Origin of the sequence: Rhodococcus sp. NPDC057529 (assembly GCF_042802055.1) — a bacterium.
GTDB lineage: Bacteria > Actinomycetota > Actinomycetes > Mycobacteriales > Mycobacteriaceae > Rhodococcus_F.
The window spans coordinates 111812-169482 of sequence record NZ_JBHVEY010000007.1 but is presented as its reverse complement, the minus strand read 5'-3'; the positions used below and the strand labels follow the sequence as shown (position 1 = coordinate 169482).

44 protein-coding genes (2 of these 44 running past the window's edge) are annotated in these 57671 nt (G+C 68.3%); 17 read left to right on the top strand and 27 right to left on the bottom strand.

Annotated features, from left to right (window positions below):
* Window positions 1-66, top strand: the end of a protein-coding gene (locus ACFU5V_RS15725; protein WP_378700414.1) for a class I SAM-dependent methyltransferase. Its footprint begins 726 nt before the window's first position; 66 of the gene's 792 nt are visible here — the last part of the coding sequence; its start codon lies off the left edge, out of view; its stop codon occupies window positions 64-66.
* Here ACFU5V_RS15725 and rfbB read toward each other — a convergent pair.
* Entirely contained in the window at window positions 56-1060 is a 1005-nt protein-coding gene (gene rfbB / locus ACFU5V_RS15720) for a dTDP-glucose 4,6-dehydratase (RefSeq protein WP_378700412.1), read from the bottom strand. The genes ACFU5V_RS15725 and rfbB overlap by 11 nt on opposite strands.
* A 63-nt stretch (window positions 1061-1123) precedes the next feature.
* Here rfbB and rfbA point away from each other — a divergent pair, with 63 nt between their 5' ends.
* The 4 genes from rfbA to ACFU5V_RS15700 all read left to right on the top strand — a co-directional run bounded on the left by rfbA (window position 1124) and on the right by ACFU5V_RS15700 (window position 4205).
* On the top strand, window positions 1124-1999 hold the full coding sequence (gene rfbA, locus ACFU5V_RS15715) for a glucose-1-phosphate thymidylyltransferase RfbA (protein ID WP_378430612.1): 876 nt from the start codon (window positions 1124-1126) through the stop codon (window positions 1997-1999).
* 1 nt (window position 2000) lies between these two features.
* Entirely contained in the window at window positions 2001-2582 is a 582-nt protein-coding gene (locus tag ACFU5V_RS15710) for a dTDP-4-dehydrorhamnose 3,5-epimerase family protein (RefSeq protein ID WP_378430613.1), read from the top strand.
* Window positions 2583-2693: 111 nt separating this feature from the next.
* Entirely contained in the window at window positions 2694-3101 is a 408-nt protein-coding gene (locus tag ACFU5V_RS15705) for a TIGR03618 family F420-dependent PPOX class oxidoreductase (protein ID WP_378700409.1), read from the top strand.
* A gap of 27 nt (window positions 3102-3128) precedes the next feature.
* Complete coding sequence (locus ACFU5V_RS15700; RefSeq protein WP_378700407.1) at window positions 3129-4205, top strand: S1C family serine protease; 1077 nt, start codon at window positions 3129-3131, stop codon at window positions 4203-4205.
* Here the strand turns inward: ACFU5V_RS15700 and ACFU5V_RS15695 are convergent, their stop codons facing one another.
* The 3 genes from ACFU5V_RS15695 to ACFU5V_RS15685 form a co-directional block, all read right to left on the bottom strand.
* Entirely contained in the window at window positions 4206-5243 is a 1038-nt protein-coding gene (locus ACFU5V_RS15695) for an alpha/beta hydrolase (RefSeq protein ID WP_378700405.1), read from the bottom strand. It lies immediately after the preceding gene.
* A 147-nt stretch (window positions 5244-5390) separates the two neighbouring features.
* On the bottom strand, window positions 5391-6320 hold the full coding sequence (locus ACFU5V_RS15690) for a PIN domain-containing protein (protein ID WP_378700403.1): 930 nt from the start codon (window positions 6318-6320) through the stop codon (window positions 5391-5393).
* A gap of 124 nt (window positions 6321-6444) precedes the next feature.
* On the bottom strand, window positions 6445-6921 hold the full coding sequence (locus ACFU5V_RS15685; protein ID WP_072938553.1) for a GtrA family protein: 477 nt from the start codon (window positions 6919-6921) through the stop codon (window positions 6445-6447).
* Between the two features lie 80 nt (window positions 6922-7001).
* Between ACFU5V_RS15685 and ACFU5V_RS15680 the strand changes: the two genes are divergently transcribed.
* The 4 genes from ACFU5V_RS15680 to ACFU5V_RS15665 all read left to right on the top strand — a co-directional run bounded on the left by ACFU5V_RS15680 (window position 7002) and on the right by ACFU5V_RS15665 (window position 11487).
* On the top strand, window positions 7002-8435 hold the full coding sequence (locus tag ACFU5V_RS15680; RefSeq protein WP_072938591.1) for an FAD-binding oxidoreductase: 1434 nt from the start codon (window positions 7002-7004) through the stop codon (window positions 8433-8435).
* Entirely contained in the window at window positions 8435-9196 is a 762-nt protein-coding gene (locus ACFU5V_RS15675) for a decaprenylphospho-beta-D-erythro-pentofuranosid-2-ulose 2-reductase (protein WP_378700401.1), read from the top strand. Before ACFU5V_RS15680 ends, ACFU5V_RS15675 begins: the two co-directional genes overlap by 1 nt.
* Before the next feature lie 11 nt (window positions 9197-9207).
* Entirely contained in the window at window positions 9208-11100 is a 1893-nt protein-coding gene (locus ACFU5V_RS15670; protein ID WP_378700399.1) for a galactan 5-O-arabinofuranosyltransferase, read from the top strand.
* A 111-nt stretch (window positions 11101-11211) separates the two neighbouring features.
* Window positions 11212-11487, top strand: a complete 276-nt coding sequence (locus ACFU5V_RS15665; protein ID WP_378700397.1) for a hypothetical protein — start codon at window positions 11212-11214, stop codon at window positions 11485-11487.
* On the opposite strand, the gene ACFU5V_RS15660 is transcribed toward ACFU5V_RS15665, so the two are convergent.
* Window positions 11484-12185: an MspA family porin gene (locus tag ACFU5V_RS15660; RefSeq protein ID WP_378439385.1), complete on the bottom strand. Its 702-nt coding sequence runs from the start codon at window positions 12183-12185 to the stop codon at window positions 11484-11486. The two genes, ACFU5V_RS15665 and ACFU5V_RS15660, sit on opposite strands and share 4 nt — an antisense overlap.
* A gap of 214 nt (window positions 12186-12399) precedes the next feature.
* Between ACFU5V_RS15660 and ACFU5V_RS15655 the strand changes: the two genes are divergently transcribed.
* The 4 genes from ACFU5V_RS15655 (at window position 12400) to ACFU5V_RS15640 (ending at window position 21956) form a co-directional block, all read left to right on the top strand.
* Complete coding sequence (locus tag ACFU5V_RS15655; protein WP_378700395.1) at window positions 12400-14196, top strand: glycosyl transferase; 1797 nt, start codon at window positions 12400-12402, stop codon at window positions 14194-14196.
* A 55-nt stretch (window positions 14197-14251) separates the two neighbouring features.
* Entirely contained in the window at window positions 14252-17485 is a 3234-nt protein-coding gene (locus tag ACFU5V_RS15650) for an arabinosyltransferase domain-containing protein (protein WP_378700392.1), read from the top strand.
* A 66-nt stretch (window positions 17486-17551) separates the two neighbouring features.
* A complete protein-coding gene (locus ACFU5V_RS15645; RefSeq protein ID WP_378700390.1) occupies window positions 17552-20875 on the top strand; it encodes an arabinosyltransferase domain-containing protein in 3324 nt (1107 codons plus the stop codon).
* 106 nt (window positions 20876-20981) lie between these two features.
* Window positions 20982-21956: a hypothetical protein gene (locus ACFU5V_RS15640; protein ID WP_378700388.1), complete on the top strand. Its 975-nt coding sequence runs from the start codon at window positions 20982-20984 to the stop codon at window positions 21954-21956.
* A 42-nt stretch (window positions 21957-21998) separates the two neighbouring features.
* Here the strand turns inward: ACFU5V_RS15640 and ACFU5V_RS15635 are convergent, their stop codons facing one another.
* The 14 genes from ACFU5V_RS15635 to glf form a co-directional block, all read right to left on the bottom strand.
* The gene (locus ACFU5V_RS15635) at window positions 21999-23543 is read right to left on the bottom strand and encodes an acyl-CoA carboxylase subunit beta (RefSeq protein ID WP_072938577.1); all 1545 of its coding nucleotides are present in this window, start codon (window positions 23541-23543) and stop codon (window positions 21999-22001) included.
* The gene (pks13, locus tag ACFU5V_RS15630; protein WP_378700386.1) at window positions 23540-28507 is read right to left on the bottom strand and encodes a polyketide synthase Pks13; all 4968 of its coding nucleotides are present in this window, start codon (window positions 28505-28507) and stop codon (window positions 23540-23542) included. Before pks13 ends, ACFU5V_RS15635 begins: the two co-directional genes overlap by 4 nt.
* A gap of 103 nt (window positions 28508-28610) precedes the next feature.
* Window positions 28611-30506, bottom strand: a complete 1896-nt coding sequence (fadD32, locus tag ACFU5V_RS15625) for a long-chain-fatty-acid--AMP ligase FadD32 (protein WP_378438294.1) — start codon at window positions 30504-30506, stop codon at window positions 28611-28613.
* A 187-nt stretch (window positions 30507-30693) separates the two neighbouring features.
* Window positions 30694-31683, bottom strand: a complete 990-nt coding sequence (locus ACFU5V_RS15620) for an LLM class F420-dependent oxidoreductase (RefSeq protein ID WP_009477140.1) — start codon at window positions 31681-31683, stop codon at window positions 30694-30696.
* Between the two features lie 192 nt (window positions 31684-31875).
* Window positions 31876-32856, bottom strand: coding sequence for a cutinase family protein (locus tag ACFU5V_RS15615; RefSeq protein WP_378438291.1), 981 nt, complete (start codon window positions 32854-32856; stop codon window positions 31876-31878).
* Between the two features lie 6 nt (window positions 32857-32862).
* A complete protein-coding gene (locus ACFU5V_RS15610; protein WP_378438289.1) occupies window positions 32863-33429 on the bottom strand; it encodes a DUF732 domain-containing protein in 567 nt (188 codons plus the stop codon).
* Between the two features lie 126 nt (window positions 33430-33555).
* Entirely contained in the window at window positions 33556-35442 is a 1887-nt protein-coding gene (locus ACFU5V_RS15605; protein WP_378700384.1) for an alpha/beta hydrolase-fold protein, read from the bottom strand.
* Window positions 35443-35573: 131 nt separating this feature from the next.
* Window positions 35574-36569, bottom strand: coding sequence for an alpha/beta hydrolase (locus tag ACFU5V_RS15600; RefSeq protein WP_378700381.1), 996 nt, complete (start codon window positions 36567-36569; stop codon window positions 35574-35576).
* Between the two features lie 291 nt (window positions 36570-36860).
* Entirely contained in the window at window positions 36861-37871 is a 1011-nt protein-coding gene (locus tag ACFU5V_RS15595) for an alpha/beta hydrolase (protein ID WP_378436115.1), read from the bottom strand.
* Between the two features lie 339 nt (window positions 37872-38210).
* Complete coding sequence (zomB, locus tag ACFU5V_RS15590; RefSeq protein WP_378700712.1) at window positions 38211-40130, bottom strand: flagellar motor control protein ZomB; 1920 nt, start codon at window positions 40128-40130, stop codon at window positions 38211-38213.
* A gap of 1 nt (window position 40131) precedes the next feature.
* Window positions 40132-41037, bottom strand: coding sequence for a decaprenyl-phosphate phosphoribosyltransferase (locus tag ACFU5V_RS15585; RefSeq protein WP_012691119.1), 906 nt, complete (start codon window positions 41035-41037; stop codon window positions 40132-40134).
* Entirely contained in the window at window positions 41034-41552 is a 519-nt protein-coding gene (locus tag ACFU5V_RS15580) for a phosphatase PAP2 family protein (RefSeq protein WP_378436110.1), read from the bottom strand. Before ACFU5V_RS15580 ends, ACFU5V_RS15585 begins: the two co-directional genes overlap by 4 nt.
* Window positions 41533-43449: a glycosyltransferase gene (locus tag ACFU5V_RS15575; RefSeq protein ID WP_378700379.1), complete on the bottom strand. Its 1917-nt coding sequence runs from the start codon at window positions 43447-43449 to the stop codon at window positions 41533-41535. The genes ACFU5V_RS15580 and ACFU5V_RS15575 overlap by 20 nt, the downstream gene beginning before the upstream one ends.
* Window positions 43446-44663, bottom strand: a complete 1218-nt coding sequence (glf, locus tag ACFU5V_RS15570) for a UDP-galactopyranose mutase (protein ID WP_378436106.1) — start codon at window positions 44661-44663, stop codon at window positions 43446-43448. Before glf ends, ACFU5V_RS15575 begins: the two co-directional genes overlap by 4 nt.
* Before the next feature lie 147 nt (window positions 44664-44810).
* Here glf and ACFU5V_RS15565 point away from each other — a divergent pair, with 147 nt between their 5' ends.
* Window positions 44811-45935 (top strand): glycosyltransferase, encoded by a 1125-nt coding sequence (locus ACFU5V_RS15565; RefSeq protein WP_378700377.1) that lies wholly within the window; start codon window positions 44811-44813, stop codon window positions 45933-45935.
* Here ACFU5V_RS15565 and ACFU5V_RS15560 read toward each other — a convergent pair.
* Complete coding sequence (locus tag ACFU5V_RS15560) at window positions 45932-47512, bottom strand: SpoIID/LytB domain-containing protein (RefSeq protein ID WP_378436102.1); 1581 nt, start codon at window positions 47510-47512, stop codon at window positions 45932-45934. The genes ACFU5V_RS15565 and ACFU5V_RS15560 overlap by 4 nt on opposite strands.
* Before the next feature lie 235 nt (window positions 47513-47747).
* Between ACFU5V_RS15560 and ACFU5V_RS15555 the strand changes: the two genes are divergently transcribed.
* The gene (locus ACFU5V_RS15555; RefSeq protein WP_378700375.1) at window positions 47748-49928 is read left to right on the top strand and encodes an N-acetylmuramoyl-L-alanine amidase; all 2181 of its coding nucleotides are present in this window, start codon (window positions 47748-47750) and stop codon (window positions 49926-49928) included.
* A 32-nt stretch (window positions 49929-49960) separates the two neighbouring features.
* Here ACFU5V_RS15555 and ACFU5V_RS15550 read toward each other — a convergent pair whose 3' ends face one another.
* Genes ACFU5V_RS15550 through ACFU5V_RS15540 form a run of 3 tightly spaced genes read right to left on the bottom strand, consistent with a single transcriptional unit; the run spans window position 49961 to window position 52323 of the window.
* The gene (locus ACFU5V_RS15550) at window positions 49961-50782 is read right to left on the bottom strand and encodes an HAD family hydrolase (protein ID WP_378436097.1); all 822 of its coding nucleotides are present in this window, start codon (window positions 50780-50782) and stop codon (window positions 49961-49963) included.
* A 44-nt stretch (window positions 50783-50826) separates the two neighbouring features.
* Window positions 50827-51558 carry a lysophospholipid acyltransferase family protein gene (locus ACFU5V_RS15545; RefSeq protein ID WP_378436095.1) on the bottom strand — a complete coding sequence of 244 codons (732 nt, stop codon included), beginning with the start codon at window positions 51556-51558 and terminating at the stop codon, window positions 50827-50829.
* A 9-nt stretch (window positions 51559-51567) separates the two neighbouring features.
* Entirely contained in the window at window positions 51568-52323 is a 756-nt protein-coding gene (locus tag ACFU5V_RS15540) for a lysophospholipid acyltransferase family protein (RefSeq protein ID WP_378436093.1), read from the bottom strand.
* Between the two features lie 89 nt (window positions 52324-52412).
* On the opposite strand from ACFU5V_RS15540, the gene ACFU5V_RS15535 reads away from it, so the two are divergent.
* Entirely contained in the window at window positions 52413-53240 is an 828-nt protein-coding gene (locus ACFU5V_RS15535) for a hypothetical protein (RefSeq protein WP_378700373.1), read from the top strand.
* A 99-nt stretch (window positions 53241-53339) separates the two neighbouring features.
* Complete coding sequence (locus tag ACFU5V_RS15530) at window positions 53340-54920, top strand: Rieske 2Fe-2S domain-containing protein (protein WP_378700371.1); 1581 nt, start codon at window positions 53340-53342, stop codon at window positions 54918-54920.
* 29 nt (window positions 54921-54949) lie between these two features.
* On the opposite strand, the gene ACFU5V_RS15525 is transcribed toward ACFU5V_RS15530, so the two are convergent.
* The 4 genes from ACFU5V_RS15525 to serS form a co-directional block, all read right to left on the bottom strand.
* Complete coding sequence (locus ACFU5V_RS15525; protein WP_378700369.1) at window positions 54950-56140, bottom strand: MFS transporter; 1191 nt, start codon at window positions 56138-56140, stop codon at window positions 54950-54952.
* 103 nt (window positions 56141-56243) lie between these two features.
* Entirely contained in the window at window positions 56244-56729 is a 486-nt protein-coding gene (bfr, locus tag ACFU5V_RS15520; RefSeq protein ID WP_378440853.1) for a bacterioferritin, read from the bottom strand.
* 90 nt (window positions 56730-56819) lie between these two features.
* Window positions 56820-57002 carry a bacterioferritin-associated ferredoxin gene (locus ACFU5V_RS15515; protein WP_012691106.1) on the bottom strand — a complete coding sequence of 61 codons (183 nt, stop codon included), beginning with the start codon at window positions 57000-57002 and terminating at the stop codon, window positions 56820-56822.
* Window positions 57003-57092: 90 nt separating this feature from the next.
* Window positions 57093-57671, bottom strand: the 3' portion of a protein-coding gene (serS, locus tag ACFU5V_RS15510) for a serine--tRNA ligase (RefSeq protein WP_072938633.1). 678 nt of this gene lie beyond the right edge of the window; the window shows 579 of its 1257 coding nt (coding positions 679-1257); its start codon lies beyond the right edge, outside the window; it ends in the stop codon at window positions 57093-57095.

The window sequence follows — 57671 nt, the reverse complement described above, 5'->3', positions numbered from 1 at the left end:
GACGACGCCGGGCGCATCGCACTGACGGCGCGGGCGTGGGCGTTCCGCGGAACCGTCAGCCGATGACGGATTCCGTAGCCGCGTATGCCTTCTCCGCGGATTCCTTCTGCGCCCGCCACCACGACTCGTTGTCGCGGTACCACCGCACGGTGGCCTCCAGCCCGCTCCGGAAGTCCTCGAACTGCGGCGTCCAGCCCAGTTCGGTGCGCAGGCGCGTCGAGTCGATCGCGTAACGCAGGTCGTGGCCCGGGCGGTCGGTGACGAAGTCGAGGTCGTTCGTGTCGCGGCCGAACAGCTCGAGCAGCGTCCCGACGACGGTCCGGTTGTCGACCTCGCCGTCCGCGCCGATCAGGTACGTCTGCCCGAGAGTGCCCTTCTCCAGGATCGTCCAGACGGCCGCGTTGTGGTCGTCGACGTGGATCCAGTCGCGCACGTTCTTCCCGCTGCCGTACAGGCGGGGGCGCACCCCGTCGATCAGGTTGGTGATCTGACGCGGAATGAACTTCTCGACGTGCTGGTACGGGCCGTAGTTGTTGGAACAGTTCGACAGGGTGGCCCGCACCCCGAACGACCGCGCCCACGCCCGCACCAGCAGGTCACTCGACGCCTTCGTCGCCGAGTACGGGCTCGACGGGTTGTACGGCGTCGACTCCGTGAAGCGCTCGGGGTCGTCCAGCTCGAGGTCGCCGTACACCTCGTCGGTGGAGATGTGGTGATACCGGACGTCGTGGGCGCGGACGGCCTGCAACAGCGAGAACGTGCCGATCACGTTCGTCTGCACGAACGGCGTCGGATCGGCCAGCGAATTGTCGTTGTGCGATTCCGCGGCGAAGTGGACCACCGCGTCCGACTCCGCGACCAGGCGATCCACCAGCGCGAAATCCGCCACATCGCCGTGCACGAACTCGATGCGGTCGGCCACCGCGTCGAGCGAGCGCCGGTTGCCGGCGTACGTCAAAGCGTCGAGCACCGTCACCTGCACGTCCGGCCGCTCCGCGACCGTCTGGTGCACGAAATTCGCACCGATGAACCCGGCGCCGCCTGTCACGAGAAGCCTCATGTGCACCCACCCTAGTGGCGAGCCCGAGTTTCTATCCGGCGCGAACACTGGAACACTGCGCACATGCGCGGAATCATCCTGGCAGGCGGCACCGGGTCCCGGTTGCACCCGATCACTCTCGGAGTGAGCAAGCAACTGGTCCCGGTCTACGACAAGCCGATGATCTACTACCCGCTCTCCACCCTGATGCTGGCGAACATCCGCGACATCCTCGTCATCACCACCCCGCACGACGCCGAGCAGTTCCGCCGGCTCCTCGGCGACGGCTCCCAGTTCGGGGTGAACCTCACGTACAAGGTGCAGGAGGAGCCGAACGGCCTGGCCCAGGCGTTCGTCCTGGGCGCCGACCACGTCGGCAACGAGTCCGTGTCCCTCGTGCTCGGCGACAACATCTTCTACGGCCCCGGCCTCGGTTCCCGGCTGAACCGCTTCGAGAACATCGACGGCGGCGCCGTGTTCGCCTACTGGGTGTCCGATCCCAGCGCGTACGGTGTGGTCGAGTTCGACGACACCGGCCGGGCCATGTCGATCGAGGAGAAGCCCGCCACCCCGAAGTCGAACTTCTCGATCCCCGGGCTGTATTTCTACGACAACGACGTCGTCTCCATCGCGCGTAATCTGAAGCCGTCGGATCGCGGCGAATACGAGATCACCGACGTCAACCAGGCCTACCTGCAGGCCGGACGGCTGCAGGTCGAGGTGCTGCCCCGCGGAACCGCGTGGCTCGACACCGGCACCGTCGACTCGCTGCTCGAGGCGGCGAACTTCGTGCGCACGCTCGAACACCGGCAGGGGCTGAAGATCGGCGTCCCGGAAGAGGTCGCGTGGCGCCGCGGGTTCATCACCGACGCCGAACTGTGTTCGCGTGCGGAGGCTCTCGGCAAATCGGGGTACGGCGACTACCTCCTCGAACTTCTCGAACGCGGCAAGGACTGGTGACGTGGAGTATCGGGAACTGAAGGTCCCCGGCGCCTGGGAGATCACCCCACGGCAGTTCGGCGACGACCGCGGCGTGTTCCTCGAATGGTTCAAGGGTTCGGAGTTCGAGGCCGCCGTCGGGCATCCTCTCGAACTCGCTCAGGCGAACTGCTCGGTGTCCGCCGCCGGTGTCCTGCGCGGTATCCACTACACCGACAATCCGCCCGGGCAGGCGAAATACGTCACCTGCGTCACGGGCGCGTTCCTCGACGTCATCGTCGACCTCCGGGTGGGGTCGCCGATGTTCGGGCAGTGGGATTCGGTGCTCATCGACGACGTCGACCGCCGCGCCGTCTACCTCCCGGCCGGTGTCGGCCACGCGATCCTGTCCCTCGAGGACGCGTCGACCGTGATGTACCTGTGCTCGATCGAGTACACCCCGGCCCTCGACCACGACCTGCACCCGCTCGACCCCGACCTGGGCGTCGACTGGCCCACGGTGGGCCGGGACGGCAGCCCGCTGACGTTCCAGCTGTCCGAGAAGGATTCGGCGGCGCCGTCGCTGCAGCAGGCGCTGGACGCCGGGCTTCTTCCCCCCATGTGAGTGTTTTCGTGTGCCCGGGTACACGAAAACACTCACGTAAGGGTGAGCGCCGCGCGGAAGGACAGCGCGAACCGCAGTTCTGAGACCGACGCCAGGGAGTATCTTTCGGACATGTCGAAGCCACCTCTGACAGCGAAGGCCGCCGAGATGTTCGCCCGGCCCAATTACGCCACCATCGCCTGCGTCCGACCCGACGGGCAGCCCGTGTCCGTGGCCACCTGGTATCTGTTCGAGGGCGGCCGGGTGCTGGTCAACATGGACGCCGAGCGCCGGCGCCTCGACTACCTGCGGGGCGATCCCCGGGTCAGCCTCACCGCGATGGATCCCGGCGACTGGATCACCCATGTCAGCGTCCAGGGCCGGGTGACGGAGTTCGTCGACGACGAAGACCTCGCCGACATCGACCGCCTCGCGACGCATTACAGCGGCAACCCGTACCCCGTCCGCGACCGGAAACGGGTCAGCGCCTGGATCGAGATCGACACCTGGCACGGCTGGGGGTCGCTGAAACAGTCCTGACGGAATCCGCGCCGACGACACCCGGGCATGACGACGCCCCGCGCCGCGACGGTCCTCGCCGTGGCCACGGCGGTGATCGGCAGCCTGCTGCTGAGCGCACCGACGGTCCGCGAATCGGGGCTGCCTGCGGCGACGGTCGCCCAGCCCGCGCCGCCTGCGCCGCCACCGCCCGTCGTCCTGACCCCGGAGGAGGTCGAGGCCAGGGTGATCCCGGCGATCGTCACCCTCGTCGCCGATTCGGGGCTCGTCGAAACCGCGGGTACGGGGATCGTGCTCACGCCCGACGGCGTCGTGCTCACCAATCATCACGTGATCGACGGTGCACTCGACATCAGCGCGGTGAGCCTCGGTAACGGTGCGGCGTACGTCGCGGACGTGCTCGGTTACGACAGTTCGCGTGACATCGCGGTCCTCCGGCTCCAGGGTGCGGGCGACCTGCCCGCCGCGACCCTCGCGAAGAACACCGCCGTCGGCATCGGTGACCCGGTGACCGCGGTCGGCAACGCCGAAGGGGGCGGAGTCCCGGTGGCGGCACGGGGTTTCGTGACCGACCTCGGGCAGGCGATCACCGCCCGCAGTTCCACCGACGGTTCCCGGAACCGGCTGAACGGGTTGATCCAGATCGACGCGGCGGTGCGGCCCGGCGACTCCGGCGGCCCGCTCGTCGACGCCACCGCCGCCGTCATCGGCGTGAACACCGCGGGCAACGCCGACTCCGATCCCACCAAACCCGCTCCGGCCCAGCCGAGATCGTATGCGGTGCCGATCGACACCGCGATGACGATCGTCGATCAGGTACGAGCCGGGACGGCGTCCGCCACCGTGCACATCGGCGACACTCCCCTCCTCGGGATCAGCGTCACCGACAACGCCCGCGGCGCCGAGGTCCTCTGGATCAGCATCGGCACCCCCGCCGACGACGCGGGCATCGAGATCGGGGACGTCGTCACCGAATTCGACGGAATTCCCATCCGCTCCTCGGACGACCTCAGTGGACTCATGATCGCGCGGCACCCCGGCGACGCGGTCGAGGTGCGCTGGCTCGACGAGGCCGGGCGTGCGCGGTCGACGACGATCGTGCTGGAGAAGGGCCCGCCGCGGTAGTCAGGCGGTCTTGTCCCGGGCGACACCGTCGTCCGGCCGCACCCGCGTCGCGACGAACCGCGCGATACGCCGAAGCACCACACGGCTTTCGGGCAGACCGGGCCACAACGCCGGAAACGCATGCACCTGACCGTCCCAGATCTGCAGCGTCGTCGGCACACCCGCAACGCTCAGCCGATGCGCCATCAGCTCCGAATCCGACCGCAGCACCTCACCTTCCGCGGCGAACAGCAACGACGGCGGCAGACCCTCGAGCGCGCCGTTCACGGGCGACAGCGCGGGGTCGAGTACACCGTCCACCTCGCCGCCCAGTTTGCCGATGGTGACGAGCGCCTCGACGGGGGCGAACACGTCGCGGGCGGCGTTGGCGTGCACCAGTTTGTCGGCGCAGTCCAGGTCCAGCAGCGGCGACAGCCCGACCAGTCCGGCGGGGAGATCGACGCCCTCCTCGCGGGCCTTCAACGCCGTCGCGAACACGAGGAACCCACCCGCCGAATCACCGGCGAACACCGTCCCGCCCGCGCGGGCTCCGTTCTCCAGCAACCACTTGTACGCCGTCAGACAGTCGTCGACGGAACCGCTGATGTTCGTGTCGGGCAGTTGCCGGTAGCCGACATGCATCACCGGCAGTCCGGTCAGCTTCGCGATCGTCGCGACCACCGGCCGGTGCGTGTTCAGCCCGCAGCACAGGAACCCGCCGCCGTGGAGATAGAGGACGACACCGTCGCTCAGCTCCGGTGAGACTCCCGGGGCGCGCACGATCTCCGCGTCGAACCCGGGCAACCGCACCTTCTGCCGGCGGATACCGGAAGCGGGACGGATCCCCGCCGCGAGGTCCAGCAGCGCGGCCCTGCGGATCGCCGACTCGTTGATCGGCGCCATCCGCACCACGGGCCGGAGGAACCATCTGCATGCCTGGTAGAGAACCTGGGATTCAATACTCGGCCCCGCCAGCCGCGCACCCGAACGGTATTGGACGGTCGGTGTCCCTTTCCGCTGCTGCGCAGACGGCTTGCGGTCGTTCGGCACAGATTTCATGCCTTCTCCCCTGGTCGCCGATACCCGTCGCCGTTGACGGATACGTAAGTTCAACCTTGGAGTACCCGCCCCTCTCGTGTGTCGCTGATGGCGGCTTCGGCCCCAAGTCGTTATGCCCGGTGCCCGAATCGTTACCGGCGGGTCGGATCACCCGAAATCGAGGTCGTCCAGCTCCTCCACCACGGTGACCTTGCGTTTGCGGCCACCCCTCATCCGGCCGATGCCGCGGCGACCGCCGGTGTCCGCGTTGCCGGAGGGCAGGATCCGCTGCGGCGCCACCCGGGGGCGGGCCGCCTGCGCGGGCGGCGGCGCGACCCGCGGTTCCACGGGGTCGGACACGACGAGGGGCGCCCGGGGCGGCGGGGCCGCGACCACCGGCCGTGGTGCCGCGGCCACTGCGGGCGGGGCAGGGGGCGCGGGGACGGCGGCGGGCGGGGCGGCGATCGGCTCGAAGACCCGGTCGCGGCGGGGCAGGCCGGTGTCCCGCAGGTCCACGTCGTCGAGCCCGGTCACCCACCGCAGCCGGTGGTCGAGGCCGCGGTCCTGCAGCTCGGCCCGGATCTCGTCGTGCCACACCCCGGGCTCGCCGCCGCCGAAGCCCCGGGAGTTCGCGCTGACCCACACCACGTCCTCGGACGGCCGGCGGTCCGCGATGTCCAGGACCGTCAGCCAGTTCACGGTGGCCGTGTAGCCGCGCCGCTTCCGGTCCACGTACGGTCGGCGACGCTGCAGTTCACGGGCGGCGATCTCGAGGTGCGAGGTGTATGCGGGTTCGATCACGTCGCAGCCCATCGCCTCCAGTTGCCGGGCCAGCGAGTCGACGTAGCCGTCGGCCTTGGCCCGCGCGGCGTCCACGAACACCGACAGGTCGTCGCGGAGCCCGAGCCGGTCGTACATCCGCGCCTGGACGGTGAGGGCCTCGATCATCGCGACCGACTCCCGCTGGTACCGGTGGGCGACCTCGACGAGGACGAGGCGGGGGACGAGCACTCGGCCGCCCCGGTCGAGGGCGTCGCGGACGAACGTCTCGAAGCGCGCGTCTCGCGTGACGGCCGAAGTGTCGAGAACAATCAGCATTGATCGATTCTCACCGAACGCGTCGTCAGCGCCAGGGAAGTTGCTGAGTCGTTACCGAAACACCCGACCAGTCGGTATCGCAGCACCCGCCGGGGCGTTGCCGCCCGGTTGCCGGGCGGCCGTCTCAGTGGATCTTGAAGATCACCGCGCGCTGCACGACGAAGTTGATGACCGTCGCCGTGCCCTGCGCGATGACGAACGCGAGCGGCAGACGCCACCATTCGTCGGGGAATGCGTGGTACATCACCCAGTTGAGGCCCACCTGCACCGCGAACGTGACGGCGTACAGGATCACGACGGCGACGAAGCGGGCGCGGCTCGGTTCGGCCTTGAACGTCCATCGGCGGTTGATCAGGTACGCGGTGGTGGTGCCCGCGATGAAGCTGATCGACTTCGCCACGTTGACGGGCAGCCCGACCACCTCGAACAGCAGGAAGTACAGGCCGAAGTCGACGACCGCCGACAGTCCACCGGTCAGGACGAAACGGACGATCTGCGTCTTCAGGTCCAGTGCGTCGTCGGCGATGTTCTCGGTGACGGGGATCTCGACGGGGAGCGGAACGTGAGGTTCGTGCTCGTGACTCGGCTGGGTTTCTGACACGACGACGAGGCTAGCGCCCCGTGAGTACTTCTTAACCGCCCGCGGTTAACAAGTACTCACAGGCGGTAGCCTCTATGCCGATGTCCACGACAGCAGAAGAGACGCCCACCCAGGCGCTCCCCACACAGACCCGCACCCTCACCGGCTGGGGACGCACCGCGCCCACCACGGCGCAGGTGCTGTCCACTCCCGACGTGGAGGTGATCGCGCAAGCGGTCGCCCAGGTCGCGGAGCAGAACGAGTCGAAGCCCGCTCACCTGCAGCGTGGGGTGATCGCCCGTGGCCTCGGCCGCTCCTACGGCGATCCGGCGCAGAACGCCGGTGGCCTGGTCATCGACATGAACGCGCTGAACCGAATCCATCGCATCGACCGCGACACCCACCTCGTGGAGGTCGACGCCGGTGTCAACCTGGATCAGCTGATGAAGGCGGCGCTGCCATTCGGTCTGTGGGTTCCGGTGCTGCCGGGCACCCGGCAGGTCACCATCGGCGGTGCCATCGGCTCCGACATCCACGGCAAGAACCATCACAGCGCCGGCAGCTTCGGCAACCATGTGGTGTCGCTGGACCTGCTCACCGCCGACGGCAAGGTACGGACGCTGACACCGAAGGGTGGCCGCAACGACCCCAAGGGCGCACTGTTCTGGGCGACGATCGGCGGCATGGGCCTGACGGGCATCATCCTCAAGGCGACCATCAAGATGACGCCGACCGAGACGGCGTATTTCATCGCCGACGGCGATGTCACCCAGACGCTCGACGAGACGATCGCGCTGCACAGCGACGGCAGCGAGGCCAACTACGAGTACTCGAGCGCGTGGTTCGACGCCATCGCCGCGCCCCCGAAGCTGGGCCGGGCCGCGGTCTCCCGGGGCTCGCTGGCGAAGCTCGACCAGTTGCCGGCGAAGTTGCAGAAGAATCCGCTGGCGTTCGACGCGCCGCAGCTGCTGACGTTCCCGGACGTGTTCCCGAACGGCCTGGCCAACAAGTTCAACTTCTCGATGATCGGCGAGCTGTGGTTCCGGAAGTCCGGCACCTACCGCGACAAGGTTCAGAACCTGACGCAGTTCTACCACCCGCTCGACATGTTCGGTGAGTGGAACCGCGCCTACGGATCGAACGGATTCCTGCAGTACCAGTTCGTGGTGCCCACCACCGCGGTCGAGGAGTTCAAGGCGATCATCCGCGACATCCAGACGTCGGGGCACTACTCGTTCCTCAACGTGTTCAAGCTGTTCGGCGAAGGCAACCAGGCGCCGCTGAGCTTCCCGATCCCGGGCTGGAACATCTGCGTCGACTTCCGCATCAAGCCCGGCCTGAACGAGTTCGTCACCGAACTCGACAAGCGGGTCCTGAAGTTCGGCGGCCGTCTCTACACGGCCAAGGATTCGCGGACCACCGCCGAGACGTTCCACGCCATGTACCCGCGGATCGACGAGTGGATCGCCACCCGCCGCAAGTACGACCCCACCAATGTCTTCGCCTCCGATATGTCCAGAAGGTTGGAACTGTAGTGATCAACGCTGTCGGGAACCCCCAGACCCTCCTGCTGCTCGGAGGCACCTCCGAGATCGGTCTCGCGATCTGCGAGGAGTACCTGAAGAAGGCGCCGATGCGGGTGATCCTCGCCGCACTGCCGGGCGACCCCGGCCGCGACGGCGCGGTGGCCCAGCTGAAGGCGGCAGGCGCCAACGCCGTCGACGTCATCGACTTCGACGCCGTCGACACCGAGAGCCACCCGAAGGTCATCGACGACGCCTGGGCGAAAGGCGACGTCGACGTCGCCATCGTCGCGTTCGGCCTCCTCGGCGACGCCGAGGAACTGTGGCAGAACCAGCGCAAGGCCGTCCAGATCGCCGAGGTCAACTACACCGCGGCCGTGTCCGTCGGCGTCCTCGTCGGCGAGAAGGTGAAGGCACAGGGCTTCGGCCAGATCATCGCCATGTCGTCTGCCGCAGGCGAGCGCGTGCGCCGCTCCAACTTCGTCTACGGCTCCACCAAAGCCGGACTCGACGGCTTCTACCTCGGACTCGGTGAGGCCCTGCGCGAGTTCGGTCCGCGCGTCCTCGTCATCCGCCCCGGCCAGGTCCGCACCCGCATGTCCGCGGACGTGAAGGAAGCCCCGCTGACGGTGAACAAGGAAGACGTGGCCAAGCTCGCCGTCACGTCGGCGGAGAAGGGCAAGGATCTCGTCTGGGCGCCCGGCGCATTCCGATACGTGATGATGATCCTGCGGCACATCCCGCGACCGATCTTCAAGAAGCTGCCCATCTAAGCTTCGCCCTCGTGACGGAAGCAGACGTAGCACCGGCCCGGCGGTCCCTGTCGACAGCTGTCGAAATGCTGCTGGGGGCCGTCGTGGCCGCGGTGGTGGCAGCGGTCGGACTGTTCGCGTTCGGGCGGGTGCAGTGGCCGGCGTTCAACTCGTCCAACGTGACCCAGGCCGTCACGACGGTCGGCCAGGTCGTGGCCATCGCGGGTATCGCGGTGTCGGTGCTGCTGGTCCGGCTGCACCGGGCCGCGCGGTTCGCCCGGCTGCTGTCGTGGGCGAGCCTGTCCGGTTTCGTCACCGTCACACTCGGTCTGCCGCTCGCCGCGACCAAGCTGTACCTGCACGGCGTCTCCGTCGACCAGGAGTTCCGCACCGAGTACCTCACCCGGCTGACCGACTCGGCCGCGCTGCGCGACATGACGTACGCCGACCTGCCGCCGTACTACCCGGCCGGCTGGTTCTGGGCGGGCGGGCGCGTCGCCAACCTCCTCGGCATGGACGGCTGGGAAGCGTTCAAGCCGTATGCCATCGGATCCCTCGCCGTCGCCGCCGTCGTCGCACTGGTGTTGTGGAGCAACCTGATCCGCCACGACCTGGCCATCGTCGTGTCCCTCGCGACGACGGCCCTCGTGCTGGCGTACGGTTCGCCCGAACCGTACGGCGCCGTCATCACGCTGCTGATCGGCCCCACGCTCGTCCTCGCCTGGGGCGGCCTCAATCGTGTCGACGGCCGCGGCGGCTGGGGCGCCGTGATCGGCACCGGCCTGTTCCTCGGCCTCGCCGCCACGTTCTACACGCTGTACCTCGGACTCGCCGCCTTCGCGATCACCCTGCTTGCACTGCTGGCGGCGGCGCTACGGGTGCGCGACCGGAAGTCCTGGCGGGCGGCGATCGACCCGCTGGTCCGGCTGATCGTGATCGCCGCCGTGTCCGGGCTCCTCGCACTGACCGTGTGGCTGCCGTATCTGCTGAAGGTCGTGGGCGGTTCGCCCGCCGCGTCGGGAACCGCGCTGCACTACCTGCCCGAGGCGGGCGCACAACTGCCGCTGCCGATGATCCACTTCTCCCTCACCGGGGCGCTGTGCCTGCTCGGCACCGTCTGGCTCGTCGCCCGCGCGTCGACGTCCCGGCGCGCGCAGGCCCTCGGCGTCGGAGTGGTGGCCGTCTACCTGTGGTCCCTGCTGTCGATGGCGTTCACGGTGCTCGGCAGCACCCTGCTCTCGTTCCGGCTCGAGCCCGTGCTGATCGTCCTGCTCGGCGCCGCAGGCGTCTTCGGCTTCGTCGAATTCGCGGGGTGGCTCGTGCTCGCGACCAGCGACAACCCGCGCGTCAAGGGGGCGGTCCTGGTGATCGGCGTGCTGGGTGCGCTGTCGTTCGTCCAGAACATCCCGAAATTCCTCGACTCCGACATCGCCGTCGCCTACACCGACACCGACGGCAACGGCGAACGCGCCGACCAGCGTCCACCCGGCGCCGCCGCCCACTACGCGGCAGTCGACGAGCTGATCCGGGCGCAGGTCCCCCGCGACCGCGACGACACGGTGGTCCTCACCGCAGACACGTCCTTCCTCAGCTTCTACCCCTACCTCGGTTTCCAGGCGCTGACGTCGCACTACTCGAATCCCTTGGCGGACTTCGCCGGACGCGCCCGGACCATCGCGGAGTGGAGCGAGCTCGAGACACCCGACCAGCTGGTGTCCGCACTCGACGCGGCGCCGTGGCGGGCGCCCGACGCGTTCGTGTTCCGGCAGGGCCCGGACGGGTACACGCTGCGGCTCGCCGAGGACGTGTATCCCAACGACCCCAACGTGCGCCGCTACACCGTCACGTTCCCGAAGGAACTGTTCGACGACCCGCGATTCACGGTGTCGGAGACCGGACCGTTCGTCGTCGTCACAAGAAACTGATCGGTCTGTTCGAGTTTATTTCGCCGCGCCACGGGAACACCGCACCCAATCAGGGAAGCGGGCATTTTCCGCGCCCCGAGGGGAAATGTCGGGTCGTCGCGAGGAGCGGTCATGCCGGATGCAGTGGAGCCTCGACGCGCCGGTAGCGGTGCCGAAGACTACCTACTCGGCACCGCTCCCGGCGAGGTGATCGTGCATGCCGGACTCGCAACGACGATCGGAGCGATCATCGGTGTCTACGTCGGGCACTGGGCGCTTTTCGTGATCGCACTGCTCGGCGCCGCCGTGTTCGTCGCCGGCGACGTCGTCGTCCATCTGAGTCGACAAAGGTCGCCGGACCTCGGTCCGGCGACCCCTGTCAGGCACCCTGTCGGACGGGCTGCCTAGTTGAGCTTCTGCGGCACACCGTAAGTCATGACGGTGTCACCGTTCTCCGTCACGGCCATCGCGTACGGACGGATGGTGACCGGCCCGATAGCACCGGAGATGGAGCCGTGAACTCCCTGCATCCTGACCACAGCCGCCGATCCGTCGAACTCCTGACCCTCGAGGATCGGAACCGTGGTGATTCCACCGGGCTCCAGGTCGATGTCGAGTTCCTGCGACGGAATGATGTCGCCGGCGAGTTCGACGTTGGTCCCCGCGTTCAGGCCCAACGAGAGCTCGGGGAGCAGACCCAGGTCGATTCCGTTGCTCGACCCGATCGCGAACCCGAGACCGGGCGTGTTCAGGACGATCGTCGCGCCCGCCAGTGCGACCGGGTAACCGATCTGATAGCCGACGGTGAGCTGAGTGCCCTCGAACTCCTCCGAATTCGGGCCGGTGATGGCCACTCCGGCGTAGCCGTTGTGGAAGAACTCCACGCTGGTGGGAACGCCGTCCAGCGGCGGTACGGTCTGATACACCGTGTCGCCCTGAACGACTTCGATGCGATTCCCTCGTGCATCGATCACGGAACTGGAATTGTCCACGCCGGCCGACGCCGAGCCGTTGCCCATGACCATGGCAAGCGTTGCGATGCCTGCGACTGCAACCGTCCGTGTGAAGCGTTTGAACCCAAATCGAGATGTGCTGATGTCCGTCATGCCGACCCCATTCAGAATGCACTGCAACCGATACGGAAAAGCATGCTGAGCGTAACCAGTGGGGCAGAAGAATATCCCTGTATTGATCAGAAGTTCACAAATCAACTTGATGTGATACACGCAACAATTACCCGATCGCAACCCAGGAAGCTCTCAGCGACCTCCGGTACCCTCGATCGATTGACATCGACCCGAGAACCGGAGGCGCTGCTGCGTGACTGAGATACTCACCCCGGTCGAGACGACTCGGCCCGCCGAGAGCACCAGCACCACCGCTCGCCCCGTCCGCTCCCGTTTCCGGCCGCACCCGGCCGATGTCGCAGCGGTCACCTTTTACGTCGGCCTGGCCGCATTCGTGTTGGCCCGCCAGTGGAAACACCTCGGAACGGGCTATCTGGTGCGCAGCGGCCAGGACCAGACCATGTGGGAGTGGTTCTTCGCCGTCGCCGCACGTTCACTGGTCCATCTGGAGAACCCGCTGTCCAGCGACCTGCAGAACTATCCGCTCGGCGTCAACCTCATGGGCAACACGGCGATGTTCGGCATCAGCATTCCGCTGGCGCCCGTCACGCTGTTGTTCGGACCGAACGTCACATTCACTCTGGCACTCACACTTGGCCTGTCGGGCACGGCAATTGCGTGGTATTGGGTCTTCTCGCGGCACGTCGTGTCCTCGCGACTCGCGGCGGCGGTCGGCGGCGGCCTGTGCGGTTTCGCACCGGCCCTGATCTCGCACACCAACGGGCACCCCAACTTCGTAGCCCTGTTCCTGCTGCCCTTCATCGCGCTCGCCGTGATCAGGCTGGGCAGCGGCGCGCGACCCGTGCGCGACGGCATCGTGCTGGGACTGCTGATCGCGTACCAGATCTTCCTCGGTGAGGAACCCCTGCTGATCTACGCGCTGGCGTTCACGGTCTTCGGGGTCGCCTTCGCGGCGTCGCGCCCACGGACCGCATTCGCGGCAGTCAGGCGCAGCATCAAGGGTTTTGCGATCGCGGGCGGCGTCGCGCTGGCCATTGCCGCCGTTCCCCTGTGGTGGCAGTTCTTCGGACCCGACAGCTACCGGGCGATCGAACACGGCCCGGTGGGCAACGACACCGAATCGTTCACCAGCTTCCCGACGTCCTCCCTGGCAGGCGAACCCGGGTCCGCCGAGTTCAGCATGAACGCAACCGAGGAAAACGCGTATTTCGGCTGGCCCCTGCTGATTCTCCTCGGCCTGTCCGCGCTGTGGCTGTGGCGGATGCCGCTGGCGCGCGCCGCGGCCGCGACGGTCGCCGTGATGGGTGTCCTGTCGCTCGGGACGTCGCTCACGATCGGCGGCTGGGACACCGGAATTCCCTTGCCGTGGAAGCTGATCTCACACCTGCCGCTCCTCGAGTCCGTCCTGGAATCGCGCTTCGCGATGGGCTGCCTGCCCGCCGCCGCCCTGCTGCTCGCACTGGGCACCGACCGCGCCCTGGCGTCCGCCCGCGAGGGTCAGCGGACCACCACGCTGCTGTGGGCCGGGTGGCTCGCGGTGGCGCTGCTTCCGTTGACGCCGACACCCCTGGCCGTCGTGCAGCGCGACGCCGCGCCGAACTTCTTCGCCGACGGCACGTGGCGGGACTACGTCACCGACGGTTCCGTCGTCACGGTGCCGCTCCCCTCCCCGGAGAAGGCCCGGATGCTGCGCTGGCAGACCGAGCAGGATCTCGCATTCCCCATTGCCGGTGGATATTTCGTCGGCCCGGCCGGCAGCGAGCAGCGGGGCAAGTACGGGCCCGACGACCGCCCCACCGCACTACTGCTCGCGTCCGCGCAGTCGTCCGGCCAGGTGCCGGCCATCGACGACGCGACGAGGGCCCAGGCGCTGACCGACCTGAAGTTCTGGAACGCCGACGTCCTGGTCCTGCCGCACACTCAGAACGATCGCGTCCTGCGTGAGACGGTCCGGCAACTCGTCGGGGCGCCCGCGAAACCCGTCGACGGCGTGTGGGTGTGGGACGTGCGGGCGCTGCGCCACCCGTGAGTACTTGTTAACCGCCGGACGTTAACAAGTACTCACGGGTGACTACCATCGTGCTGTGCCACAACCGCCGCTGCCCGACGTCCGGAGCATCCGCACTTCCCGGCTCATCGCGATCGTCACCGGCCTGATCGGTTTCGTTCTCGCGCTGGCCACCCCGTTCCTGCCGGTGAAGCAGGACGCCGCGACGATCGACTGGCCGCAGGGCGGCACGCTCGGCAGCGTCGAGGCACCACTCGTCTCGTACACACCGCTGGCCATGCAGGTGAACATTCCCTGCTCGGTGTTTACCCAACTCGGGCCCGACGGCGGCACCGTCGTCTCCACCCTCCCGAACCGGGCTCCCGACTTCGAGAAGAACGGCCTCGTCGTGAAGGCGGGCGCCGGCGGCACGGTCGACGTCACCCTTCGCGGCAGGTCCCTGATCTCGGCGGATGCCGCGGACCTGCAGGGCTGCACCGGACTCACCGTCACGTCCGACTACCAGCGGACGTCGGCCGAGGTCACGGGCACGGCCGAACCGCTCGCCGGTTCCATCGAGGGCGACCAGCGACCGCAGATGGTCGGCCTGTTCACCGACCTGCAGGGGGCGGCGCCCGCCGACCTGACCGTGCACGTCGACCTCGACTCCCGGTTCTCGTCCAGCCCGACGCTGCTGAAACTGCTGGCGATGATCGTGTGCGTCCTCGCGACGCTGACGTCGCTGTACGCGTTGCACCGGGTGGACGGCATCGACGGCAGGCGCGCCCGCCGCTTCCTGCCTGCGCACTGGTGGAAGTTCACCGGCGTCGACGCCGTCGTGATCGGGACGCTGCTGCTGTGGCACGTGGTCGGCGCGAACACGTCCGACGACGGCTATCTGCTGGGCATGGCGCGGGTGTCGGAGCATTCCGGCTACATGGCCAACTACTTCCGCTGGTTCGGCGTCCCCGAGGCGCCGTTCGGCTGGTCGTACGAACTGCTCGCGGCGCTGGCGAAGGTGAGCACGGCAAGCATGTGGATGCGGCTGCCGACGTTGCTCGCGGCGCTGCTCTGCTGGATGGTGATCAGCCGGGAGGTCATTCCCCGCCTCGGTGTGGCCGTGCGCCGCAACAGGACTGCCCTCTGGACCGGTGGCCTGGTGTTCCTGGCGTTCTGGTTGCCGTACGACAACGGGTTGCGCCCCGAACCGGTCATCGCGCTCGGCGCCCTCCTCACGTGGTGCTCGATCGAGCGGGCCATCGCCACCGGGCGACTGCTTCCCGGTGCCGTCGCCGTGCTGATTGCCGCGTTCTCGCTCGCCGCGGGACCGTCCGGGCTGATCTGCATCGCGGCGCTGATAGCGGGTGCGCGGCCGATCCTGCAGATCATCATCGCGCGCGGCCACCGGGTGGGATTCGCGTCCCAGATCCTGCCGATCCTCGCCGCCGGAACCGTCGTCATGGTGGCCGTCTTCGCGGATCAGACACTCGCGACGGTGCTCGAGTCGACGCGCGTCCGCACCGCCCTCGGCCCCAACGTGGCCTGGTTCGACGAGCGACTGCGCTGGGACTCGCTGATGGGGATCTCCCCGGACGGCTCACTGGCCCGCCGGTTCGGTGTGTTCGTGATGCTGCTGTGCGTCGTGGTCTGCGTGATGCTGATCCTGCGCAAGGGGAAGGTGCCCGGGACCGCGATCGGACCGTCGCGCCGCATCCTCGGCATCGTGTTCGCGTCGCTGCTGCTGATGATGTTCACGCCCACCAAGTGGACCCACCACTTCGGGGTGTACGCGGGCCTCGCCGGGTCAGTCGCGGTGCTCGCCGCGGTCGGCGTGGGGGCGGCGAGTATCCGCTCCAAACGCAACCGCACCCTGTTCGCCGCGGGTGTCCTGTTCATCCTCGCGGTCGCGTTCACCAGTTCCAACGGCTGGTGGTACGTCTCCAGCTACGGCGTCCCGTGGTGGGACAAGCCGCCGATGATCGCGGGCAAGGGCTTCTCCACGCTGTTCCTCGGACTCACGGTCCTCACGCTGCTCCTCGCCGCCTGGTACCACGTCCGCGAGCCCTACGAGACGGGCACGAGGCCCAACGGGAAGCGCGCCCGGATGCTCGCGCCGTCGCCGCTGACCGTCGCGGCCGGCGCCGTCGTCCTGTTCGAGGTGCTGTCGCTGCTGAAGGGCGCCGTCGCGCAGTACCCCGGGTACTCCATCGCGAAGGCCAACATCGAATCGGTCACCGGCGGCACGTGCGCGCTCGCCGACGAGGTCCTCGTCGAAACCGACCCCACCGCCGCACTGCTGCAGCCGCTCACCCCGGTCACCGACCAGAGCGGTGCGGGCGCGTTCGGCGCGACGTCCGCGGAGGGCTTCACGCCCAACGGCATCGCCGACGACCTCACCGCCGACTCCGAGAAGATCGCCACCGGCGGCGCCAACACCGTCGACACCGACACCGACGAAACGACCACCGGCACCAGTTCCGGCACCGGTGGCGGCACCGAGGCCACCGCCGGAGTCAACGGCAGCACCGTGACGCTGCCGTTCGGTCTCGACCCCGCCCGCACCCCCGTCCTCGGCAGCTACCAGGCCGGCGGGGAGCAGAAACCCGCCGCCCTCACCACCGGCTGGTACGGGCTGCCCGACCGCAGCGACGACGCACCGCTCCTCACGATCTCGGCGGCCGGACGCATCCGGTCGGTCGACGCGGACGGCGTCGTCACCCCCGGCCAGAGCCTGAAGGTCGAGTACGGGGTGACCGGCCCCGACGGGTCCGTCGCCGCGCTCGGCACCGTCGACCCGATCGACATCGGACCGTCCCCGTCGTGGCGCAACCTGCGGGTGCCGCTCGATCAGCTCCCCGCCGAGGCGAACACGGTGCGGCTCGTCGCCGACGACCCGGACACCGACCCCGGCCAGTGGCTGGCCGTCACACCGCCCCGGGTGCCGAAGATGCAGACCCTGCAGACCGTCGTCGGGTCCACCGACCCCGTGCTCCTCGACTGGGCCGTCGGGCTCGCGTTCCCCTGCCAGCGCCCGTTCGACCACCGGTACGGCGTCGCCGAGGTCCCGCAGTGGCGGGTCCTGCCCGACCGCATCGGCGCCGAGTCCACCAACGCCTGGCAGGACAAGTTCGGCGGCGGCCCGCTCGGCTGGACCGACCAGTTGCTGTCGGCGAGCACCCTGGCCACCTACCTGTCGAACGACTGGGACCGCGACTGGGGTTCGCTCGAGCGGTACACGCCGCTGGACGAGTCGGCGACACCCGCCCAGGTCGAATCCGAACAGGTGACCAGGTCGGGCACCTGGTCGGCCGGACCGGTGCGCTACTACTAGAACCGCCCCTACCCTCTGGTAGGCGGCAATATGCCTCCTCAGGTTCCTGACATACCATCGACAACCGTGCCCGATGCTCTGACAACTTCCGTCTCCGATCCCGAAGCCTCTTCGCCGCCTGCTCGCCAGGACCGGCGGAGTGAGTACCGGACCGCTCGTCTGATCGCCATCGTCACCGGCCTCATCGGGTTCGTGCTGGCAGTGGCCACGCCGTTCATGCCGGTGCAGCAGACGACCGCAGCGGTGAACTGGCCGGAGAACGGCGTCGTCGGCGACCTCGAGGCACCGCTGGTGTCGCAGGTCCCGGTCGACCTGTCGGCGTCGATCCCGTGTTCGGCGGTGGCCGGGCTTCCCCCGCAGGGCGGGATCCTGCTGGCCACGGCGCCCGCGCAGGGCGAGGGCGCGGCGCTGAACGCGATGTTCGTGCGGGTGTCGGACAAGTCCGTGGACGTGCTCGACCGCAACGTCACCATCGCCACGGCGCCCCGCGAACAGGTGCAGTCGGGCGCCTGCAGCGAGATCCGCATCACATCGAACATCGACGCGACGTCCGCCGAGTTCGTGGGCCTGACCACCCCGACCGGTGACCCGATCGCCGGTTCCCTCACCGGCGACCTCCGCCCGCAGGTGGTGGGTGTGTTCAGCGACCTCCGCGACGGGGCGGCGCCTGCCGGTCTGTCGTTCACGATGAACGTGGACTCCCGGTTCTCGTCGAGCCCCACCCTGATCAAGCTCGTCGCGATGATCGTGGCCCTCCTGGCCACGGCGATCGCCCTGGTCGCCCTCGGCCGCCTCGACGGCACGGACGGGCGCGGGCACCGCAACTTCCTGCCGTCGCACTGGTGGAAGTTCACCGGACTCGACACGATCGTCGTGGGCACGCTGGTGCTGTGGCACTTCATCGGCGCGAACACGTCCGACGACGGCTACCTGCTCACCATGGCCCGGGTCTCCGACCACGCCGGCTACATGGCCAACTACTTCCGCTGGTTCGGCGTCCCCGAGGCGCCGTTCGGCTGGTATTACGACGTCCTCGCGGCGATGGCCAAGATCTCGACGGCCAGCCCCTTCATGCGACTGCCCGCCCTGATCGCCGGGATCCTGTGCTGGATGGTGATCAGCCGGGAGGTCGCTCCGCGCCTCGGCCGGTCGGTCCGGCGCAACAAGGTGGCGCTGTGGACCGGCGGACTCGTGTTCCTCGCGTTCTGGCTGCCCTACAACAACGGTCTGCGGCCCGAGCCCATCGTGGCGCTCGGCGCCCTGCTCACGTGGTGCTCCATCGAGCGTTCCATCGCGACCGGACGTCTCCTCCCCGCCGCCGTCGCCGTCCTGATCGGCGCATTCACTCTCGCGGCCGCTCCGACGGGTCTGATGTGTGTGGCCGCCCTGCTCGCCGGCGCCCGCCCGCTCGTCCGGATCGTCGTCAAGCGCCACCGCCAGGTGGGGACGCTGCCGCTGCTGGCGCCGATCGCGGCGGCGGGCACGATCGTCCTCGTGGTCGTGTTCGCCGACCAGACCATCGCCGCGGTGATGGAGGCCACCCGGGTCCGCACCCTGATCGGCCCGAACCTCGAGTGGTACAAGGACTTCCTGCGCTACTACTACCTGTTCGTCCCGACCGTCGACGGTTCCGTGGCCCGCCGCTTCGCGTTCCTGACGATGATCCTGTGCCTGTTGACGACACTGTTCATCCTGTTGCGCCGCAAGCGGATTCCCGGTGCCGCCACCGGACCGTCGTGGCGCCTGCTCGGTGTCGTGTTCGGCACGATCTTCTTCATGATGTTCAACCCCACCAAGTGGACCCACCACTTCGGGGCGTACGCCGGCATCGCCGGTTCGCTGGCCGCGCTCACCGCCGTCGCGGTGTCGGCGTCCGCGCTGCGCTCGCGCCGCAACCGGACGATCTTCCTGGCCGGACTGCTGCTCATGCTGGCCCTGACGTTCGCGGGCATCAACGGCTACTGGTACGTCTCGAGCTACGGCGTGCCGTGGTTCGACAAGACCGTCTCCCTCGGCGGCCGCCAGTCCAACACGTTCTTCCTCGTCCTGTTCGGGCTGGCCGTCGCACTGGCCGCCTGGCAGTACCTGCGTGAGGGGTTCGCCGCGCCGCCCGTCCGCGCGAACACCGAGAAGGGCAGGCGGATCAGGAAGTTCGCGGCCGCCCCGCTCACCGTCGTCGCCGGCATCATGGTGCTGTTCGAAGTTCTCTCCCTCCTCAAGGGCGCCGTCTCCCAGTACCCGGCGTACTCGCTGGCCCGCTCCAACTTCGACTCCCTCACCGGGCAGACGTGCGGGCTCGCCGAGGACGTCCTCGTCGAGGGCGACACCAACGGCGGAAACCTCACGCCCATCAACGATCCCGCGGCGCCGCTCGCGAACCCCGCCGACCCACTCGGCGGAGCGAACCCTGTCGGCTTCTCCCCCAACGGGGTTCCGTCCGACCTGACCGCCGACTACGTCGAGGTCAAGCAGGGCATGGGCAACACCGACAACCAGAGCGTCGGGCCCTCCTTCGAGACCGGATCGAGCGCCGGAACCAGCGGCGGCACCGGAAATGTCGGCGTCAACGGCAGCACCGCCAAGCTGCCGTTCGGGCTCGACCCGGCCACGACACCCGTCATGGGCAGCTACCAGGAAGGCGTGCAGGAACCGGCGACACTGTCGTCCAGCTGGTACGCCCTCCCCGAACGCAGCGACGACACCCCGCTGATCGTCATGTCCGCGGCGGGCCGCATCTGGTCGGTCGACGCGACCGGCGCCCTCACGTACGGCCAGTCGCTGCTGCTCGAATACGGCAAGCGTCAGCCCGACGGCACCGTCCAGGCGCAGGGCACCTACCTGCCCAAGGACATCGGGCCCGCACCGTCGTGGCGCAACCTGCGCGTGCCGATCAGCGAACTGTCGCCCGACGCCGACTCCGTGCGGATCGTCGCCAACGACCCCAACCTCACCGGCGACCAGTGGCTGGCGTTCACCCCGCCGCGGGTGCCGAAGCTCGAGACCCTCAACTCGACGATCGGCAGCTCGCAGCCCGTACTGCTGGACTGGGCCGTCGGACTGCAGTTCCCGTGCCAGCGTCCGTTCGACCACCAGTACGGCGTGGCGGAGATGCCGAACTACCGTATCCTCCCCGACCGTCCGCTGGCCGTCAGCTCCACCGACACCTGGCAGTCGGCGGAGAACGGTGGCCCGCTCGGATTCACCGAACTGCTCGCCAGCGCCACCGCCATCCCCACGTACATGCGGGACGACTGGGGACGCGACTGGGGCTCCCTCGAGCGCTTCGACCGGTACTACCCGGACGCCACCGCGGCTACCGTCGACACCGAGACCGCCACCCGGTCCGGGCTGTGGAAGCCGGGCACGCTGCGGGTGTACCCCACCCCGTAGCGGGCACGGGGGCGGAGTTGTCCACAACCTTCCGTCCATCCACAGGCCAATTTCCGACCTGGGCTTTTCGGCCGCGGACCGCAGCGCCCGGGGCAGGCTCGGACCCATGCGAACCGAAAGCTGGGCCGAAGACCTCCCCGGAACAGCCGCTGCCGGTCACCACGGCGTGGTCCGGGCCGCTGCTCTGGAGCGGCTGGGCGTCGAGAGGGGAACCATCGCCGCGCGCTGCCGCGACGGTGGTCCCTGGCAGCGGATCCTCCCCGGCGTCGTCCTCCTGCACGACGGGCCACCGACGACGCTGCAGCGCAACCTGGCGGCGCTCGAATACGGCGGCCCGGACGCGCTCCTGTCGGGTCACGCCGCGCTGGCCGCGTTCGGCTACCCGGCGACGTCACACCGCGACGACGTGCTGCTGCTCATCCCGTCCACCCGGCATCGCCGGGACTGGTCGTACGTGAAGGTCGAGCGGACGCGGCACCTGCCCGCACCCGTCCACCGGGGGCTCCTGCGCGTTGCTCCGCCGCCGCGCTGCCTCCTGGACGCCGGACGTCGCTCGGTCACGGCCGAGTCCTGTCACGCGCTCCTCGCCGAGGGGATCCGGCGCGGCGACGCGACGGTCGGCGAACTGGTCCGCGAACTCGCACACGGCAGCGACCGCGACAGCCACCTGCCCCGGGCCGTTCTGCGCGAACTGACGGAAGACGCGCATTCCGTTGCCCGGGTCCACGCGCACACGTTGTGTGCGACGAGTGGGCTTCCGCCGATGCGGCACGACGCGGACGTGCTGTCCGCCGCCGGGCTGTGGGTCGCCCGGCCGGACGGCTGGCTCGACGACGTCGCCGTCGCCTGGGAGATCGACTCGCCGAAGTACCACTTCTCGCCCGAACTGCACAAGGCGACGAGGATGCGGCGGGCGCGGATGCAGCGTGAGGGAATCGTCGTCGTGACGCACCTGCCGGAGCAGATCCGGACCGACCCGGCGACCGTTCTCGCCGATCTACGCGCCGCGTACACGCTGGCCGCGGCGCGTCCCCGGCCACCGGTGTTCGTGCACACCGACACCCACCTGCGGTCGGCATGACCGCCGACCGCGGGTGCGGAAACCACTTACAGAGCCATCGAACTACAGCGGCATCAAGTCGTGCTTGCGCGGGTTGCGCTGCACCGTCTTGTCGCGCAGCATCGTCAGCGCCTTGCGGATCTCGAGCCGGGTGGTGGCGGGCTCGATGACGGCGTCGATGTATCCGCGCTCCGCGGCGATGTACGGCGTCGCGATGTTCTCGTTGTAGAAGTTGATCAACTGCCTGCGGACGGCGGGCGCGTTTTCGCCCGCGGCCTCGATCTGCCTGCGACCGATCAGGTCGACAGCGCCCTCGGCACCCATCACCGCGATGCGGGCGGTCGGCCACGCGAAGTTGATGTCGGCGCCCAACTGCTTCGAGCCCATGACGGCGTAGGCGCCGCCGTAGGCCTTGCGGATCACGACGGTCACCTTCGGCACCGTCGCCGTCACGAACGCGAAGATGAACCGGCCACCACGCTTGATGACACCGATCCGCTCCTGCTCGAGCCCCGGAAGGAACCCCGGGGTGTCGACCGCGAACACCAGCGGGATGTCGAAGGCGTCACAGATGCGGATGAAATGCGCGGCCTTGTCCGAGGCCTGCGCGTCCAGCGCACCCGCCGCGACCAGCGGCTGGTTCGCGATCACCCCGACCGTGCGGCCGTCCACCCGGGCGAAGCCGGTGATGATGTTCAGCGCCACCTGCCCGCCGATCTCGTGGAACTCGCCGTCGTCGAAGATCCGCAGCAGGATGTCGTGCATGTCGTAGCCGGCGTTGTCGGCGTCCGGGATGAACGTGTCCAGATCGCGGTCGGAGTCCGTGATCTCCGGTTCGAGACCCGGATTGACGACCGGCGGCTTCTCCATGCAACTCGACGGCAGGAAGCTCAGGTACTTGCGCACCCACTCGAACGCGGCCTTCTCGTCGGGAGCCACGTGGTGCAGGTTGCCGTACTGGGCCTGATTCCGGGCACCACCGAGTTCGTCGAGGCTGACGTCCTCGCCGGTGATCTTCCGGACCACCTCGGGCCCGGTGACGAACATGTACGACTCCTCGGTCGCCACCAGCACGTCGGTGTTGATCGGCGCGTACACCGCGCCGCCCGCGCACTTGCCGAGGATCATCGAGATCTGCGGGCACATGCCCGACAGCGGCTCCTGCCGACGGCCCAGTTCGGCGTACCAGGCCAGCGACGTCACCGCGTCCTGCACACGGGCTCCGCCGGAGTCATTGATGCCGACACACGGGCAGCCGATCTTCGCGGCGAACTCCATGATCGCGGCGACCTTGCGGCCGAACATCTCGCCGACCGACCCACCGAACACGGTCTGATCGTGCGAGAACACCGCGACCGGGCGTCCCTCGACGGTCCCGTGGCCGGTGACGACGCCGTCGCTGTACAGCGCGTTCGGGTCACCGGGCTGGCGCATCAGACCGCCGACCTCGATGAAACTTCCCGGGTCGAGCAGCATGTCGATGCGTTCGCGCGCGCTCGGAATGCCCTTCTTCGCGCGCTTGGCGATCGCCTGCTCGCCCGCGGGTTCCTTTGCCGTTTCCAGCTTTTCGCGCAGTTCGGCAAGCTTCTCTGCGGTCGTGGTGGTCACTGATGCGCTCCGGTTCCGGCGGCCTGGATCGCCGCCAGCTTCTTGGTGAGGTCGGCACCGACCTTCGCGATGTACGGCTCGTCGACGATCTGGATGTGATCGCCGCCCACGTGGATGATCTCCAGGTTCTTCACCGCGTCACCCCAGCCACCGTCCGGCTTCCGGGTCTTGAACGCGGGCTCCAGATTCATCACGTCGTCGTGGTAGCGGTCGGCCATGTACAGGACGACGTCGCCGTCGTACTGCTCGAGCTCGGCGGTCTGGATGGCACGGTTGTCGAGCCACGACGTGCGCTGGTGCTCGATGATTCCGCCCGGAATCTTGGTGCCACTCAGCTTGAGCAGTTCCGTGAGGATCTTGATCTGCTCCTCGTCGCTCTCCGCCGCAGCGAGCTTGTCGTACGGCAGCGGGTAGTCCACGTTGTACGTCTTCTTCGCGAACGCCGCGTACCGCTGCCAGCGCTTCCGGATCTCGTCGGGGGTGTCCTCGACCTTCTCCCCGGCCATGACCGTGTCGATCAGGCCGACGATCCGGACGTCCGCGCCCGACTCGCGCAGCAGCTTCGCGACCGCGTATGCCAGCACACCGCCCAACGACCAGCCGTACAGCACGTACGGCCCGTCGCCCTGGATCTCGCGGATCAACGGCAGGTACTCCGCCGCCCGGACCTCGATCGGGCCCTCCGTGCGCTCGAATCCGTACATCGGCGTGCCCTCGGGCAGACGCTTCAGCAGCGGCTCGTACGCGACCGTCGAACCACCGGCCGGGTGGAACACGAACACGGGGACGGCGTCGGATCCCTCCGGGCGGGGCCGCAGCGCGCGGACCAGCCCGTCGATCTTGCCGGAATCCTCGAGGAAACCGCGCACCACGTTGGCGAGTTCCTCGATGGTCGTCGAGTCGAGGACGTCGTCGAACGTGATCTCACCGTTCGCGCGTTCCGACAACCGGGCGGCCAGCTTCTCCGCCGTCTCGTCGTTCAGGATCGGCAGCGTGTTGAAGATGCCCTTGGCGGACTCGCCGGTGACGACGGCCCACGTGGCGAACGTCAGACGCTCGGCGGCGTCGCGCGGCGGAACGTCGGTGCCGGTCGCGTCGGCGAACGCTTCCTTGCTGTCCACGGCGGCGGCCTCGGGAGCAGCGGCCGTCTCCGGCGCCGGGGTGGCCGCGAGGATCGCCTCGGCCTCCGCCTCCACGGACGTGTCCTCGGCGTCGAGAGGGGACCCGGAATCACGGTCGGCCTCCGCGGCCTCCGCATCACGGTCGGCCTCCGCGGCCTCCTCCGCTTCCTTCTCGGCCTTCTGCTTGTCCGCGAGCGCCTGCACCTCTTCGCGGTTCTCGACCGCGTAGCGCAGGTACTTGCCGACCTCCAGCAGGTTCGCGTCACGGACCGCCTGCAGCTGCAGCTGCGGGATGTCGAACTCGTACTCGACGCGGTTCTTGATGCGGACGGCCATCAGCGAGTCGAGGCCCAGCTCGATCAGCGGGATCTCGGCGGGCAGGTCTTCCGGGGCGTACCCCATGGACTCGGCGACGATCAGCGCGAGACGGTCTTCGAGCGTCTGCGAACCGTTCGGGTCCCACTTCTCGCCGATGTCCTCGACGACCTCGGGCAACTCCTCCACCGGCGACGTCGCCACCTGCACCGGCGCAGCGACCACCGGCTCGGGAAGCGCCTCCCCGGACGTGACGGCGGCGTCGAACAGCAGCGTGAAACTCGCGCCGCTCTTCGCGTGCACCTGCAGCGACGCGCCACCTGGGTGCGGGTTGAGCGTGGTGGTCAGCGTTCCCTCGGCGGGCGCGTGGGAGTGCAGGACGGACGCGGCGAGCGTCACGTCCGTCAGCACCTGCGACGCGGCGGCGGTGACCAGTGCGGGCAGGTCGGTGACCGCGCCGGCCTGGACCTCCCACACGTGGCGGCCGTCGGGCAGCGACACGTGCGCACCCGGGACACGGGTGTTGCCACTGGAATCGATCCGGGTCTCCACCCAGTACGGCTTGCGGATCCACGCGGTGCGCGGAACGGCCGCGAAGTCGCCCTCCGGCAGCAGCGAAGACAGGTCGACGGCGTGCCCGTGGACGTACAGCTGCGCGAGCGCGGCGAGGACACCGAGCGGCTCGTCCTCCTTGCGCTTGAGCGTCTGGATGAGCTGCATGTCGTGCAAGCCGGCGTCGAACGCGGTGGCGGCCACCGACATCAGGGCCACCGGGTTGGGTGCCAACTCCACGAACGTGGTGTGCCCGCTACCGACCGCGAGGCGGACGGCGTTGGTGAAGTACACGCTGTGGCGCAGGCCCTTGGTCCAGTACTCCTCGCGGTGGATCGGCTCGTGGCCGGCGCGGTAGTAGGTGTCCTTGTCGACGGACGAGTACACGCCCAGCTTCAGCTTGGTCGGCTCGATGCCCGCCAGTTCCGCGGCCAGTTCGCCCAGGAGCGGGTCGACCTGCGAGGTGTGGCTGGCCCCCTTCGTCTTGAGGACGCGGGCCATCTTCTCCTCGCCCTCGGCCCGCGCGACGATGGCGTTGACCTCGGGTTCCGGGCCGCCGATGACGGTGTGCGTCGGGGCCGCGTACACGCAGACCTCGAGGTGCGGGAAATCGGTGAGGACGGTCTCGATCTCGGATGCGCTGTACTCGACGAGCGCCATCAGACGGATGTCGTCGCCCTCGAGCGTGGCCTCGGCCTCACCCATGAGGCGGGACCGGGCGCAGATCACCCGCACCGCGTCCTCGAGCGGCAGACCGCCCGAGATGTACGCGGCGACAGCCTCGCCCATCGAGTGGCCGACGACGGCCTCCGGCTCGGCGCCGTGATGACGCAGGAGGGCCGCCAGACCGATCTGAATGGTGAAGATGCCGACCTGCGACGTTTCGACGTCATAGTCGATCGCGTCGTCGAGGAACTTCTCCTTCATGGAGTAGCCGGCCTCGTCCTCGATCAGCGCGTCGACCTCGTCGACGGCCGCGGCGAACACCGGGTTCTCCAGGTACAGCTGCTTGGCCATCTTGCGGTGCTGCGAACCGAAGCCCGACAGAACCCAGACGGCGCCCTTCGACGACGGCGAGTCGGCGCTGAACACGCCCTGCCCGGGCTTGCCTGCGGCGACGGCGCGCAGGCCGGTGACGGCCTCCGAGCGGGTCTTCGCCAGGACGACGGCCCGCGAGCGACCGTGGTTGCGGCGCGCGAGAGCGCGGGCCACATCGGCGAGCGGGGTGGTGCTGCCCTCTTCCGTTTCGAGCCAGTCGGCCAGATCGGCGGCGGCCCGGCGGCGACGCGACGGCAGCGCACCGGACACCGCGAGGACGACCGTCGGCTCGGTCTCGGCCACCGCGACCTCGGCGGGCGCGACCGTGTCGGCGGGCGCGGCGGTGTCGTCCACGGCAGGACCGGTGTACTCGCGCACCACGACGTGGGCGTTGGTGCCACCGAACCCGAATCCGGACACACCGGCGACGGCCGCGCCGGTGTAGCGCGGCCACGCCGCGCCCTCCGGAATGACCTGCAGGTGCGCCTTGTCGAACGCGATGTACGGGTTGGGTCCGGCGAAGTTCAGCGTCGGGGGAAGCGCATCCTCCCGCATCGACAGCACGACCTTGATCAGGCCCGCGGCGCCGGCGGCGGCCTCGAGGTGACCGAAGTTGGTCTTGGCCGAGCCGAGCAGCGCAGGCTTGTCGTCGGCGCGTCCACGACCGACGACGCGTCCGAGCGCGTCCGCCTCGATCGGATCGCCGAGGATGGTGCCGGTGCCGTGCGCCTCGATGTAGTCGACGCCTGCCGGGTTGATGCCCGCGTCCCGGTAGGCGTGCCGCAGGACGTCGGCCTGAGCGTCGGGGTTCGGAGCCGCGAGACCGTTGGAGCGGCCGTCCTGGTTGACGGCGCTACCGGCGATGACGGCGAAGATCTCGTCGCCGTCCCGCTCGGCGTCCTCGAGACGCTTGAGGACGACGAGACCGCCGCCCTCCGCGCGGATCATCCCGTCGGCATCGGAGGAGAACGCCTTGATGCGGCCGTTGGGGGCCATCACACCCAGCTGGTCGAAGCCCAGCGTGGCGGGCGGCGCGACGAGCATGTTGACGCCGCCGGCGAGCGCGAGATCCGACTCACCCGAGCGCAGCGAGCGCACCGCCTGGTGCACCGCGACGAGCGAGGACGAGCAGGCCGTGTCGAGGGCGATGGACGGCCCGCGGAAGTCGTAGAAGTACGACACCCGGTTGGCGACGATGGACGTCGACGTGCCGGTCAGCGCGTACGGGTGCGCGTGGACGGGATCGCTGACGGCGAGCAACTGGTAGTCGTTCGCCGAGCTGCCGATGAACACACCGACCTGCTCGCCCTTGAGGTCGCTGGCCGGGATGCGGGCATGCTCGAGGGCCTCCCACGTCAGTTCCATCGCGAGGCGCTGCTGCGGGTCGACGTTCGCGACCTCCAGCGGGGACATCGCGAAGAACTCCGCGTCGAACGTCTTCACGTCGTCGAGGTAGCCGCCCTGCGTGTTGGCCTTCTCCACGGCGGCCTTGATCTGCGGGTCGGAGGTGAACTCCTCCCAGCGGCCCTCGGGCAGGTCGGAGATGCCGTCACGACCCTCCGCGAGCATCTGCCACATCTCGGCGGGAGTCGTGCCCGCGCCCGGGAAGCGTGAGGCCAGACCCACGATCGCGATGTCGTGCGCGTCCGACGTCGGCGCCGACGCGTAGTAGGCGGCGTCGGCGGAGTCGTCCGGCTGCTCGGGTTCGCCCTCGATGATGCGGGTGGCCAGCGACGCAATGGTGGGGTGCTGGTAGGCGACCGTCGCGGTGAGCGTGACCCCGACCAGTTCCTCGATCTCCCCGCTGAGCGCGACGGCGTCACGCGACGACAGACCGAACTCTTCCATCGGGCGGTCGTCGGTGATCTGACCGACCGGTTGCCCGGTTGCGTCGGCAATCCAGTTGCGCAGCCAGTCACGCAGTTGCGCAACCGTCATGTCACCTGTGCTGTCTGTGACATTCCCCGTCGCTTCGCTCGCCCCGACCCGGTCATCATCTTTTTCAGCCATCAACTCACCAAGCTACCCGTCAGGAAGTGGACTATTCGGAAACGCTATCGGGGAAGGCCGTCTGCGTGTATCCGCCGCGCAGGGTGCCCTCGATGTAGCTCGCCTTGCACGCGCGGCGGGCGATCTTGCCGCTCGACGTGCGGGGAATCGAGCCCGCGGGAACCAGCAGGATGTCGCGTGCCGTGACTCCGTGCCTGGTCGACAGCGCGGCCCGCACCGTGTCGGCGACGGGCTGCGGGTCGGCCTTGCCGGCACCCGGTGCGCGTTCGGCCACGATCACGAGCTGCTCGGAGGAATCGTCCGCGTCGTAGTTCAGGCCCGAGTGCGTGTTCTCGAACACGACGGCGGGCAGCTGGTTGGCCGGGACAGCGAACGCGGCCACGAAGCCGGGGCGCAGCGCGGTGCTGGCCTCCTGCGCCGAGAACTCCAGGTCCTGCGGGTAATGGTTGCGGCCGTCGACGATCACGAGGTCCTTGACGCGGCCCGTGATGAACAGCTCGCCGTCGATGTACACGCCGTAGTCGCCGGTGCGCATCCAGTTGGCGTCCTCGGGCGTACCCTCCGCGTGGCTGCCCTCGGCGAGCCGGTTGGTGAGCTTGTTGTGGAACGTCTCCGCGGTCTCGTCGGTGCGTCCCCAGTAGCCGATGCCGATGTTCTCGCCGTGCAGCCAGATCTCACCGACCCGGTCGTCGGGCTGCTCGATGCGCGACTCGGGGTCGACGATGGCCGCCCACTGGCTGCGCGCGACGTAGCCGCAGGACACCTGCGGGATGGCGTTCTCGGCGTCCTGGTCCACTTTCACGACGCGACCGGCGTTGAGTTCGTCGCGGTCGACGTAGATGACGCGGGCCTCGTCCGAGTGCCGGGTGGAGGATACGAACAGCGTGGCCTCGGCCATGCCGTACGAGGGCTTGATCGCCGTCTTCGGCAGGCCGTAGGGCGCGAACGCCTCGTTGAACTTGCGCATCGACGACGTGGTGACCGGTTCGCTGCCGTTGATGAGGCCGATCACGTTGCTCAGGTCGAGGCTCTCGCCGTTCTTCGGCAGGCCGCGGGCGGCAGCGTGCTCGAACGCGAAGTTGGGTGCAGCCGCGAACGTGCCCGCACCGTCCGACACCGCGGCCAGTTCCTTGATCCACCGGTACGGCCGCTGCACGAACGCGCGCGGACTCATGATGGTGATGTACTTGCCGCCGAGGGCGGGCAGGATGACGGTCAGCAGCCCCATGTCGTGGAACAGCGGCAGCCAGGTGACGCCGCGCGAGTTCTCGTTGAGCTCGATGGAGTCGACCATCTGCAGCGCGTTCGTGCCGACGGCGCGGTGCGTGATCTCCACACCGGCGGGCACCCGGGTCGAGCCGGACGTGTACTGCAGGTACGCGATGTCGTCGAGATCGATCTCGGGGCGCACCCAGGACTCGCCGACGCTGTCGGGGATGGCGTCGACGGCGATGATCCGGGGGCGTTCGGCGGCCGGGAGGGACCGGAAGAACTGTCGTACACCCGCGGCGGAGGAGGTGGCCGTGAGGATGGCGGCAGGCTTGCAGTCACCGAGGACGGCGTGCAGACGGTCGGTGTGGCCGGGTTCGTCGGGGTCGAACAGCGGCACCGAAATCGTTCCGGCGTGGATGGCGGCGAAGAAGGAGATGACGTAGTCGAGACCCTGCGGCGCCAGGACCGCGACACGGTCGCCGGGTTTGGTGACCTGCTGGAGGCGAGCCGCGACGGCGCGCAACCGGTGGCCGAACTGTTCCCAGGTCAGCTCCTGTGCTTCGCCGTCTCTGTCCCGCGAATAGTCGATGTAGCGGTATGCCAGCTCGTCCGAGTTCTCCCGGGTGTGCCGCTGGACGTAGTCGACCAGCGTGCTTCCCGAGTCGAGCCTGATGTGGCCCGTCTCGTCGATAAAATCATCGAACTTCGCGTTCATTCCATCTCCTCCGAAGCGATCACACAGGCATGCCACCGGCATGACTGCGCCCCAGACTTCCTTCGCCGAATCGGATCTTGTAAAACTCGTGGGAAACGACGTAACACGCCACTCACCCGAATAAGTTCATCGATTCCAAACCATCGATATGTTACAGATTGGCATCGCCGCCCTCAGTACGCTGCGTCTACTCGCCCTTCAGTTGCGAGATGATCGGCGCGAACGCATCCATCTGTGTGGGGAACACACCGACGTAGGACATTGTCGTCTTTTCTCGCACCATACGGATCTGATCGGCGATCTCCTCGAAGCTGCCGATCGCGAGATACGGCGAGCTCAGGATGTCTTCGACGGACAGTTTGGTGTCGACCTCGATGTTGGGAGGGAAGCCCTGGTCGAGTGCGGCGAGCGCCATCTCGGCGGTCTGCTCGCGGTCGTCGGTGATGACGATGGTGGTGATCGTCCAGTTCAGTTCGATGTCGTCGAACCGGTCACCGGCGGCTTCGCGGATCCGGTCGACGCGCTCCATCGTCTTCTCGAGCGTGACACCCGACAGGAGGAGCTTGCCTTCCTTGCTGGTCGGCGTCGCCACGGAGATGATGTCGGCGTACTTGGCCGCGAGCGCCAGCATCTTGGGGCCGCCGCCACCGACGGCGATCGGGGGGCGCGGACCCTGCCGCGGCCGCGGGCTGCCCGTCAGACCCTTGATCTGGTAGTACTTGCCGTCGAAGTTGCACTCCTGGCCACGCAGCAGCACGTCGAGAATCTGCAGGGTCTCCTCGAGCTTGGCGATCCGGACGCCCGGACGCTCGTAGTCGATGCCGCCCTTGTCGAACTCTTCCTTCATCCACCCTGCGCCGATGCCGAGTTCGAGGCGGCCACCCGACAGCACGTCGATGGTGGCGGCGTCCTTCGCGAGGATCGCCGGATGCCGGAAGCCGTTGGCGAGGACGGCGGTGCCGAGCCGGATCTTGTCCGTCGCGATCGCGAGCGCGCCGAGCGCGGCGATCGGTCCCACCTGGTTGCCCAGGTGGTCGGGGATCATGAAGCTGTCGAACCCGAGTTCCTCGGCCTTCTGTGCAAGCTTGACGAACCGACGCGCGCCGCCCTCGTCCGCGTTGCCCTCTCCGCCTGCAGCGAATCGGAACTTACGCAACGAGCTGGCGTCGGAACTCATGAATAGCTTCTCCTGTGGTGTAACGCCCCCGTTCAGGACGTGAACATCGGTGGGTCGGGCACGGGTGGTGCCGCGACAGTGCAGCACTCTACCGGTGCCGGGAAACGCACACTACCGGCGAGTACGCGTCGCGCCTCTTCGTTTGGGACGATTCACGGCTCACCGACCACGGTGAACCCATCCGCCACAAAATCAACTGTGAGCCGGAGTCGGGGCGGCCTCTATCTTCTCGGCTGCCCATCCGGCGATCCACTGCGTGGCCGTCGTGCCGGAGTCGTCGACGACGTACGAGTTGTACATCGCGTGGACCGGGTTGTTGTTGTACTCGAGGAGGCGCAGCCCGCTGCCGATCCAGTTGCTCGGCTTCAGCGCCTGCGCCGGCGCGTCGCAGATCCCGTCTGAGGGGGCGCAGATCTCCACCGCCCGGTCGGTGAGATCACCGAAGCCACCGGGCCGGGGACCGGTCATCGTGATGCCCGGGATCTGCAGACCGGCCAGGGACAGTTCGGCTCCCACACCGGCGACCGGCTGCCCGACGTTCGTCGCGGCGGCCGGATCGCGGCGACCGTCGGCGATGAGCCCGACACCCAGCACCAGATCCGCCGGAACAGGGCCGTCACCTGCGCCGATGCTCGAAGCGACGTCGCCGGCGATGACCGCGCCCTGGGAGAAGCCGGTGAGCAGGAAGCTGGTCAGCGGGCACTCGGCGTGCCGGCGGATCAGGATGTCGTTGGTGGCGGCGGTGCCGGCGCCGCGGCTGTTGTTGTACGACTGCTGCCCGTCCGGCGGGAAGGCGACCGGGTTGGAGAACTGTGCGACGTACGGAACCGTGTACACGTCGGCGCGGGAGGACTCGAACTGCTCCTGCAGCGGCCGCGACACGTTGAGCATCAGCGACGCCGGGTTGGCCGTCGGGTTGTACGGGTCGTCGGTGGCGCTGGACTCCCATGTGCCCGGAACGACGACCACCTGGACGTCGGGGCAGCTCGCCGGCTGGGCGTTGGGACGCTCGGGGCCGGGCGGGGTCGGGATCGGTTTGGGCAGCCGCCCCGCGAGCAGATACCAGAGCGCGATCACTGCGACGAGAATCACCAGCAGGATCACGATCAGCACCAGCAGTGTGCGCAGGAGGCTGCTCTTCTTCTTCCGCGTTCCGCGCCCGGTCACCGACATCGGCGTCTACTTGCAGTAGGTCGCGTGGGCGACGTCCATGTAGGTCTGGGCGTTGGCCGTCGCCTGCTCCTGGGTCAGTTCCTGACCCGCAGCGGACGCCTCGGTGCCGACCATCGCTGTGACGAACACCATCGTCTCGGGGTCGCTCTTGCCTTCGGCCTTGGCCTGACAGATGAAGTCGGCGGTGCTCACGGCCATGGTGCCGTCGGCGGCGGGCTCGATGCCCTTGGCCTTCAGCGCGTCGAGGAACTTCTGGCCGTCGGCGCTGACCGGGACCTCGCTGGGGCCGGGGAAGTCGCCCGGGACTTCCTCGGGCTGCGCCGGCGGTGCGGTGGCCGCTTCGCCGGGACTCGTCACCGGTGCGGAAGCGCTCGCGCTGGGCGTGGCGGACGCCGAACTCTCGGCGGAGCTGGATGCGGCCGCGGACGTCGTGGTCGTGCTGGTGGACGGGTTGGACGTCGCCGTGGAGTCGTCGCTACCGCACCCGACCAACAATCCGCTCGCTGCGACGGCGAGCGCGCCTACCGCGATCGACCGTCGGAAGGTGGTGCTGATACGTGAGTGCTGCGGCATCTATTTCCGTCCTTGCTTTCCAAGTCGTTGTCTCTCGACAGGGTACAGACGCAGATCGGGCGGAACCCTGGTCCGCCGGACCCGGTCCCGCCCGCTGCGCGTGAGATTTCTAGTACGGTGCGGCCATCAGTGAATCTCGGCCTTGTTGTCGATCACTGTGACGTAGCCGGTCTGGAAGTTCTGCTGGACGCCACCGGGAATGGCGAACTTGTCGCTGATCGGGAACCCGAGCCGGCCACCCTCGTAGCCGGCGCTCTTCCAGGCGTCGAAGATCGGTCCGTTCTCGACGGCCCAGGCGCCCGACAGCGGACTCCAGTAGATGTTGCCGCCTTCGAACTGGTTGAACCGGCCGCCGTCCTTGACGGGGATCTCGCTGGTCTTCGGGAATCCGAGCCAGCCGCCCTCGTAACCGAGTTCGGCGTATTTGCCCATGATCATTCCCTGCACGCGGTGGGTGCCGTTGGCGGGACTGAAGTACATGGCGCCGATCTCGAAGCCCTGCACGGCGCCGTCCTTGCCGGGTGTGGGAACTTCCTCGGCCACCGGGTACCCCAGCGGTCCGGCCTCCCAGCCCTGCCGTGCCCACTCGTCCCGGATCGCGCCGCGGACGGCGTGCGCTCCGGTCTGCGGCGACCAGTAGACGGACCCGCGCTCGAAGTGGTTGAAGCGACCGCGACCGTCGGGGGTGGCCAGTTCGGGCGTCGTCGGGTAGCCGAGCGGCCCGCCGGGACCACCGGTCGCCTGGTAGACGCCGCCGATGGCGCCGGCCACCGGCTGCATGCCGGTGTCGGATTTGGCGAAGATCCGGCCGTTCCGGAAGTCCTGGACCGTTCCGCCCGCGAGGCTGTACTCGGGGGTCAGGCAGTCGCCGATCCACGGGTTCGCGCCTGCGACACCGGCGATGGACCCGGCGGTGGTGCACACCGGCTTCTCGGGTTCGACGTCGACGGCGCTCGCGAGTTGCGGCCACAGCTGGTGCAGTTCGAACTGCCAGTACGGCCACGAGTGCGTGCCGGACGGCCGGTAGTTGACCTGGGCGGGGATGCCCAGCTTGTTGAGCTTGGTCGCGAACGTCTGGGACGTGAGCCGGCTGAGGATCTCGAGCCCCATGCCCGCGTAATTGGTGCTGACGCCCGGGATTCCGGACGGCTGGTCGTACGGGCCGGTGGTGCCGCTGCCGCTGGAGATGTACAGGCTGACGCCCTTGAGTTTGTCGGCCAGCAGGTACGGGTCGTGTTCCTCCCACGCGGAACTGGTCGGGGGACCCCACATCGCGTTCGCGTCGAATCCGCCCGCGTCGCTCATCGCGTAGGCGACGGCCTGCGGCATGCCGAGCGCGGTGGTGGTGAGCATGCCCGACAGCGACGCGGCGAACTTGAAGAAGCCCTGGTTGCGGGCCGCGAGGAACATCGCGGACGTGCCACCCATCGACAGCCCGACGACGCCGCGAGTCTTCGTGGTGCGCCAGTCGCTCTCGAGGATCGGGGGCAGTTCCTTCGTGAGGAACGTCTCCCATTGGTAGTTCTGGCCGTTGTCCTGCGCCACCCAGTCGGAGTAGAAGCTGGACTGGCCGCCGACGGGGAGGACGACGTTGATGTTCTTGTCCGCGAAGAACGATTCGGCGTCGGTCTCGAGCGTCCAGCCGTTCTCGTTGTCCTGCGCGCGGAGGCCGTCGAGCATGTAGACGGACGGGAACTTCTCCGTCGGCTTCGAGTTCCAGTCCCGCGCCAGCAGCATCTGCACCTGGATCGGCACACCCATCGACGGGGAGTTGATCCAGATCGCCACGCGGCGGTCGGTGAGCCAGTCGACGTGATGGATCGTCGCGCCGCTCGGGGCCTGGGTGGCCACCGGAGCCTGCGCGGCGACGGGCGCAGCCGAGACGGTGGCGGTCTGGGTGAACCCGACCGCCACCGGCACCACGAGCACGGCGGCAAGCGAGGCGAGCGCGCGCCTTCGAACGTTTCCGGTCGACGAACGCTGACGTTCTGCCCTGAACAGGCCTACTCGCATGACGTTCACTCTCTCTCTGCGCGTCGAGGCCAACACGGAGCACGGCCTCGCGTTCCGGTTCTTTCTACACGCAAACAACAGACGAGTGGGAGTGCCGCGCTGTTACAGCTGGTGCAATTGTTACTTCCGAGCTACCCGATCGTGTTGCCGAGGTCGCCGGCCAGATCGTGGATCTGCTGCTGCCAGTAGCGCCACGTGTGGATGCCGCGCGGCGGGAAGCTGTAGGTGACGTTCTTCGCGCCGAGGGTCGCCATCTTGACCTGGAAGGCACGGGTGTTCGCCAGCGACAGCGCCTCGAGGCTCGCGCCGGTGCTCGCGTTGAACACGTCCATGAATCCGGTCGGTGCGGCTCCGCCGGGGGCGGGGATGCCGTTGGCGGCCGACACCCACAGGCGGGTGTTGTTGTCGCGAAGCTTGTTCGCGAACACGAACGGGTCGTTGCGCAGCCACGCCGGGTTCCACGGCGGGCCCCACATGGCGTCGACGTTGTAGCGGCCGGCGTCGAGCATCGCGATGCGGATCGCCTCACGCATGCCGGGAGCGGAGATGTTCAGGTAGCCGGACAGCGAGCCCGCGTAGTTGAACTGCTCCGGGTGGTAGGCGGCGAGCGTCAGGGCGGCGCTGCCACCCATCGACAGGCCGATGACGCCGTTGCGGGTGGACTGGAAGCCGAGGCGGTTCGCCAGAGCGTCACGCAGTTCCTCGGTGAGGAACGTCTCCCACTTGTACGGGGTCTTCTGGCCGTTGAAGTTCGAGTTCGACAACCAGTCGGAGTAGAAGCTGGACTGCCCGCCGACCGGCTGGACGACGTTGATGTTCTGCGAGGCGAGGAACGGACCCGCGTCAGTGTTGACTTCCCAGCCGCTCAGGTCGTCCTGCGCGCGCAGACCGTCGAGCAGGTAGACGACACGGTTGGTGTTGCCGTCGGCGGCACGCCAGATGCGGCTCTTGATCGGACCCATGGAGGAGTCGACCCAGAAGTCCTGCGCTGCGGGGTCGAAGGCCGCGGATGCGGTTGCGCCGCCGCCCACCATGGTCACGCCCAGAGGCAGTGCGACCGCCAGAGCAATTGCGGCGGCGGTACGCCTGGCCCATCCGCTTGTTCTCGTCGAACCCCCAACTCGCATGAACTCGTCTTCCCTCCGCTTGATGCGTCTCGCGCCGCGGCCGCGGCAACCTCTCGATAACTCTCGTGAAATCTCACGTACAGACGCCACCCGCGCAGCGCTCGCTGCGCGGGTGGCGTCTCGACGGGATCACCTTACTGACAAAAGGACCCGTTGTGCACTCCCGGGGGGAACGGATTCCGAGGTATTCCTCTCACCCGGCCGATCCGGGACGCCGCACTTCAGAACGCACGAGCGCCGCCCCGCCGGTGAGGCGGGGCGGCATTCGCCACGATCGTGGTGGCGTCTAGATCACCAGGCGCCCAGCGTGTCCAGGATCTGGCCGCGCGCCTTCCACAGCTCGGCACCCCAGTACGGCCACGAGTGCGTGCCGTTGGCGGGGAAGTCGAACGTGGCCGGCACACCGAGGCTGGCCAGACGCACCTGGAAGGCGCGGGTGTTGGCCAGGGCGAGGGCCTCGAGGCCCATGCCGTTCGCGGTGTTGTAGTAGTCGATCGGCGCGCGCGGGTGGTCGAATTCACCGGGCAGACCGCTGGCGGCCGAGATGAACATCGACAGGCCGTTCAGACGCGGGGCGAACACGAACGGGTCGTTGCGCAGCCACGCCGGGTTCCACGGCGGGCCCCACATGGCGTCGACGTTGTAGCGGCCGGCGTCGATCATCGCGACGCGGATCGCCTCACGCATGCCGGGAGCGGAGATGTTCAGGTAGCCGGACAGCGAACCGGCGAACTTGAACTGGTCGCGGTGGTACGCGGCGAGCGTCAGGGCGGCGCTGCCACCCATCGACAGGCCGAGGACGGCGTTGTTGGTGCGCGAGACTCCGTAGTTGGCCAGGAAGTCGGGCAGTTCCTGGGTCAGGAACGTCTCCCACTTGTAGGTGACGGGCTGACCGTTGAAGTTGCTGGCCGAGTACCAGTCCGAGTAGAAGCTGGACTCGCCGCCGACGGGCATGACCAGCGTCACGTTGTCGTTGCGGTACTGGTCGAACGCGTTGGTCTCGAAGCTCCAGGCGTTGCGGTCGTTGCGGGCGCGCAGTCCGTCGAGCAGGTACAGCGCGGAGCTACCGCCGCGGGCGGCCCACTGGACCTGGACCTTGATCGGTCCCATGGAAGAGGGAACCCACAGTTCCTCGTAGCCACCGGCCGGCGCGGTCTTGGCGGGCCCCGCGTGCGTCGGTGCTGCTGCAGCAACGGCTCCACCAGCGATTCCTGCGCCCACAGGCAGTACCAGTGCGACGGCGCCGATGGCCATCGCACGCTGCTTGAGGCGCTGAGACAACCTCGGTCTGGCAAAACGCATGAATACTGCTCACTCTCTTCGTCTGCGGACTCCGCCAACTGGGCGGCTCCGGCGGATTCCGTCGGGGAACAGGCGACCTGCCGGGCCCGGGCACGTGGCCGGGCCCGGCAGCGGACCTCTTCCGAGTCACACTGCGCTTGGTGGACTGTATGTCACACGAAGTTCCCTGACAAACGCTCGCGGAGCGCTTTTCGGGGAACTTCCAGACCACCGTCACGATGACTCATCATCGACGTACATCGTCGCCGACAGTTCCAGCGTTACACAAACGAGATCTGATGTTCCGACATCGAGATCAGCCCGGGACGCCGCGGTGACACGGGCCCCGTCCGGTACGCCCTATTTGGCCGGTTCCGGGAACGGCGGCTCGAGATTGCACCGCTGAATTTCATATGCGGGAACACGCTCGAATCGATAACTCGCGAAATGCAGCGCATCCTTGAAATTCTGTTTGAAACGCGGCCACGTCAGTTCCGACCGATACGACGTCAGCAAGTCCTGCGTTTCGGGGCACGTGAGTGCGACCCGCGCCTCGGTCACCCAATCCTCGTCGAGGAATCCGGGCATCCAGGGGTGCTTGTCGATCATTCCCGTGTCCACCACGACCCAGTCGGGGTAGAGCGCCTTGTCGTGCCCGATACGGCCGTCGTCCAGCCGCTCGGTGTGCGCCGCAAGCGGGTACGCGAGACCCATCTGGTCCAGCACCCGCACGTCGAGACCGACGTTCATACTCGTCATGCCGAGGTTCAGGAAGTACACGGTGTGGCCTGCGCCGTCCTCCGGGATCGGAAGGGGCGGTGGCACGACGAACCAGTACGTGTAGTCGGCGGACGGGATCAGCAGGCCGCCGTCGGGGGTGTCCGAGATGGTCTGGACCATGGCGCGCATGCGCGGGTAGTCCAGGTAGTCGTCCGCACGAATCGGGTGCGCGTGACCGGTGTTGAGAACGTAGAAGGCGCGTTCGTCGACAATTCCGGAACGTCCGATCACGACACCTTCCGGCATTCCCGTCGTGTTCGACGCGAAAAACGCCCACACGACGGTGCCGACCCACAGGAAGGCCATGGCGAGGAAAGTCGACGATTCCCTGTTACGACCCCATGATGCGCGGTCCGGAATTCGTACCGGAATTACCGCGACGGGCACGATGAAACAGAACAGAACGGGAAGAAGAACGCGGCCGTGCATGAAGTCGCCACCGACGCGCAACGAGTACAGACCGAGGATCAGGCCGCTCGCGAGAACGAAGACGACGACGGCGTTCTGCGTGCGCAGCCATCCGCGCAGGCGCGTCAGCCGCGTGCCCTCGGTGTGACGAACACCATGCTCGATGTCCTTGTCCCGGCCGCGCCAGGCGATCACGGCGCCGGCGAACAGGAAGACCAGCGGCAGCCACAGCAGGTACGGGCCAAGCAGATTCCAGAGGTAGGCGAAACCCTGCGACCACTTCGCGCCGCCGGCGTCCTTCGACACGGCGGTGTTCGGGTACGGGAGGGCGTAGTAGCCCATGCGCCAGATCTGGTAGCCCACCGGGACGATGCCGGCGACGAACACCATCGCCACCCGCACCACCCACGTGAGGCCGGGCGCCAGGAAGATCATGGCCAGCGACAGCACACCCAGGATCGCCAGTTCGGGGCGCACCAGGGGGCCCATCCCGGCGATGAACGCGAGCGTCAGCACCGACGTGGTGGACGGGGTGGCCGCCTGGCTCCACCGGACCAGCAGCAGCCAGAGCAGCGCGATCCAGAAGATGACGAGGCAGCTTTCCAGGCCCGACGTCGCGAAGTCGCGGGCCGGGGGCACCGCGATGTAGACGAGCACACCCGCGGGCATCAGGAACAGCGTGCCGCCGCCGGCGAAGGATCCACCGCGGTACAGGCGCGCGGTGCCGAACATGGCGAGCACGATCGCCGCCGTGGACAGGATCAGCGCGATCGTGAGAACGACGTATTCGAGCCGGGCCTGGGACAGCCAGCCGAACGCGTAGACGATGTACGTCCACGCGGTGCTGGTGTTGGCCTCGACCCGCTCGCCCGAGTTGAAGACCGGACCGTTGCCCGCGAGCAGGTTCCGGACCGTGCGCAGCACGATCAGACCGTCGTCGGCAATCCATCGCCGCTCCCAGGCGCCCCAGAACATCAGGAGAGCCGAGACGGCCACACCCCCGAGGAAGACCACCCTCGAGAGGATGGCCTTCCGGTGGCGTTCGGTGGTCCGCTCCGCGGCGGCGCCCGATTCCTCGGCGTCGCCTACCAAGTCAGACGAGGTAGACAGCGACACCCACCACTCCGATCCAGGCAATCGCGAGAAGTTGGAGCACACGGTCGCCCAGGGCGATCTCCTCGGGCTCCCCCGCCTCGCCGCCGTCGACGTCCACGGCGTAACGCAGGATCGCGATCGTGAACGGCACCATGGAGATGGCGTACCAGTTGGTGGCCTTCAGGTCGTCCTGCTGGAACGCCCACAGCCCGTAGCAGAGCACGACCGCGGTGGCGCTCAGCGTCCAGACGAACCGCAGGTACGTCGTGGTGTAGTTCTCGAGGGACTTGCGGATCTTCGCGCCGGTGCGCTCGGCGAGCTGCAGTTCGGCGTACCGCTTACCGGCCGCCATGAACAGCGAACCGAATGCCATGACGAGCAGGAACCACTGCGACAGCGCGATCTCGGCGGCCACACCACCGGCGATGGCGCGCAGCAGGAACCCGGACGAGACGATGCAGATGTCGAGGACGGCCTGGTGTTTGAGGCCGAAGCAGTACGCCAGCTGGATGCCGATGTAGACGGCCATCACGACCGCCAGCTGCCAGTTGGCGAGGAACGACAGGGCGATCGAGCCGCCGAGCAGCACGACCGCCATGGCGAACGCCAGGTTGACGGGCAGCACACCGGCCGCGATGGGCCGGAATCGCTTGGTGGGGTGCGCGCGGTCCGCTTCGACGTCCATCGCGTCGTTGACGAGGTAGATGCCGGACGCTGCCATGCAGAACACCACGAAGGCGAGCGCGACGGGAAGCAGGACGGCGGATTCCGTCGCCGTGCCCGCGGCGACGGGAGCTGCGAGGACCAGGACGTTCTTGACCCACTGACGCGGGCGGACGGCCTTGACGATGCCAGCCGCCAGGGATGTCGGGGGTCCGGTGACGACGGCCGGTTCCTCGCTCATTTTTCTCCAAACTTCTGCTCGGCCTTCAGCACCGCGACCGCGGAGGCGGCCCCCAGGGCAGATCCGGCGAGCACATCGGTCGGGTAGTGCACTCCCAGAACGAGCCGGGAAAGCAGCATCGGCGGTACCAACAACGCAGGCAAGGGTAGCCCGGTGAGTCGGCCGAGCAGCACGGCAGCCGCTGTGGTGGAAGTCGCATGCGAGGACGGGAAGCTCAATTTGCTGGGCGTCGACACGTTGACCTGGATCGACGGGTCGTTGGGCCGGGGCCGGCGGACGATGCGTTTGATCACGATCGAGGCCGCGTGGGCGCCGACGGCGCCCACGGCGACGCCCGCCCACTGCCGGCGGCGGGGCTTGTCGAGGGCCGCGCCGATCCCGGCGACGGCCACCCACCCGAGAGCGTGCTCACCGAAGTGGGACATGCCCCGCGCGGTCGAGACGACCCCTGGCCTGCTCGCGATCGTCGACTGGACGGTCTGCAGGATCTGGACCTCACTGGATGCCGAAGACACGTTCCCACCTCTCCTTGCTGGTCAGGGCAGGAACGGCGTCCTGGTACTCGCGCTTGAGTTCGGGGAATCGCTGCGCCAGTTCGCGGCGCAGCCGGATCGCTTCCTTCAGCAGCGCGAGCGCGAGCTTGGGGTTGCGCTTGCGGTAGACGACTCCGCGACCGTCCGCGGTGGTGACGGTGACACCGTCCACCTGGGACAGCAGGAACCACCGCGCGTCGAGGGTGGGCACGTTGAGCTGGGGACGCTCGTGGTGCTCCTCGTGGGCCGGCTTGACGTTGTGGACGAGGCCCTTGCCGAGTCGCACGATCTTCGCGAGCGGGTTGCGGGGCTCCCCGACGGCGCCGACCTCGGCGCCCGAGGGCAGCGGCAGGCTCGTCGACGACGGCAGGACCACGGCGTCCGGGTACTCCTTGCGCATCGCGTGGACGTTGCCGAGCGCAGTCGGGAGCAGTTCGAAGATGTGCTCGGGACCCTGCAGGAAGTCGGCGATGGCCTGGTTCTGGATCGCGACCGTCGAGTATTCGAGGCACAGCAGGTGCTTGATCGTGGCCTTGACCGTGTTGATCACGAGGCCGCGGCCGTTGCCGGGCATGTGCAGGGACGCGACGACGAGACGGTTCCGCAGGTGGAAATACGCCTGCCAGTCGATGGCGTCGTCCTTGTCGCTCCACGCCATGTGCCAGATCGCGGCACCGGGCATGGTGACGGTCGGGTAGCCGGCCTCCCGGGCGCGCAGACCGTATTCGGCGTCGTCCCATTTGATGAACAACGGCAGCGGCTGACCGAGTTCCTCGGCGGCCTGCCGGGGGATCATGCACATCCACCAGCCGTTGTAGTCGACGTCGATGCGGCGGTGCAGCAGGCGGGAGTTCTCGCGGTCGCTCAGCGGGTAGCGGGAGAAGTCGTGGTCGTACTCGACGTTCGGGGCGGCCGTCCACATGAAGATGGACCGGTCGACGACCTCGCCCATCGAGTGCAGGTGGCTGCGCTCCTGGAGGTTGAGCATCTGCCCGCCGACGAGCATCGGCGACTTCGCGAACCGGGACATGGCGAGCGCGCGGAGGATCGAGTCGGGCTCGATCTCGATGTCGTCGTCCATGAACAGGATGTGCTGGCAGTCGGTGGTCTTCAGCGCCTCGTACATGATGCGGCTGTAGCCGCCGGACCCGCCGAGGTTCGCCTGGTCGTGCATCGCCAGCCGGTCGCCGAGCGCCTCCGCGGCCTCTGCGAAGCCGGGCTCGTCCTTGACCTTGCGGGTGCCCTGGTCCGGGATGATGACGGCCTTGACGACGTCCATGACAAGTTCGTCGGACGCCAGCGCCGTCAGCGCCTTGACGCAGTCGGTGGGCCGGTTGAACGTGGGGATGCCGACGGCGACGGTGGCCTCACCGGGAGCGTCGATCGGTGCGTACCAGCCGGCGCTCTCCAGCACGACCTCGGTGTCGCTGGTGATGTCGAACCAGATCCAGCCGCCGTCCTCGAACGGCGCCAGCTCGATCTCGAACTCGAGGGCGGCGTCGCCGTCCTGGAACTCGCGGCCCTCGACGTGGATGCGGGACGAGTCCGCCTTCGACCGGTAGACGTCGATGCGGCAGTGCCCCGACAGCTCGAGCCGCAGCACCACGGAGTTCAGCGTGCTCCACCGGCGCCAGTAGCTGGCCGGGAACGCGTTGAAGTAGGTGCAGAACGACGCCTCGGACTCGGCGCCGACGGACAGCGACGTCCGCGACAGCGAGTGCGCGCGGCGGCTGTTGGTCTTCGCCTCCTCCAGGTAGAGGGTGCGAACGTCCAGGGGCTCACCGGCGCGCGGCAGGATCACCCGCTGCAGCAGCGACTTGCCGAGAAGCGGCGCGTCCTCGGTGACCTTCTCCGATTCGAGCAGATGCCGGGCGCTCATTCGGCCTCCCCCACGAGGTCCGCACCGGATTCGAAGTGCGGACGCAGGGAGTTGTCGAACATCGACAGCGCGCTGGCGATCGCCATGTGCATGTCCAGGTACTGGTAGGTGCCGAGACGGCCGCCGAACAGGACCTTGTTCGCGGACATCTCCTCCTTCGCGCGGTCGCGGTAGGCGGCGAGCATGGCGCGGTCGTCCGGGGTGTTGATCGGGTAGTACGGCTCGTCCTTGCTCTCCGCGAACCGGGAGAACTCCCGCATGATGACCGTCTTGTCCTTCGGGTAGTCCCGCTCCGGGTGGAAGTGGCGGAACTCGTGGATCCGGGTGAAGGGCACGTCGGCGTCGTTGTAGTTCATGACCGGCGTTCCCTGGAAGTCACCTGTCTCCAGCACCTCGGTCTCGAAGTCGAGGGTGCGCCAGCCCAGCTCGCCCTCGGAGTAGTCGAAGTAGCGGTCGAGGGGGCCCGTGTAGACGACGGGGGCGTCCGGGTTCTCGGCGCGCAGGTCGTCGCGGACGTCGAACCAGTCGGTCTCGAGCCGGACCTCGATCTTCGGGTCCTTCGCCATGTTCTCGAGCCACGCGGTGTAGCCGTCGACGGGCAGGCCCTCGTACGTGTCGTTGAAGTAGCGGTTGTCGAACGTGTACCGCACCGGCAGGCGGGTGATGTTGCCCGCGGGCAGGTTCTTCGGGTCCGTCTGCCACTGCTTGGCGGTGTAGTCGCGCACGAATGCCTCGTACAGCGGCCGCCCGATCAGGGAGATCGCCTTCTCCTCCAGGTTCGACGCGTCCTTGGAGTCGATCTCGGAAGATTGTTCGGCGATCAGTTTCCGCGCCTCGTCCGGGGTGAAGTAGCGCCCGAAGAACTGCGACACCAGACCCAGCCCCATCGGGAACTGGTACGCCTGACCCTTGTGCAGCGCGAACACGCGGTGCTGGTAGTTCGTGAATTCGGTGAACTGGGTGACGTAGTCCCACACCCTCTTGTTCGAGGTGTGGAACAGGTGCGCTCCGTACTTGTGGATCTCGATGCCGGTCTCGGGCTCGGCCTCCGAATAGGCGTTTCCGCCCAGGTGATGACGACGGTCGAGCACCAGCACACGCTTACCCAGCTGTGTTGCTGCACGCTCGGCGACGGTCAGTCCGAAAAATCCGGAGCCGACGACGATGAGGTCGTACCGGCCAGGGGCGGTTGTCTCTGGGGTTGCAGCGGTCACGATGAACCAGGGTAAGCGACTCCGCGACCTGTGCGCGGCCAAGGGGGGCACCGACGGGTTCGGCACGCACGAGGAGTTCTCCCTGTATTCACCGGTTCTGCAGACCTCGTTGTTCCCGCCGACGCGGCGATCGCGCTTCATGAGCGGGTGCGCATCGTCCAGCTGGCGAACTTCTACGGACCGCGGTCGGGTGGGCTCCGCACCGCCCTCCACAACTGGGGTGAGGGGTACGTCGAACGCGGACATGAGGTGGTCCTCGTCGTCCCAGGTCAGCGGGACTGCGAGGAGCTGCTGCCGAGTGGGGTCCTGCGCATCACCCGGTCCGCTCCGACCATCCCGTGGACCGGGGGTTATCGCGTCGTCGATCCGCGCCGGGTGGCCGACGTCGTCACCGGTCTCGGACCGGACGTCCTGGAGGTGTCCGACCGGCTGACGCTGCGCGGTTTCGGGGGCTGGGCCCGCGCCCGCGGAGTACGCAGTGTCGTCGTGTCACACGAACGCCTCGACCGGTTGCTCGGCCAGTTCGCTCCCCGGCGGGTGGCCCGCGGCTGGGCCGATGTCGCGAATCGCCGGATGGCACGCAACTACGACGCCGTGGTCTGCACGACGGACTTCGCGAGCGAGGAGTTCACCCGGATCGGGGCCCCCAACCTGCACCGGGTCCCGCTCGGCGTCGACCTCGCGATGTTCCACCCCGGCAAACACGACCAGGTGATGCGCGACTCCTTCGCCGATCCGGCGCAGCGCTTCCTGCTGCACTGTGGCCGGTTGTCGGTGGAGAAGCAGGTGGAGCGGAGCATCGACGCCGTCCGGCTGTTGCGGCGGCAGGGGCACGACGCCCGGCTCGTCATCGCAGGCGACGGCCCTCGGCGGGAGGCGCTGCAGTACCGGGCCCGGGGGCTCCCCGTGCACTTCACCGGGTTCATCAGCGACAAGGGCCGCCTGGCGTCGTTGTTCGCGTCGGCGGACGTGTCGCTGGCGCCCGGACCGCACGAGACGTTCTGCCTGTCGGCACTCGAGTCGCTGGCGGCGGGCACGCCGGTGGTCGCGTCACAGTCGTCGGCTCTCGCCGAGATCATCACACCCGGCTGCGGCGCCTTGGCCCGGGACCGCGGTCCGGCGTTCGCCGACGCCGTGAGCGGCATCCTCGAGATCCCCTCGCGCACCCGCCGGGCGTCGGCCCGGCGGCGGGCCGAGGACTTCGGCTGGGCCGAGTCGGTCGACGGGATGCTCGCCGTGCTCGAGGGGTCCGCTCCGCTGTCTTCCGTTTAGCTGCCGCCGGTCGGCAGCCACTCGCGGAGCACACTCGCGTCGATCACCTGCGCTCCCAGTTTCTTCGTCCAGATGATGGTGCCGTTGGTGAACATCCGGAACTTCCCCGCCTCGGACGGCAGCATCATCTCGGGGCCGAGCGGTGCGCCCAGGGTGCTGTTGACGCCCCCGAGTTCCTTGTACTTCTCGGCGATCGGCGAACCCTCGGTGGTGCCGACGGTGTCCTCGTCCTCGCCGGCGGAGGCGAGGACGGACGGATCGGGTTCGCCGGGGGCGGCAGGCGGCGCCGGCACCGCGAGCCCGTCACCGATCGTGAACCAGTCGGATTTGAGCTTCAGCTTCGCCCTCGCCTCGGCGCCGGTCGCCTCCGCGGTACCCGACGTTCCGACGACCTTCACGCCGGTGACGCGTCCGCCGTCGACCCCGAAGTTGTTGCGCGTGACCACCTCGAACGATTCGAGGTCGCCGACGTTGAATGCGGACGCGATGTCACCCGCGGTGAGGGTCACGACCCAGTCGTGGTTCGGCGACACGGTGTCGCCCTGGTCCTCGACGGCCGGGAACTCGCCACCGGCCGTGTATCCGCCTGTGGACGAGGAGAATTCGGCTGCGACGGGTTTGTTGTCCTTCGTCAGGATCATGCCCTGGGTGGAGCGGACGGCGTCCGTGGTCCGCGGGTCCTCCTTCGAGGAACCGCCGTAGACCTGGCAGCTCTGGGTGTCGCAGGTCTTCGCGTACTCCTCCCGGTTCTCGGCGGCGGCGTACGAGCGGGCCGCGACGGCCTGCGCCCGAAGCGCCTCGGCCCCACCGGTGTCGGCCCAGCCGGCCTTCGCCTCGGCAGGCACCACACCCAGCAGGTAGTCGTCCATGTCGACGACGTTGACGGTGCGCACGGCGGCGCCGTCGAGCGCGACCCCGAGGGCGCCGCGGTAGGGGGTGTCACCGGCGCACAGCTTGAGGTGTTCGTTCGCGGGACGGTCCGGGGCGAGGTCGATCGGGTCGACCCACGGGTGGTCGGTGGCGTCCTGCCACAGGACGTCGCCGGCACATCCGCGGGTGACGACGACGTTGGCGCCGCCGTCCGCGGTCGGCGTCAGGTGGACGGCCTCGCCCGGTCCGACGGGCTTGCCGGCGACGACGGCGCCGGCGTCGGAGTAGACGTCGAGCGGTTGATCGTCGCGCGCCTGCAGCCGGACGCTGATCTGTGCGTCGGCGAGGGTGCCGAGCGTGGTGCCGCCGTAGTAGTGGCCGAGGATGCGTTCGGCCGCCCACCCCTGATCCTTCGCGTATCCGTAGGCGCCCCACTGACCCATGCCGCGGCCGTGGCCGTTGCCGTGCCCGGAGAGCGTGAACGGCGTGTCGGAGGCGACGGTTTCCCGGACGTCCTGACCGGAGGAGCGGACCTGGAGGACCACGCCGGTGACGGCGCCGACGACGAGGACGGGTGCGATGCCGAGCGCCGACGCGCGCAGAACCTTGGCCCTGAATCCGCGCGGGGCGGGAGGGCCCGCGATGTACCGCCTCCTGCGAGTCCAGGCAGGTCTACCTGCACGAACCCCGAATTCGGTCTTCGCCATCACTGCACTCCTCATCGCTGAACAACGAGCGCTGAGGCGGGTGTGCGACTCGTCTCAGCGGGTCCGAGAAATTCGGGATAAAGTCTCAATGTAAGGTTGAGCGTTATGGACCTGTGTGACTAGTGTGGCAAGAGTGATTGGAGTTAGCAACAACAGTCTCTTCCGTCACACAAGCATCACGAGTTGCAGACACGCGAGGTCGCTCGCAGGAAACTACAACTGAGGAGAGTCCCCCTTGCCGCACCGTCGACCGAAGCCCTCGATCGTCCTCGGGGCTGTCGCCGCGCTGGCTGTCGCAAGTCCCGTTGCGGTCTACGGCATCAGTAGCGCACCCTCGGACGTCCGATCCACGAACGAAACCTCCAACTCCGCCGTGTCCACCGAGATCGCGCAGGTAGTGCTGTCGCAGATCCCGGACATCGTGATTCCGCTGAAGGAACTGACCGGGCTGAACCTGCCGGATGTCAACATCGGCGACCTCCGGAACCTGAAGATCCCGCCGTACCTCCACATCCCCAGCAACGTGCAACTCCCCGGCGGAATCCAGATCCCCAGCCTGCAGATCCCGCTGAAACTGCCCGCCCCGGGCGACGTCTCCGACCCCGCGATCCTGCCCCCGGCCGATCAGCAGCCCGGCACGATCGTCAAGGAACTGACCCGCGACACCCCGTTCAGCATGGTGGCACTCACGTCCGACACCCTCGCGTCCGCGGAGTCGAAGGTCCGCGCGCTGCAAGCCGACGGAACGTGGGGACAGTGGGTCTCCCCCGACATGATCGACACCCGTCGTACCGACAAGACCGCGTCGGACGGCAAGGTCGCCACCGAACCCGTCTACGTCGGCCTGACGAAGGCGATCCAGATCCTCACCCCCACCTCGGCGCCCGCGCAGGCGGGTGCACCCGCACCCGACGCGGTTCCCGCACCGGCACCGGCACCGGCGCCCGCGGCTCCCGCTCCCGCACCGGCGCCCGCCGCCGACGGGGCCGCCCCGCTCGGGTACACCCCCGCCGCCGTCAACACGCCGCTGCGACAGCAGCCGGCCCGGGCGGGCGCCGACGACGTCACCGCCGTGCTCATCGAACCGGGCAGCGGTCCCGGCGACGCCACACTCGGCGACATCGCGAGCCCGCTCGACAGCGGCGGCCCCAAGGTCATCAGCCGCCAGCAGTGGGGTGCGGACGAGTCCATCCGCTGCCAGGACCCCGACTACGACGACTTCATCGGCGGTGCCACCGTGCACCACACCGCGGGCGCCAACGACTACTCGAAGGCCGAATCGGCCGAGATCGTCCGGGCAATCTACGCGTACCACGCGCAGACGCTCGGCTGGTGCGACATCGGCTACAACGCGCTGGTCGACAAATACGGCCAGATCTTCGAGGGCCGCGCAGGCGGTCTCGACCGTCCCGTCCAGGGCGCACACGCCGGCGGGTTCAACGAGAACACCACCGGCGTCGCGATGATGGGCGACTTCTCCTCGGAGGATCCGCCGCAGGCCACCCTCGACGCCGTCGGCAAGTTCCTGGGCTGGAAGCTCGGCAAAGCCGGACTCGACCCGCTCGGCGAGACGACGATGTACTCCGAGGGCACCGAGTTCACCCCGTACGCGGAGGGTGAAGCCGTCGACCTGCCGGTGATCTTCGCGCACCGCGACGTCGGCAACACGTCCTGCCCGGGCGACGCGGCGTACTCGCACATGGACGAGATCCGGCAGATCGCGGCCGCCAACGTCAGCGGCGGCGGCAACGCCTCGCTGGCCTCGGACGCACCCGCGGGTGAGGCTCCGGCGCCGTCCGGCGGTCCGGGCACGGATGCCAGCGCCGGCCTCGGCGCCGGGATCCCCGCCCTGGTTTCCGAACTGCTGCGGCTCACCGATCCCTCGCCGGTCGCCCAGAAGTGGGTCGCGGAAGGCGGCGACACCGGCAGGCTCGGCCAGGCCATCACGGGACTACTGCAGGCCAAGGCCGGGAACTCGGGCGCAGAGTTCGCCAACGGCGCCATCTTCACTTCGCCCAACGGCGGTGTGTGGGCTGTCCTCGGCCAGATCTTCAAGACGTGGCAGAGCCTCGGGGCCGACAACGGCGAGCTGGGCCTGCCGACCAGTGACGAGTACTCGATCCCGGGCGGTCTGCGCACCGACTTCGAGAACGGCTCGCTGATCTTCAACGAGCTCACCGGCATCGTGACCAAGGTGCTGAAGACGTACAACGACACCTACGCGGAGGCCTACAAGAACGGCGCCCGGGTCGATGCCGCGGCTCCCGTCGCACCGCCCGCGGACCCGGCACAGATTCCGCCGGCTCCCGCCGAACCCGCACCCGCACCGGCACCGGCACCGGCACCGGCACCGGCAGCTCCCGAACCGGTTCCCGCGCCCGCTCCCGTCGAGCCGGCACCGGTTCCGGCCGGCTGACCGAAGTTACCCCCTCTCGGGCGCTGGTGGTCTCAGGACCACCAGCGCTCGAGTACTTTCGCGACCCCGTCGTCCCAGTTGGTGGCCGTCACCTCGTCGGCGGCGGCCTTGGCGTCGGGATGCGCGTTCTCGACGGCGACACCGCGGCCCGCGAGGTTCAGCATCGGGATGTCGTTGGGCATGTCGCCGAATGCCACGATCCGCGACGCCGTCACCCCGAGCCGTTCCGCGACCAGCGCGAGCCCGGATGCCTTCGTGATGCCCGCCGCCGACAGTTCGATCAGCCCGTTGTCGGTGGAGAACGTGACGTCGGCGCGGCGCCCGATGTGCGGCGCCAGCGCGTCGACCATCGCCTGACTGGACATTTCCGGCACCCGGATCAGCAACTTCACCGCGGGGGCCGCGACGACCTCGTTCTCGGACATCTCGGTGTTGTCGGGGTTGAGCCAGGCGTGCTGGTAACCGGGGGAACTGACGAACTGCGGCGTGGCGGCATCGTGGGCGCTGACCCCGACCCGCTCGGCCGCGAGACCCGCGCCGGGCAGCACGTCGAGCGCGATCGCCGACAGCCACGTGAGGGTGTCCACGTCCAGGGTCGCGGCGCTGAGCACGCGGTCGCTGTCGCTGTCGTAGATGACGGCGCCGTTGGCGCAGACGGCGAGCGGCGCGTAGCCGAGGCCCTCGACCACGGGATGGATCCAGCGCGGGGGCCTGCCGGTGGCCAGCACGAAAGGTGTCCCCGACGCGACGACCGACGCGACGGCGTCCCGGGTGCGGGCGCTGATGCGCTCGTCCTCCCCGATCAGGGTGCCGTCGACATCGGACGCTACAAGGCTCGGTCGGTCTGGGCTCACCCAGCCATTCTGCCTGCCGGGCCCGCGACGCCGCCGGGCGGCCGTTACCGGGCCCGGCGTTCCTCGGCCTCCCGGCGGTCCATCTCGGCGGCCTCCTCGATGGTGGGCGCGCTGCCGCCGAGGCGCCGGGGCACCCAGTACGCGCCCGCCGGATGGTCGAATCCGTCCTGCACTCGGCGCAGGATCGCGTCCATCTCCGCGTGCAGGGTCTCGGTGAGCGCGTCCGCCGGTTCGCGCGGCCCGATCGGCCGTCCCACCTCGACGGTCACCGGGAAGCGGTGCCGCCCAAGATTTCTCGGCCTGCCCTTCGTCGCGATCCGCTGGGCTCCCCACACGATGACGGGCACGATCGGCACCCCGGCATCGATCGCCATGCGCGCCGCACCGGATTTCAGCTCCTTGATCTCGAAGCTCCTGCTGATGGTCGCCTCCGGGTACACCCCCACCAGTTCGCCCTCACGCAGCCGGTCCACCGCGGCGAGGTAGGCGCCGGCGCCGGCGGTCCGGTCGACCGGGATCACGCCGCATCCACGCATCAGGAACGCCATCACCTTGTTGTTCGCGAGTTCGACCTTGGCCATGAGCCGCAATTTGCGATCCACCGCGCCGACCGCGAGGGCCAGTTGGACGAAGTCCAGGTAACCGGTGTGATTCACCGCGAGCACCGCGCCACCCTCGGTGGGGATGTTGTCCAGGCCGACTCGCGTCATCCTCAATCCCTGGAACAGGGACAACGCCCTGGCCGTCGACTCGACGGCCGTGTAGACCGGCTCCACCGCCACCTTCTAGCTGCCGGTCTCCCGGGACCGGCGGGCCTGCGCCTTCGCCTCGGCGTCGGCGGCGTCCATCTTGTTCGCCTCGTCGAGCGTCGGCGCGCTGCCACCGAGGCGCGCGGGCACCCAGTACTCCCCTGCCGGGTGGTCGTACCCCTGCTGGAGGTCCGCGAGCATCGTCGTCATGGTGGTGTGCAGCTTCTCGGTCAGCTCGGACGCCGGCTCGAACGGCTGGATCGGCTCACCGACGGCGATCGAGATGGGAGTGTTCGTGCGGCCCAGCCGCTTCGGGAAGCCCTTGGTCCACACCCGCTGCGCACCCCAGATGACGATCGGGACGATCGGCACGTTCGCCTCGATCGCCATCCGCGCGGCACCCGACTTGAATTCCTTGATCTCGAAGCTCCGGCTGATGGTGGCTTCCGGGTAGACGCCGACCAGTTCACCGCGGCGCAGGAAGTCGACGGCCGCCTTGTACGAATCCGAGCCGGCGGCCCGGTCGACCGGAATGTGCTTGAGCGCGCGCATGATCGGGCCCGAGATCTTGTTGTCGAACACTTCCTTCTTCGCCATGAAGCGGACGTACCGCTTCACCCTGCGGGCCGGAAGTCCGGCGTAGGTGAAGTCCATGTAGCCGGTGTGATTGATCGCGATCACCGCCCCACCCGTCGCCGGAATGTGCTGATCCCCCTTGACCGTGAACTTCAGCCCCTCGAGGGCGAATACGGTGCGGGCGATGCCGATGACGGTTCGGTAGACGGGTTCCACAATCGGCTAGCGTAGCCGGGTATCCGCGATCTGGCCCGCCGTCGGGGACGGACATTCGGTGGGGAGTCGACAGAAAGGGCGCGCTGGACATGGGTGGCACGGGCAGGAGGGCGCTCATCGCGCCGGTCGTCGCGGTGATCCTCGGGGCGGGGGTGGCGTGCGATTCGCAGTCCGGCATCCCAACGGAGGAGCCGCCGGCCGACACCGTGTCCGCGCCCATTTCCGCGGCCGAGCCCGCGACCACCTCACCGCCCGCCCCCGTGCCGCAGGTGGTCGTCGGTGAGGTGCCCGGCAACCCCGCGGCGGTGGACGCGGTCCGCGCCTGGGCCACCGACCTGGTCACCCGGCCCGCCGCCGTCCCCGCGAAATGCTGGACGCTGCCGCCCGCGCAGGCCGCCGACCAGTACGCCGACAGGGCCGCGATCCTCGGGGCGCTCGCGCAACCCGGCCTCGACGGGCAGTTCGCGGTGTCGTGGACGGGAGGCGGCACCACGGTGTCCGTCAAACGCAGCGAGATCGCGTCCGGCTATGCCTGCCCGCACGTCCACCCCGCCGGGACCGTCGACTTCTACACTCCCGCCGACGCCGAGTACGCCGTCACCCGGTTCCTGTCGCGGGAGTCCGGCGCCCCGGTGAACCGGGCGGACACCGAGACCGCCTACCCGCTGATCTGCCCCGGCCTGAGCCCGTGGGACCCGGCGGGCACGGGCGCGGGCGGCCGGCCGCCGCTCCGGCTCGACCCCGACGTCCTGGCCGGGACCACCGCGTTCGCCGCCGACGCGATGACCGCCACACCCGTCCGCGGCGACTACCTGGACGTGTCCGTTCCGGTCACCGACGTGTCCGGTGTGACCGTCACCAAGCAGATCACGCTGTCCATCGGCCCAGACGGCTATTGCCTGGGTGAAGTGACCTGACCGCAGGTGAGTGGCACGGTGTGCTGGAGCGCGCATTGTCACTCACCTGGGGGGAACGCCTACCCTGGAACAGTCGCTCAGCTCCCAGGAGGCATACCAGTGCAGGTCACCAGCGTCGGACACGCCGGATTCCACATCCAGACCGAGGCAGGCTCGATCCTGTGCGACCCGTGGGTCAACCCCGCGTACTTCGGGTCCTGGTTCCCGTTCCCGGACAACACGCAGCTCGACTGGGACACCCTCGGCAACTGCGACTACCTGTACGTGTCGCACCTGCACAAGGACCACTTCGACCCGGCGAACCTGAGCAAGCACGTCAACAAGGACGCGACCGTGCTGCTCCCCGACTACCCGGTGCCGGACCTCAAGCGGGAACTCGAGGCGCTGGGCTTCCACAAGTTCTTCGAGACCGAGGACTCCGTCAAACACAGGATCAACGCCGCTGGAATCGAGGTCGCTCCGCAGGCTCCGCTCCAGCCGGGCGACCTGGACATCATGATCATCGCGCTGCGCGCACCCGCCGACGGTCCGATCGGCGACTCGGGTCTGGTCGTGTCCGACGGCGAGACGACATGTTTCAACATGAACGACGCGCGGCCCGTCGACATGGACGTCCTGCACGACGAGTTCGGCACGATCGACATCCACCTGCTGCAGTACTCGGGCGCGATCTGGTACCCGATGGTCTACGACATTCCGACCAAGACGAAGGCCAATTTCGGCAAGCAGAAGCGCCAGCGCGGCATGGACCGGTGCCGCAGCTACATCGAGCAGGTCGCGGCCACGTGGGTGGTGCCGTCCGCCGGACCGCCGGTGTTCCTCGACGACGCGCTGCGCTACCTCAACGACGACCGTGGCGACGAGGGCAACATCTTCCCCGACCAGATCACGTTCCTCGAGCAGATGCGGATCCACGGCAACGACGGCGGCATCCTCATGATCCCGGGGTCGACCGCGGACCTGAAGGGCGGCGAGCTGTCGCTGACGCACCCGATCCCGGACGCCGAGGTCGACAAGATCTTCTCCGACAAGGCCGCGTACATCGAGAGCATGGCGCAGCGGATGGCGCCGGTCCTGGCTGCCGAGAAGGCCACGTGGGCGCCCGCCGAGGGGGAGCCGCTGCTCGAGGCGCTGAAGGCCAAGTTCGAGCCGATCATGAAGCAGTCCGACCTGATCTGCGACGGCATCGGTTACCCGGTGGGCCTGGTGATGGGCGACGAGACCGTCGTCCTCGACTTCCCGCAGCGCACCGTCCGCCCGCGCGGCGAGAAGGACGGCAAGTACCGGTACGGCTTCCGGATCGCCCCCGAACTGGTGCGCACGGTGCTCCGCGACGACGAGCCCGACTGGGTGAACACCATCTTCCTGTCCACCCGCTTCGAGGCGTGGCGCGTCGGCGGGTACAACGAGTTCCTCTACACGTTCTTCAAATGCCTCACCGACGAGCGCATCGCATACGCCGACGGCTGGTTCGCCGAGGCCCACGACGACTCCGCGTCGATCGAACTCGGCGGGTACGAGATCCAGCGGCGCTGCCCGCACCTGAAGGCCGATCTGTCGAAGTTCGGCGTCGTCGACGGCACCAACCTCACCTGCAACCTGCACGGCTGGCAGTGGGACCTCGAGTCGGGGCGCTGCAAGACGTCGAAGGGCCACGAACTGCGGTCCACGAAGCTCTGACCCGTCGTACGAACGGGACGCTCGTTCGGTCAGATCGAACGAGCGTCCCGTTCGTGCACGAGCGGCGGCAGCCACCGGCGCACCAGAACCGCCGACAGCAGCACGGGCAGAGCCAGCGCCGCGACGAGCGCGGTGACCGACAGCCACAGCGACCCGACGGCGAAGCCTGCGTAGATCAGCACCGCGGCCACCTCACCGAACAGTCCGGCGACCGAGGTGACGGTGGCGCGCGCGGGGCCCGTGATCGCATCCTGGACGCGCGATTCCGACACGATCATCGCGTTGCCGAGGATGCCGTAGCCGACGCCGAGCGCGAGGAATCCGGGGACACCGCCGAGCAGCGCTCCCCCGCCGAGGAGGATCGCGGCGACGGCGACGGCCCGCCCCATCGTCACGGCACGCATCGACGCCGTACGTCCGGCGAGGGCGGTGCCGACGACCTGACCGCTCACCGTGATCGCGACGAGCAGCGGTACGGACGCCGTCGCCGTGCCACCGTCGCGCGCGAGCAGCCCGAAGTACTCGTCGAACGCCAGAAACGCGATCAGCACCGCCGACAGCAGCACTCCGCGCCGCACCACGGCCTCGCGCGTCACCTCGCCGAGGCCGGCCCGCAGCATCGTGGCGTACCGGGCCGCGAGACCCAGCCGGTCGTCCGCGGCCTCGAGGGTCTCGTCCGCCTCCTCGACCTTCGGTGCCGCGGGCAGCAGCAGGGCGAAGCAGCCGTGGACCACGGTCGCGCCGACGCTGACCCACCCGACCAGCGGGTATCCGCCGAGGACGTAGAGCGGCGCGGCCGTCAGCGTCGCGAGAAGGTTGCACACCATGGCGCCCGAGTTGGCGTAGCCGAGCAACTTCGCGAAATCACCGGCAGCGTCGCGCGCCACCAGTTCGTCGTACAGCAGCGCCTCGAATGTGCCCGACTGGATGGCGCCGCTGATGCCCCACAACACGAATCCTGCCGCGAAACCCGCATACGACGGCACGAGGATCCACACGGTGAACCCGGCCGTGTACAGCACGGATGCGAATACCAGGAGGCCACGTCGGGACACGGTGTCGGCCCACGCGCCGGACGGCACCTCGGCGACGAAGGACACGACCGACCAGATGACGAACAGCGACGAGATCTGACCGACGCTCAATCCGTGGTCTGCGAACAGCAGGTCGTACAGACCGTAGAGCGGGATGAGATCGCGCGTGGAGACATAGCCGACCACGCGGACGGCGAGAGAACGCTGTGAACCGGGTCAAGGCTGGGCGGCGGGATATCTCACGCGCCCAGTCTCGCACTCCGCGCCGGGAGTGTCACCCCATTTCGGCCTAGCCGACGGTCGGCGGCTGATCGACGAGCTGTGCCATGTAGAGCTGGTCGCCCATCTTGTCCATCAGCTCGATCTGCGTCTCCAGGTAGTCGATGTGATCCTCTTCTTCCTTGAGGATCCCCTCGAGCAGTTTCGCCGACGTGGCGTCGCCCTTCTCGCGGCACATCTGGATGCCCGGACGCAGGCGCTCGACGACCTCGACTTCGATGGAGAGGTCGGAGTGGAACTGCTCTCGCAGGTCCTGCCCGATGCGCAGCGGCAGCAGCTTCTGATAGTTCGGAAGCGCTTCGAGGAACAGGATCCGGTCGGTGAGGATCTCGGCGTGCATCATCTCTTCGATGGACTCCGCCCGAGTCTTGTCCGCAAGTTTGGTGAATCCCCAATTGGCTTGCATCTTCGAGTGCAGGAAGTACTGATTGATCGCGGTCAGCTCACTGGTCAACTGTTCGTTGAGAAGAGCAATGATTTCGTCGTCGCCACGCATGACTTCTCCGTTCGCCCCGGTTGAGGCGAACGTACCACTGGCGATACGCCCGTGAGGCGAATCGCGGGATTCAGTTGTGCTGCAGTTTCGTCACGCAGCCGTGCTGCCGACGACCGTCCGCTCGCCCAGAATCTCCTTCAACCGATCGACGCAGGTTCCACATCCCCAGCCGGCGCCGCAACGCTCACCGATCGCATCCGCGCTGTCGGCCCCGGCGGCACAGTGCTCGTGCACTTCGTCTTCCGTCACGGCCTTGCAGATGCACACGAACATGTGGAGCTCCTTACCAACTTGATTAGGTAAGGGTTACATCATTTTCGTGTTCGCGCAAGGGTAGCCTTCCCAAAATTTCGGGGAAACGCATCACGGTTTCAGAACATCCGTCCCGACGAACGGCACGAGCGCCTCGGGCACCCGCACGGTGCCGTCGGACTGCTGGTGGTTCTCCAGGATGGCGACGATCCACCGGGTGGTGGCGAGGGTGCCGTTGAGGGTCGCGGCCGTCTGCGGCTTCCCGTTCTCGTCGCGGTACCGCACCCCGAGGCGACGTGCCTGGAACGTCGTGCAGTTGGACGTCGACGTGAGCTCGCGGTACGCCTGCTGGGTCGGCACCCAGGCCTCGCAGTCGAACTTGCGGGCCGCCGACGACCCCAGGTCGCCGCCGGCCACGTCGATCACGCGGTACGGCACGTCGATGGCGGCGAGCATGTCGCGCTCCCACGCGAGCAGGCGCTGATGCTCGGCGTCGGCGTCCTCGGGCTTGCAGTAGGTGAACATCTCCACCTTGTCGAACTGGTGCACCCGGATGATGCCGCGGGTGTCCTTGCCGTAGCTGCCCGCCTCGCGGCGGAAGCACGTCGACCAGCCGGCGTACCGCTTGGGGCCGTCGGCGAGGTCGAGGATCTCGCCCGAGTGGTACCCGGCCAGCGGGACCTCGGACGT

Bases quoted from the DNA above. Each gene is read 5' to 3' on its own strand.
- rfbB (WP_378700412.1), bottom strand. From the start codon at position 1,060: ATGAGGCTTCTCGTGACAGGCGGCGCCGGGTTCATCGGTGCGAATTTC.
- rfbA (WP_378430612.1), top strand. From the start codon at position 1,124: ATGCGCGGAATCATCCTGGCAGGCGGCACCGGGTCCCGGTTGCACCCG.
- ACFU5V_RS15705 (WP_378700409.1), top strand. From the start codon at position 2,694: ATGTCGAAGCCACCTCTGACAGCGAAGGCCGCCGAGATGTTCGCCCGG.
- ACFU5V_RS15700 (WP_378700407.1), top strand. From the start codon at position 3,129: ATGACGACGCCCCGCGCCGCGACGGTCCTCGCCGTGGCCACGGCGGTG.
- ACFU5V_RS15695 (WP_378700405.1), bottom strand. From the start codon at position 5,243: ATGAAATCTGTGCCGAACGACCGCAAGCCGTCTGCGCAGCAGCGGAAA.
- ACFU5V_RS15690 (WP_378700403.1), bottom strand. From the start codon at position 6,320: ATGCTGATTGTTCTCGACACTTCGGCCGTCACGCGAGACGCGCGCTTC.
- ACFU5V_RS15680 (WP_072938591.1), top strand. From the start codon at position 7,002: ATGTCCACGACAGCAGAAGAGACGCCCACCCAGGCGCTCCCCACACAG.
- ACFU5V_RS15665 (WP_378700397.1), top strand. From the start codon at position 11,212: ATGCCGGATGCAGTGGAGCCTCGACGCGCCGGTAGCGGTGCCGAAGAC.
- ACFU5V_RS15660 (WP_378439385.1), bottom strand. From the start codon at position 12,185: ATGACGGACATCAGCACATCTCGATTTGGGTTCAAACGCTTCACACGG.
- ACFU5V_RS15640 (WP_378700388.1), top strand. From the start codon at position 20,982: ATGCGAACCGAAAGCTGGGCCGAAGACCTCCCCGGAACAGCCGCTGCC.
- pks13 (WP_378700386.1), bottom strand. From the start codon at position 28,507: ATGACGGTTGCGCAACTGCGTGACTGGCTGCGCAACTGGATTGCCGAC.
- fadD32 (WP_378438294.1), bottom strand. From the start codon at position 30,506: ATGAACGCGAAGTTCGATGATTTTATCGACGAGACGGGCCACATCAGG.
- ACFU5V_RS15620 (WP_009477140.1), bottom strand. From the start codon at position 31,683: ATGAGTTCCGACGCCAGCTCGTTGCGTAAGTTCCGATTCGCTGCAGGC.
- ACFU5V_RS15615 (WP_378438291.1), bottom strand. From the start codon at position 32,856: ATGTCGGTGACCGGGCGCGGAACGCGGAAGAAGAAGAGCAGCCTCCTG.
- ACFU5V_RS15610 (WP_378438289.1), bottom strand. From the start codon at position 33,429: ATGCCGCAGCACTCACGTATCAGCACCACCTTCCGACGGTCGATCGCG.
- ACFU5V_RS15605 (WP_378700384.1), bottom strand. From the start codon at position 35,442: ATGCGAGTAGGCCTGTTCAGGGCAGAACGTCAGCGTTCGTCGACCGGA.
- ACFU5V_RS15600 (WP_378700381.1), bottom strand. From the start codon at position 36,569: ATGCGAGTTGGGGGTTCGACGAGAACAAGCGGATGGGCCAGGCGTACC.
- ACFU5V_RS15595 (WP_378436115.1), bottom strand. From the start codon at position 37,871: ATGCGTTTTGCCAGACCGAGGTTGTCTCAGCGCCTCAAGCAGCGTGCG.
- ACFU5V_RS15585 (WP_012691119.1), bottom strand. From the start codon at position 41,037: ATGAGCGAGGAACCGGCCGTCGTCACCGGACCCCCGACATCCCTGGCG.
- ACFU5V_RS15575 (WP_378700379.1), bottom strand. From the start codon at position 43,449: ATGAGCGCCCGGCATCTGCTCGAATCGGAGAAGGTCACCGAGGACGCG.
- ACFU5V_RS15560 (WP_378436102.1), bottom strand. From the start codon at position 47,512: ATGGCGAAGACCGAATTCGGGGTTCGTGCAGGTAGACCTGCCTGGACT.
- ACFU5V_RS15535 (WP_378700373.1), top strand. From the start codon at position 52,413: ATGGGTGGCACGGGCAGGAGGGCGCTCATCGCGCCGGTCGTCGCGGTG.
- bfr (WP_378440853.1), bottom strand. From the start codon at position 56,729: ATGCGTGGCGACGACGAAATCATTGCTCTTCTCAACGAACAGTTGACC.
- ACFU5V_RS15515 (WP_012691106.1), bottom strand. From the start codon at position 57,002: ATGTTCGTGTGCATCTGCAAGGCCGTGACGGAAGACGAAGTGCACGAG.